The organism is Mycolicibacterium houstonense (assembly GCF_900078665.2).
GTDB classification, from domain to species: domain Bacteria; phylum Actinomycetota; class Actinomycetes; order Mycobacteriales; family Mycobacteriaceae; genus Mycobacterium; species Mycobacterium houstonense.
In genome coordinates this window covers 58,983-112,136 of record NZ_LT546210.1, presented here as the reverse complement: position 1 = coordinate 112,136, position 53,154 = coordinate 58,983, and the positions used below count along the sequence as shown (strand labels likewise).

At 64.2% G+C, this 53,154-nt stretch carries 50 protein-coding genes and 4 pseudogenes (1 of these 54 cut by a window edge); 30 read left to right on the top strand and 24 right to left on the bottom strand.

What is annotated here, in order from left to right; translation table 11 throughout:
* Window positions 1-224, bottom strand: a pseudogene (locus BN4332_RS32180) (glycosyltransferase); the annotation flags it as partial.
* Window positions 225-272: 48 nt separating this feature from the next.
* On the opposite strand from BN4332_RS32180, the gene BN4332_RS32175 reads away from it, so the two are divergent.
* The 3 genes and pseudogenes from BN4332_RS32175 to BN4332_RS32165 all read left to right on the top strand — a co-directional run bounded on the left by BN4332_RS32175 (window position 273) and on the right by BN4332_RS32165 (window position 1,910).
* Window positions 273-1,031 (top strand): class I SAM-dependent methyltransferase, encoded by a 759-nt coding sequence (locus tag BN4332_RS32175; protein WP_435405198.1) that lies wholly within the window; start codon window positions 273-275, stop codon window positions 1,029-1,031.
* A 55-nt stretch (window positions 1,032-1,086) separates the two neighbouring features.
* Window positions 1,087-1,299: pseudogene (locus BN4332_RS32170) on the top strand (aldehyde dehydrogenase family protein); the annotation flags it as partial.
* A gap of 2 nt (window positions 1,300-1,301) precedes the next feature.
* Complete coding sequence (locus tag BN4332_RS32165) at window positions 1,302-1,910, top strand: TetR/AcrR family transcriptional regulator (RefSeq protein WP_096867199.1); 609 nt, start codon at window positions 1,302-1,304, stop codon at window positions 1,908-1,910.
* Between the two features lie 30 nt (window positions 1,911-1,940).
* On the opposite strand, the pseudogene BN4332_RS32160 reads toward BN4332_RS32165, so the two are convergent.
* Window positions 1,941-2,183 (bottom strand): annotated as a pseudogene (locus tag BN4332_RS32160) (TetR/AcrR family transcriptional regulator); the annotation flags it as partial.
* Between the two features lie 203 nt (window positions 2,184-2,386).
* On the opposite strand from BN4332_RS32160, the gene BN4332_RS32155 reads away from it, so the two are divergent.
* From BN4332_RS32155 to BN4332_RS32130, 6 genes are all read left to right on the top strand, one after another.
* Window positions 2,387-2,857 (top strand): PaaI family thioesterase, encoded by a 471-nt coding sequence (locus BN4332_RS32155; RefSeq protein WP_003891610.1) that lies wholly within the window; start codon window positions 2,387-2,389, stop codon window positions 2,855-2,857.
* On the top strand, window positions 2,854-3,525 hold the full coding sequence (locus BN4332_RS32150) for a TetR/AcrR family transcriptional regulator (protein WP_003891609.1): 672 nt from the start codon (window positions 2,854-2,856) through the stop codon (window positions 3,523-3,525). The genes BN4332_RS32155 and BN4332_RS32150 overlap by 4 nt, the downstream gene beginning before the upstream one ends.
* A gap of 74 nt (window positions 3,526-3,599) precedes the next feature.
* Window positions 3,600-4,034, top strand: a complete 435-nt coding sequence (locus BN4332_RS32145; RefSeq protein WP_003887008.1) for a DUF6188 family protein — start codon at window positions 3,600-3,602, stop codon at window positions 4,032-4,034.
* A 144-nt stretch (window positions 4,035-4,178) separates the two neighbouring features.
* Entirely contained in the window at window positions 4,179-7,250 is a 3,072-nt protein-coding gene (locus BN4332_RS32140; protein ID WP_085976934.1) for an MMPL/RND family transporter, read from the top strand.
* Window positions 7,251-7,578: 328 nt separating this feature from the next.
* Complete coding sequence (locus BN4332_RS32135; RefSeq protein WP_235654372.1) at window positions 7,579-8,805, top strand: hypothetical protein; 1,227 nt, start codon at window positions 7,579-7,581, stop codon at window positions 8,803-8,805.
* Window positions 8,789-9,127, top strand: a complete 339-nt coding sequence (locus tag BN4332_RS32130; protein WP_084459491.1) for a helix-turn-helix domain-containing protein — start codon at window positions 8,789-8,791, stop codon at window positions 9,125-9,127. The genes BN4332_RS32135 and BN4332_RS32130 overlap by 17 nt, the downstream gene beginning before the upstream one ends.
* A 509-nt stretch (window positions 9,128-9,636) precedes the next feature.
* Here BN4332_RS32130 and BN4332_RS32125 read toward each other — a convergent pair.
* From BN4332_RS32125 to BN4332_RS32105, 4 genes are all read right to left on the bottom strand, one after another.
* Complete coding sequence (locus BN4332_RS32125) at window positions 9,637-10,323, bottom strand: hypothetical protein (protein WP_160110995.1); 687 nt, start codon at window positions 10,321-10,323, stop codon at window positions 9,637-9,639.
* Window positions 10,324-10,380: 57 nt separating this feature from the next.
* Window positions 10,381-10,932, bottom strand: coding sequence for a hypothetical protein (locus BN4332_RS32120; RefSeq protein ID WP_160110994.1), 552 nt, complete (start codon window positions 10,930-10,932; stop codon window positions 10,381-10,383).
* A gap of 249 nt (window positions 10,933-11,181) precedes the next feature.
* Window positions 11,182-11,766 carry a hypothetical protein gene (locus BN4332_RS32115; protein WP_066904306.1) on the bottom strand — a complete coding sequence of 195 codons (585 nt, stop codon included), beginning with the start codon at window positions 11,764-11,766 and terminating at the stop codon, window positions 11,182-11,184.
* 288 nt (window positions 11,767-12,054) lie between these two features.
* Window positions 12,055-12,699: an Lrp/AsnC family transcriptional regulator gene (locus BN4332_RS32105; protein ID WP_066904301.1), complete on the bottom strand. Its 645-nt coding sequence runs from the start codon at window positions 12,697-12,699 to the stop codon at window positions 12,055-12,057.
* Between the two features lie 767 nt (window positions 12,700-13,466).
* On the opposite strand from BN4332_RS32105, the gene BN4332_RS32100 reads away from it, so the two are divergent.
* Window positions 13,467-13,982, top strand: coding sequence for a type II toxin-antitoxin system RelB family anti-toxin (locus BN4332_RS32100; protein WP_074133266.1), 516 nt, complete (start codon window positions 13,467-13,469; stop codon window positions 13,980-13,982).
* Entirely contained in the window at window positions 13,982-14,578 is a 597-nt protein-coding gene (locus tag BN4332_RS32095; protein ID WP_066904299.1) for a DUF6036 family nucleotidyltransferase, read from the top strand. The genes BN4332_RS32100 and BN4332_RS32095 overlap by 1 nt, the downstream gene beginning before the upstream one ends.
* A gap of 93 nt (window positions 14,579-14,671) precedes the next feature.
* On the opposite strand, the gene BN4332_RS32090 is transcribed toward BN4332_RS32095, so the two are convergent.
* Window positions 14,672-15,367, bottom strand: a complete 696-nt coding sequence (locus BN4332_RS32090; protein ID WP_066904296.1) for an adenylate/guanylate cyclase domain-containing protein — start codon at window positions 15,365-15,367, stop codon at window positions 14,672-14,674.
* Window positions 15,368-15,732: 365 nt separating this feature from the next.
* Here BN4332_RS32090 and BN4332_RS32085 point away from each other — a divergent pair, with 365 nt between their 5' ends.
* Window positions 15,733-16,269, top strand: a complete 537-nt coding sequence (locus BN4332_RS32085) for a DUF4226 domain-containing protein (protein WP_066904292.1) — start codon at window positions 15,733-15,735, stop codon at window positions 16,267-16,269.
* Here the strand turns inward: BN4332_RS32085 and BN4332_RS32080 are convergent.
* From BN4332_RS32080 to BN4332_RS32030, 9 genes are all read right to left on the bottom strand, one after another.
* Window positions 16,248-16,640, bottom strand: coding sequence for a hypothetical protein (locus BN4332_RS32080; protein ID WP_160110993.1), 393 nt, complete (start codon window positions 16,638-16,640; stop codon window positions 16,248-16,250). The two genes, BN4332_RS32085 and BN4332_RS32080, sit on opposite strands and share 22 nt — an antisense overlap.
* Before the next feature lie 281 nt (window positions 16,641-16,921).
* Complete coding sequence (locus BN4332_RS32075) at window positions 16,922-22,015, bottom strand: helicase-like domain-containing protein (RefSeq protein ID WP_235654371.1); 5,094 nt, start codon at window positions 22,013-22,015, stop codon at window positions 16,922-16,924.
* Between the two features lie 380 nt (window positions 22,016-22,395).
* Complete coding sequence (locus BN4332_RS32070; RefSeq protein WP_235654370.1) at window positions 22,396-23,205, bottom strand: hypothetical protein; 810 nt, start codon at window positions 23,203-23,205, stop codon at window positions 22,396-22,398.
* Window positions 23,206-23,263: 58 nt separating this feature from the next.
* Window positions 23,264-23,722 carry a hypothetical protein gene (locus BN4332_RS32065; protein WP_160110992.1) on the bottom strand — a complete coding sequence of 153 codons (459 nt, stop codon included), beginning with the start codon at window positions 23,720-23,722 and terminating at the stop codon, window positions 23,264-23,266.
* A gap of 405 nt (window positions 23,723-24,127) precedes the next feature.
* The gene (locus BN4332_RS32060; RefSeq protein ID WP_074133265.1) at window positions 24,128-25,252 is read right to left on the bottom strand and encodes a DNA-methyltransferase; all 1,125 of its coding nucleotides are present in this window, start codon (window positions 25,250-25,252) and stop codon (window positions 24,128-24,130) included.
* Window positions 25,253-25,422: 170 nt separating this feature from the next.
* Window positions 25,423-26,298, bottom strand: coding sequence for an alpha/beta fold hydrolase (locus BN4332_RS32055; RefSeq protein WP_066904283.1), 876 nt, complete (start codon window positions 26,296-26,298; stop codon window positions 25,423-25,425).
* A 1,052-nt stretch (window positions 26,299-27,350) separates the two neighbouring features.
* Entirely contained in the window at window positions 27,351-27,716 is a 366-nt protein-coding gene (locus tag BN4332_RS32040) for a hypothetical protein (protein ID WP_066904277.1), read from the bottom strand.
* Complete coding sequence (locus tag BN4332_RS32035; RefSeq protein WP_066904274.1) at window positions 27,709-28,149, bottom strand: WhiB family transcriptional regulator; 441 nt, start codon at window positions 28,147-28,149, stop codon at window positions 27,709-27,711. Before BN4332_RS32035 ends, BN4332_RS32040 begins: the two co-directional genes overlap by 8 nt.
* 74 nt (window positions 28,150-28,223) lie before the next feature.
* Window positions 28,224-28,838, bottom strand: a complete 615-nt coding sequence (locus BN4332_RS32030) for a hypothetical protein (RefSeq protein WP_066904271.1) — start codon at window positions 28,836-28,838, stop codon at window positions 28,224-28,226.
* A gap of 141 nt (window positions 28,839-28,979) precedes the next feature.
* On the opposite strand from BN4332_RS32030, the gene BN4332_RS32025 reads away from it, so the two are divergent.
* A complete protein-coding gene (locus BN4332_RS32025) occupies window positions 28,980-29,591 on the top strand; it encodes a helix-turn-helix domain-containing protein (protein WP_160110991.1) in 612 nt (203 codons plus the stop codon).
* A gap of 19 nt (window positions 29,592-29,610) precedes the next feature.
* Here BN4332_RS32025 and BN4332_RS35020 read toward each other — a convergent pair whose 3' ends face one another.
* Window positions 29,611-30,684 carry a C40 family peptidase gene (locus BN4332_RS35020; RefSeq protein WP_066904265.1) on the bottom strand — a complete coding sequence of 358 codons (1,074 nt, stop codon included), beginning with the start codon at window positions 30,682-30,684 and terminating at the stop codon, window positions 29,611-29,613.
* A gap of 162 nt (window positions 30,685-30,846) precedes the next feature.
* Between BN4332_RS35020 and BN4332_RS34995 the strand changes: the two genes are divergently transcribed.
* The 4 genes from BN4332_RS34995 to BN4332_RS33485 all read left to right on the top strand — a co-directional run bounded on the left by BN4332_RS34995 (window position 30,847) and on the right by BN4332_RS33485 (window position 34,210).
* Window positions 30,847-30,975 (top strand): hypothetical protein, encoded by a 129-nt coding sequence (locus BN4332_RS34995; RefSeq protein ID WP_264077646.1) that lies wholly within the window; start codon window positions 30,847-30,849, stop codon window positions 30,973-30,975.
* A 47-nt stretch (window positions 30,976-31,022) separates the two neighbouring features.
* On the top strand, window positions 31,023-32,498 hold the full coding sequence (locus BN4332_RS32015; protein ID WP_160110990.1) for a hypothetical protein: 1,476 nt from the start codon (window positions 31,023-31,025) through the stop codon (window positions 32,496-32,498).
* Window positions 32,499-32,579: 81 nt separating this feature from the next.
* A complete protein-coding gene (locus tag BN4332_RS32010; RefSeq protein WP_066904260.1) occupies window positions 32,580-33,638 on the top strand; it encodes a TnsA endonuclease N-terminal domain-containing protein in 1,059 nt (352 codons plus the stop codon).
* 197 nt (window positions 33,639-33,835) lie between these two features.
* The gene (locus BN4332_RS33485; protein WP_160110989.1) at window positions 33,836-34,210 is read left to right on the top strand and encodes a hypothetical protein; all 375 of its coding nucleotides are present in this window, start codon (window positions 33,836-33,838) and stop codon (window positions 34,208-34,210) included.
* A gap of 84 nt (window positions 34,211-34,294) precedes the next feature.
* Here the strand turns inward: BN4332_RS33485 and BN4332_RS34790 are convergent, their stop codons facing one another.
* The 3 genes from BN4332_RS34790 to BN4332_RS34785 form a co-directional block, all read right to left on the bottom strand.
* Entirely contained in the window at window positions 34,295-35,107 is an 813-nt protein-coding gene (locus tag BN4332_RS34790) for a PH domain-containing protein (protein ID WP_160110988.1), read from the bottom strand.
* Window positions 35,108-35,343: 236 nt separating this feature from the next.
* Window positions 35,344-36,237, bottom strand: coding sequence for a hypothetical protein (locus BN4332_RS32000; RefSeq protein ID WP_066904253.1), 894 nt, complete (start codon window positions 36,235-36,237; stop codon window positions 35,344-35,346).
* A 460-nt stretch (window positions 36,238-36,697) separates the two neighbouring features.
* Window positions 36,698-37,780, bottom strand: a complete 1,083-nt coding sequence (locus BN4332_RS34785) for a transglycosylase SLT domain-containing protein (protein ID WP_074133263.1) — start codon at window positions 37,778-37,780, stop codon at window positions 36,698-36,700.
* Window positions 37,781-39,293: 1,513 nt separating this feature from the next.
* On the opposite strand from BN4332_RS34785, the gene BN4332_RS31985 reads away from it, so the two are divergent.
* Window positions 39,294-40,274, top strand: a complete 981-nt coding sequence (locus BN4332_RS31985; RefSeq protein ID WP_066904247.1) for a ParA family protein — start codon at window positions 39,294-39,296, stop codon at window positions 40,272-40,274.
* Complete coding sequence (locus BN4332_RS31980; RefSeq protein ID WP_235654368.1) at window positions 40,271-40,891, top strand: hypothetical protein; 621 nt, start codon at window positions 40,271-40,273, stop codon at window positions 40,889-40,891. Before BN4332_RS31985 ends, BN4332_RS31980 begins: the two co-directional genes overlap by 4 nt.
* Before the next feature lie 151 nt (window positions 40,892-41,042).
* Here BN4332_RS31980 and BN4332_RS31975 read toward each other — a convergent pair whose 3' ends face one another.
* The 3 genes from BN4332_RS31975 to BN4332_RS35270 form a co-directional block, all read right to left on the bottom strand.
* Window positions 41,043-42,209, bottom strand: coding sequence for a helix-turn-helix domain-containing protein (locus BN4332_RS31975; protein WP_235654367.1), 1,167 nt, complete (start codon window positions 42,207-42,209; stop codon window positions 41,043-41,045).
* A 407-nt stretch (window positions 42,210-42,616) separates the two neighbouring features.
* Complete coding sequence (locus BN4332_RS31970; RefSeq protein ID WP_235654366.1) at window positions 42,617-43,135, bottom strand: hypothetical protein; 519 nt, start codon at window positions 43,133-43,135, stop codon at window positions 42,617-42,619.
* Window positions 43,136-43,223: 88 nt separating this feature from the next.
* Complete coding sequence (locus BN4332_RS35270; RefSeq protein ID WP_160110987.1) at window positions 43,224-43,424, bottom strand: plasmid mobilization protein; 201 nt, start codon at window positions 43,422-43,424, stop codon at window positions 43,224-43,226.
* 72 nt (window positions 43,425-43,496) lie between these two features.
* On the opposite strand from BN4332_RS35270, the gene BN4332_RS31960 reads away from it, so the two are divergent.
* The 10 genes and pseudogenes from BN4332_RS31960 to BN4332_RS35790 all read left to right on the top strand — a co-directional run bounded on the left by BN4332_RS31960 (window position 43,497) and on the right by BN4332_RS35790 (window position 51,044).
* Window positions 43,497-43,799, top strand: a complete 303-nt coding sequence (locus tag BN4332_RS31960) for a hypothetical protein (RefSeq protein WP_066904236.1) — start codon at window positions 43,497-43,499, stop codon at window positions 43,797-43,799.
* Window positions 43,800-43,909: 110 nt separating this feature from the next.
* Window positions 43,910-45,532, top strand: a complete 1,623-nt coding sequence (locus tag BN4332_RS31955) for a DUF4226 domain-containing protein (RefSeq protein ID WP_066904232.1) — start codon at window positions 43,910-43,912, stop codon at window positions 45,530-45,532.
* Window positions 45,533-45,566: 34 nt separating this feature from the next.
* Window positions 45,567-45,875: a type VII secretion target gene (locus BN4332_RS31950; RefSeq protein ID WP_066904229.1), complete on the top strand. Its 309-nt coding sequence runs from the start codon at window positions 45,567-45,569 to the stop codon at window positions 45,873-45,875.
* A gap of 11 nt (window positions 45,876-45,886) precedes the next feature.
* Window positions 45,887-46,180, top strand: coding sequence for a DUF2694 family protein (locus BN4332_RS31945; protein WP_066904226.1), 294 nt, complete (start codon window positions 45,887-45,889; stop codon window positions 46,178-46,180).
* Window positions 46,181-46,213: 33 nt separating this feature from the next.
* Window positions 46,214-46,471: pseudogene (locus BN4332_RS35265) on the top strand (PE domain-containing protein); the annotation flags it as partial.
* A gap of 342 nt (window positions 46,472-46,813) precedes the next feature.
* On the top strand, window positions 46,814-47,974 hold the full coding sequence (locus BN4332_RS31940) for a hypothetical protein (RefSeq protein WP_235654365.1): 1,161 nt from the start codon (window positions 46,814-46,816) through the stop codon (window positions 47,972-47,974).
* Complete coding sequence (locus BN4332_RS31935; RefSeq protein ID WP_066904220.1) at window positions 47,971-48,321, top strand: YbaB/EbfC family nucleoid-associated protein; 351 nt, start codon at window positions 47,971-47,973, stop codon at window positions 48,319-48,321. Before BN4332_RS31940 ends, BN4332_RS31935 begins: the two co-directional genes overlap by 4 nt.
* 4 nt (window positions 48,322-48,325) lie before the next feature.
* On the top strand, window positions 48,326-49,246 hold the full coding sequence (locus BN4332_RS31930) for a hypothetical protein (RefSeq protein ID WP_066904217.1): 921 nt from the start codon (window positions 48,326-48,328) through the stop codon (window positions 49,244-49,246).
* 396 nt (window positions 49,247-49,642) lie between these two features.
* Complete coding sequence (locus tag BN4332_RS31925) at window positions 49,643-50,116, top strand: hypothetical protein (protein WP_074133271.1); 474 nt, start codon at window positions 49,643-49,645, stop codon at window positions 50,114-50,116.
* A gap of 340 nt (window positions 50,117-50,456) precedes the next feature.
* Window positions 50,457-51,044: an Rv2240c family protein gene (locus tag BN4332_RS35790; protein WP_494337788.1), complete on the top strand. Its 588-nt coding sequence runs from the start codon at window positions 50,457-50,459 to the stop codon at window positions 51,042-51,044.
* 44 nt (window positions 51,045-51,088) lie between these two features.
* Here BN4332_RS35790 and BN4332_RS31915 read toward each other — a convergent pair whose 3' ends face one another.
* Complete coding sequence (locus BN4332_RS31915; protein ID WP_160110985.1) at window positions 51,089-51,346, bottom strand: hypothetical protein; 258 nt, start codon at window positions 51,344-51,346, stop codon at window positions 51,089-51,091.
* A 498-nt stretch (window positions 51,347-51,844) separates the two neighbouring features.
* On the opposite strand from BN4332_RS31915, the gene BN4332_RS35785 reads away from it, so the two are divergent.
* Window positions 51,845-53,154, top strand: the 5' portion of a protein-coding gene (locus BN4332_RS35785; RefSeq protein WP_494337824.1) for an EspK C-terminal domain-containing protein. It continues 394 nt past the right edge of the window; the window shows 1,310 of its 1,704 coding nt (coding positions 1-1,310); it begins with the start codon at window positions 51,845-51,847; the stop codon falls past the right edge of the window.

The window sequence follows — 53,154 nt, the reverse complement described above, 5'->3', positions numbered from 1 at the left end:
CTGTAGGGCCCGCCCGCGCGGTTGATCTGCACGCCGTCGACCACCTCGCGGCGGGCCGCGCCCGGGTAGCGCGCGGTGCGCAGCGTGACGTGGACACCTTCGTCGGCCAGACATGCGCCGATGCGCTGGAGATAGGCCTCGCTGCCACCGCCCTGGGGATGGCCGGTATCACGCCAGCACAGGAGCAGAACGCTCCGCAGGCGCGGGTCGGGACGGGCAGACATCGTGTTGAGGGTACCGGTCAGTAAGTTGGGTGGGTGCAGCCCAGCGACATCTCGGCACGCTTCGCCCGCCGCGCGACGCTGAGTCGGTCGGTGCGATTGCTGGCGCAGTTCCGCTTCGAGCAGAGCGAACCGGCCCGGTTCTACGGCGCGCTGGCCGCCGATACCGTCGCGCTGGTCACCGATCTGTGGACGTCGGCCACCGAGGAGGCCCCGGCCGGGCGCACGGTCCTCGACGTGGGCGGCGGGCCCGGTTACTTCGCCTCGGCGTTCGACCAGGCCGGCATGCGCTACATCGGGGTGGAGCCGGATCCCCGGGAAATGCATGCCGGGCCGGCCGCCGACGACTCGGAGGGCACGTTCGTCCGGGCCTCCGGGATGGCCCTGCCGTTCGCCGACGACAGCGTCGACATCTGCCTGTCCTCCAACGTGGCCGAGCATGTGCGGCATCCGTGGCGGCTCGGCAACGAGATGCTGCGGGTCACCCGTCCCGGCGGCCTGGCGGTGCTGTCCTACACGGTGTGGCTCGGCCCATTCGGCGGCCATGAGATGGGATTGACGCACTACCTCGGCGGCGCCCGGGCCGCCGAGCGCTACACCCGCAAGCACGGTCACCGGCCCAAGAACGACTACGGATCGTCGTTGTTCGCGGTGTCGGCGGCCGACGGCCTGCAGTGGGCGCGCTCCACTGGCTCACTGATCGCCGCTTTTCCCCGCTACCACCCACGATGGGCGTGGTGGATGACGTCGGTGCCGGGGTTGCGGGAGTTCCTGGTGAGCAATCTGGTGCTGGTTCTGCGGCCCCACTGAACCGACCAACTGGAACAGGTTCTCGTTTGGCCGAAATCTCGGTAGTGTGACGCTCATGACACAGAGTTCCACCGCCACGCGCACCGAGTTCGACAAGCTGTTCATCGGTGGCCAGTGGGTCGAGCCCTCGACCACCGAGATCATCGAAGTGTTCTCCCCGGCCACCGGCGAGAAGGTCGGCCAGGTCCCGCTGGCCGCCGAGGCCGATGTCAACGCCGCGTGCGCCGCGGCCCGCAAGGCGTTCGACGAGGGCCCCTGGCCCCACATGCGGTGGCACCACACCCGACCGCGCCGCCGCGTCCGCGGACGCCGACGCGTCACCGAGAGGCGATTCTGGATGCGGCGCTGGTGGTGGCCGCCGCGGGCGGGTATGAGGCGGTGCGGATGCGCACGGTAGCCGAGCGGGCCGGTATCGCGGTCGGCACGCTCTACCGCTACTTCCCGTCCAAGACCCACCTGCTGGTCTCGGCGCTGGCCCGAGAATTCGGGCGGCTGCAAGCCGCCCAGGACTGGGCCGCCACCGGCACGACACCTCAGCAGCGCCTGGATCGGCTGACCGGGTATCTGCACGACCGCTGGCAGCGCGACCTTCATCTCACCGAGGCCATGACACGGGCATTCGTCGCCGCCGACAGCACCGCGGCCGCCGCCCTCGACGAGGCCGCCGCGGTCATCGAGCGCCTGCTCGCCCACACCCTGGGCGGCGACACGCCCGGGCCGCTCGATCAGCCGGTCGCCGAGCTCCTCGCCGACATCTGGCTGGCGAACCTGACCGCGTTCATCGGCCGGCGGGCCTCGGCGGCCCAGACCCGTGACCGCATCGATCGGGCCAGCCGGCGCATCGTGGATCGCCTGGCCTCCCTCACCCCCAACAGTTAACGATACTAATAGTATCGCAGCGATACTNACTTGGGGTAGCAGCCGTTCGAAGGTGGCCGCCAACAAGTGCGATGAACTGCCGAAGTGGCGGTAGAGGGTGGTTCGGGCCACCTTGGAGGCTTTGGTGACCGCCTCGACGGTGACGGCCTCGACACCACCGGTGCTGAGCAGCGCGGCCGCCGCGTCCAGTAAGCGATTGCGGGACCGGGTGCGGCGGGGGTCGATTTCGTCGTCGTCTTCGTCGTGGACTCGATCCGGCTGGCTGCTGCTCACACTCACTCTCCTTGCCGCTTCCCCCTTTATGGCCAACGGGTGCCGCCCGCCCGACACTTATGGTACCAACAGTAGCGTTGCGAAACTGGTCGTACTGGAGGTATCGGGTGTCCGAGCATGTGCCGTGTCGGGATGAGGTACCCCACGGTGACCGTGGGGTTGGGTCACCCGCGGAACGGTTGCCCGCCCACACCCCGCACTGTATGGGCTGCGGCCCGGACAACCCCCACGGCCTGCAGCTGGTGGTGTATCGCTGCGGCGAGCAGGTGTATGCCGATGCGACCTTCGACGAACGCCACATCGGGGCGCCGGGATTGGCGCACGGCGGCGCGGTGGCGGCCGCCTGCGATGACGTGCTGGGCTTCACGTTGTGGATCGCCGGCACCCCGGCGGTGACACGCAGTCTGACCGTCGAGTATCTGCTGCCGGTGCCACTGCACCAACCGCACCGGATCACCGCGCACATCACCGAGCGCAACGGCCGCGCCCTGCATGTCCGCGCGACAGGCACCGGCACCGACGGCGTCACCCGGTTCACCGCGAGCGCGGTGTTCGTCGTGGTGAGCACCGAGCACTTCGCCGCCCACGGTGATCTGGCGGCCTTCGATGGCCTGCTGGAACGGTTCACCCGCAGCAGCCGGGCCCACGCCGATCCGCACGACCCGACATCGTGACCGCGACCGACACCGGCGCCCAACCCAAAAGCCAACAATCCCAGGCGGATCCGCGGCCGGTGGCACCACACCCGACCGCGCCGCCGCGTCCGCGGACGCCGACGCGTCACCGAGAGGCGATTCTGGATGCGGCGCTGGTGGTGGCCGCCGCGGGCGGGTATGAGGCGGTGCGGATGCGCACGGTAGCCGAGCGGGCCGGTATCGCGGTCGGCACGCTCTACCGCTACTTCCCGTCCAAGACCCACCTGCTGGTCTCGGCGCTGGCCCGAGAATTCGGGCGGCTGCAAGCCGCCCAGGACTGGGCCGCCACCGGCACGACACCTCAGCAGCGCCTGGATCGGCTGACCGGGTATCTGCACGACCGCTGGCAGCGCGACCTTCATCTCACCGAGGCCATGACACGGGCATTCGTCGCCGCCGACAGCACCGCGGCCGCCGCCCTCGACGAGGCCGCCGCGGTCATCGAGCGCCTGCTCGCCCACACCCTGGGCGGCGACACGCCCGGGCCGCTCGATCAGCCGGTCGCCGAGCTCCTCGCCGACATCTGGCTGGCGAACCTGACCGCGTTCATCGGCCGGCGGGCCTCGGCGGCCCAGACCCGTGACCGCATCGATCGGGCCAGCCGGCGCATCGTGGATCGCCTGGCCTCCCTCACCCCCAACAGTTAACGATACTAATAGTATCGCAGCGATACTTACCGTACCCTTCAGATGCGACCCAAAGACGTGTCGAAGGAGGCGCCATGTTCACCCAATGGATCGAAGACTGCGTCGTGCAACGCGTGTCGCTGCGCGACGGGTTGGTGTTGGACCTCGATGGCTACAGCGAGCTGGTGATTTCGCGTCCCCTGCGGCTGACGCTGCCGCCCGTCGGGGACTTTCCGGCCGAACAAGTGCTCATCGACCCCAACCGGGTCGCGGTGCACGAACGCCCGCTGCTCGACCTGGCCGGCGCGGTGTGTACGCACGCCCGGTACGGCGATGACGGCGCGTTGCACCTGGGTTTTTCCCGAGGGCACCGCATCGATGTGGAGGCCGACGCGCACGCCACGGCCTGGGAGCTCTACGGCAAACGCCACGGATACATGGCCTGCCTGCCGCGTGGCCGGGTCCGGGTGGTCCGCCACGACATCCCCGACGCCGACGACACCGACGCCGGCGTCGGCGCAGGTCACTAGCGGCCCACAGGCGCGCCGCGCGGCCCCGGCGGACGCGCAGCGCGAACCACTGTGGTACTGCTAGTAGCGTAGCGATACCGATAGTTCCTTTTCTCGGGTGGAGGGGTAGTGACCGACAGCGATCCGGATGGTTCGGGCACCGCGATGAATGCTCGGCGGCGATACCGCCGTTCGGCCGAACCGGCGGATTCCAGCGAGTACAGCGCGCGGTTGGCGGCGCTGGCGAGGTTCACGGTGAGGCACAAGACGCTGGTGATCGGCGCCTGGCTCGGCGTCGCGGTGGTGCTGGCACTGCTGTTTCCCCAATTGGAAACCGTGGTGCGCCAGCAATCGGCGGAGCTGCTCCCCCATGATGTGCCGTCGTTTCAGACAGTGGACCGGATGAGCGCGGCGTTCGGCGAACAAGGTTCCAAGACCATGGTGTTCGTCGCGATGGAAGACCCCGCCGGGCTGACCCCCGCGACGCGGGAGCGCTACGAGGACCTGGTGGCGCGGCTACGCGGCGACACCGCCCACGTCTTGCTGGTTCAGGACCTGCTGGCCGACCCGATCACCGCGACGCAGGCGGTCAGCGCCGACCGCAAGGCCTGGTTTCTGCCGGTCGGGGTGGCCGGCACCCTGGGCGATCCCGCCGCCGCCGAATCCGTGCAAGCGGTGCGCGACATCGCCGCCGACGTGTTCGCCGGCACGTCGACCACCGCGTACGTCACCGGCCCGCCCGCCACGTTCAGCGACCAGATCGCGGCCGCCGAACACGACCTGGTGCTGATTTCGATCGCCACCGCCGGCCTGATCGCGGTGATCCTGCTCATCGTGTACCGCTCGGTGTTCACCGCGCTGCTGCCACTGCTGGTGATCGCGGTGAGCCTGGTCGTCGGGCGCGGTGTGCTCTCGGCCCTGGGCCAGCTGGGAATGCCGGTCTCGCAATTCACCGTGGCGTTCATGACCGCGATCCTGCTGGGAGCCGGCACCGACTACACGGTGTTTCTGATCAGCCGCTACCACGAACAGCGCCGCGCACAGGTGCCGCCCGAACAGGCCATCGTGCACGCCACCGCCAGCATCGGCCGGGTCATCCTGGCCTCGGCGGCCACCGTCGCCTTCGCATTCCTGGCCATGGTGTTCGCTCAACTGAGCGTGTTCGCCGCCCTCGGCCCGGCCTGCGCGGTGGCCGTCATGTTCGGATTCCTGGCCACCGTGACGCTGCTGCCACCGGTGCTGGCGCTGGCCGCCCGACGCGGCATCGGCGACCCCAAACCCGACCGCACCCGCCGCTACTGGAACCGCGTCGCGGTCGCGGTGGTCCGCCGACCCGTGCCCCTGCTGATCGCCAGCCTGGTCATCCTGCTGACCCTGGCCGCGGCCACAACAACGATGAAGATCAGCTACGACGACCGCAAAGGCCAGCCCGCCACCACCGCCAGCAACCAGGGCTACCAACTACTCGACCGCCACTTCCCCAAAGACATCGTCATCACCGAATTCCTCGTCGTGGAAAACCCCACCGACATGCGCACCGCAAAAGGGCTCGCCGACCTCGACGAAATGGCCTCCCGCGTCTCCCAGATCCCCGGCGTCACCACAGTGTCCGGCGTCACCCGCCCCACCGGAGCCCGCCTCGAACAAGCCCAACTCTCCTGGCAGAACGGCCAGATCGGCGACAAGATGGCCGGCGCCGTCGCCGACGGCAACGCCAGAAAAGACGACCTCGCCAAGCTCACCGCTGGCGCCGACCAACTCGCCGGCGGCCTGGCCCAACTCGACACCACCCTGCGCACCGCCCTGACCCCCCTCACCGCGACACTGACCCAAGCCCAGTCCGCCGGCACCCAGATTCAACAGTTCCGGCCCCTGCTGCAACAACTTTCGGCCACCGCCCCCGGCGTCGACCGCGCCATCCAATCCGGTCCCGGGCTGCGCCCCCTGGCCGAACAAGCCCAACACGCCATCGCCGTCCTCGACCCCCTCACCGGCGCCCTCAACACCTCCCCGTGGTGTGCCACCACACCCCAATGCGCCCAGATCCGCGACCAAGTCCAGACACTGGTGAGCTTGCGCGACAGCGGATTGTTCACCCAGATCGCCGAACTCGGCGATCGCTACAACCCCGACACCAACGCCACCGTCGCCGGCACCCTGGCCACCGTCCACACCGCGGTCACCTCCCTCAACAAAGCCTTCGCAACCCTCGGAGACCCCGCCGACCTGGCCGGCAACATCCGACGCCTCCAAGACGGCATCAGCCAACTCGCCTCAGGCGCCCAAGCACTGGCCACCGGCGTCCACGCACTGGCCGACAGCAACATCGAAATGCTGTCCGGGATGAGCCAGATCGCCACCCAACTCCAAAACGCCGCCCGCGCCACCGCCAACTCGGACTCCTCCAGCGGCTTCTACCTGCCCGCCAACACCTTCCAAAACCGCCAATTCACCGATATGGCAAAACAATTCCTCTCCCCAGACGGAAAAACCGCACGCTTTGCCATCGAAACCAGCCACGACCCCTACAGCGCCGAAGCAACCCGCCTCGCACACGAAATCACCGACGTCGCCAACGCCGCACGCCCCAACACCTCACTGCACCAAGCCACCGTCTCCGTTGCCGGGTTCCCCGCCGTCAACTCCGACATCCAACGACTGCTGCGAGCCGACTTCACCCAACTCGCCCTCGCCACACTGCTCATCGTCGGACTCATCCTCGTCCTACTACTGCGCGCCCTGCTCGCCCCGCTCTACCTGCTCGGCACCGTCGTGCTCAACTACCTGGCCTCACTGGGCATCGGCGTCCTCATCTTCCAATGGGGACTCGGACACGAAATCGCCTGGCCAGTACCACTACTCGCGTTCATCATCCTGGTCGCAGTCGGCGCCGACTACAACATGCTGCTCGTCTCACGACTACGCGAAGAATCAGGACACAACATCCGCGTCGGCGTACTGCGCACCGTCGCCAACACCGGCTCCGTCATCACCTCAGCCGGCCTCATCTTCGCCGCCAGCATGTTCGGCCTCATGGTCGGCTCAGTGGCCATCATGATCCAAGCCGGCCTCATCATCGGCTGCGGACTCCTACTCGACACCTTCCTCGTGCGCACCCTCACTGTCCCCGCCATCGCCACACTCCTACGCGAAGCCAGCTGGTGGCCCCAACGAGCCACCCACCGCCCAACAACCACCAGCCACTCCACACCACCACAACTAGCCACCCGCCATTAAGAACCAACACCCGCACCCACCCCCAACAAGTCACCGCACCCGTCACCGACGGCAGCCCGCCATGATGGCGGCGACGAAGCGACGGGCTCCCGAACCATCGCGCCAGCCAGACCGCACCAACCAACCCCTAACCGGAAACACCGGCAGCCCAGCCTGTTACCCATCACGCCAAGCCAGGCCAACTCGCCTCAGCGGGAACAACAGTGAACATCAGAATCTGACCCCAGATAACGCAGAACCAATCCATGATTTCGAGCATCTGGGCAACCTCCTCAACTCAACGTGTTGCCTATAGGCTACACCACAATGTAGCCTATAGGCAACATTCTTGGAGGAAAGGGCACGGAGAAATCTGATGATTGCGAACCAAGATCTACTTCCCATCGACACCGAACCCGACTGCGGCCCAATGGTTGTGATGAGTTACGGAATGGGAGTTGACTCGACCGCCATCCTGCTGAGGTGGTTCACCGATCCATCAAGCCGTGACTTCGATCTGCAAGACCTGATCGTCATCTCGGCAGACACCGGGGGCGAGTTTGATGAGACGATCCGCGACGTCGAGGAAGTCGTGCTTCCTGAGCTATGCCGTCGCGGCGTTCGTTTCATCCAGGTAGGCCGGTCTCAGCGAAAGACGACCGCGCGCGGGGAAGGAGTTGCGGTTCTGCAGGATTCCACCGCTCCTCAGAGTCTGTACGGTGCCGCATACACGTTGGAAGATGAAATGCTCTCGGCGGGCACGCTTCCCCAGATCGGCGGCACGCGGCTGTGCTCGATCCACGCCAAAGGAAACTGCCTGGATCCCGTCATCGCCACGGTCACCGCTGGACGCAGGTATCGCCATGTCCTCGGTTTCGAAAGCGGCGAACCGTCCAGGGCCGTCAAGGATGCTCTGTTCAATACCGACCAGCGCACCGGCTGGTACCCGTTGCAGGATTGGGGTTGGGATCGCGCGCAGTGCGCGGATCTCATCGCGCAGATCACCGGTCGACGATGGTCGAAATCAGCGTGCGGCTTCTGCCCCTTCGCGATGGCCACTGAGGCCGGCCGACGAGATGTCGTCGAGAGATGGCGTCGGGAACCACACAAGAGTGCGCAAGCCCTGTTCCTCGAGGACGTGGCCCGCAGACTCAACGAACGCCAGACCCTCATCCAGGGGAGCTCCGCGGCGGCGCTCGCCGCCCAGGCCGATCTCGAGGACGTCGAGAGCCAGTTCGAGGCGATGCTCGACGGATGCGAGCACGCGATCTACGAGGTCCGGCGGCTGACCCGGCGGTCATCGAAACGGCCAGATGGGCGGGGAGTCGTCGCCCGTTCGGTGCGGGCGACGAAGCGCGGAACGCGCCAAGAGATGAATGCCGCGCTGGCATTAGAGCCTGGTGTTCCGCACGTGGGAGGCGACGACATCGTGCGTCACGTCGTTCATGAGCGCACCGCTGAAAACCCTGGACTGGAACACTTTTTCGTCGTCTGCCCTGCCGTCGTCGAGGACAAGCAGCGGGCCGGATTCGAAGAATGGTGGCAGGAGGCAACATCTGATGCTGTCCTGTTCTGAACGTTCGCACGCGACCACGCCCGGTGTAGCCTTTGGGCAACGCCTTTGGAGAGGAGGGGCCGTGACGGACATGCCCAGGGATGATTCCCTCATCCTGGCTGCCCTCGGTGCTGCCATCCGCGATCACCGTCTGCAGGCAGGTCTGACACAAGCTGAGCTCGCGCAGCGAGCGGGTATTGGCCGGCCACATCTGAACCACATTGAAGGCGGGCGCAAGAATCCCACCGCCGTCGTGCTGGTTCATATAGCCCAGGTACTTGGGGTGGCGCCTGGAGAGCTGTTGGCGCCGTCTACTCCTGCTGCAGGCACAGCGGGTCAGTAGCGGTCGGCGACTCGGTTGTCGGAGATCGCCTGGCGAATCGCAAGGTCCCTCATCCGCAGTCGGTGGTCAGCCGATCACGAGATTTCGACTCCACGGTCATCAAGCCCCCGCGCCTGCCCTCGGGCGAAGCGGCGGCGCTGGACAGATTGGACGCGAACTTTGAGGGAGGATCGCATGATTGCGCGCGCGTTGGCGCGGTCTTCGACGCTAGCGCTTGAGTCCCATGCGACTTCCGCTGCAGAGTCCAGCGCGGCCTGCGCGAACTGGGAACGCCGAGACGGGTCCGACTCAGATTCCGCTGAGTGCAAGGACGATTCGGCCTCGTCGAGACGTGAGCTTGTAGCTGTGGCCATGAGCTGGACAGTAGCTAGAGCGCTCGATCAAATTCCAGCACTATCTCCAGATTCGCGGCAAAGCGAGAGGTTACTACGCTTCCCTGCAGTCGATGAGTCGATGCCGGCCGCCACAGCTTGCGCCGCACGCATGTGTTCAATTTGAGTCGGCGCTCGTCACTGCGATCGCCGGGTAGACCGGGCCGGATGTGCCTGCAAGTATTCGTCGGCGAACAGCCAGACCCTAACTTCTCTGACCAAAGCGGCCCGAGCCCTCGTGAATTCGGGGAGGTCGGCCCCCGTCACGGCGGACATGCCCTGTGCACGGGCGAAGCTTTTGACCAGTGATTCGGCGTTGAGAAGGAAAGTCTCGGCGTGAAATGCGAGCTGCGCGGGCACTGCAATCTCAACAGAACTCACCGCATCCTGCAGCATGGGTAGGGCATCGCGCACTCGTTCACGCCACTTCTTAAATAGGAGGTCGAACTCCGGACGGCTACGGAATCTCGGGCTCACGTCCATACTGTCGAGAAGACGTTCCATTTCGTTCGCCGGGCGGCGCAGTGCTCGGTCCACCTCCTCGCGCACCCTGTCTTTCTCGATCGCTGCTTCACGTTGTGCCGTTATGTCTTCGGCCTCGCGAAGGACTTGAAGGAATGCATCGAACGCGACGAGGAGTGTCCGGATCTCCGCGATGACGAACTCGCGCGAGCTTGCAACCACCTGCTGGTGCAGTTCGGCGCGCTTGTCCGCGGACTGTCTGCGCGAGGTGAGTGCACCTCCGAACAGGGATAGACCACCACCGATGACGGCTCCTCCGAGTGCCGCGAGAGCTGACAGTGGGGCAGCCCATTCAGAACCCATGTCGCACCTGCTTGGGCATGATGCGTTCGTACTGCGCCCGCAGCTCGATGACGCAGATCAACGTCGGAATCCTCGGTCTGCCGGCCGTGTCTCGAATCCGTCGAAGGAGACGAACCAGGTCGCTGGATCTGGAACGTCACCGGTCCAGATGGGCGTGTCACCGGGTGGCATGTGCCAGTCAATGTGCCGGTCACCCACGAGTGTGTTCGTTGCTGACAGCCAATCGCCATCTCCAGCGGTCTCGGGAAGGTCTGCGACATCGTCGCCGTATTCGCCGTCGAGGTGGGCGGCCTGGGCGTTGGACACGGCTAGCACGAGCGCGACTTCCTCGGCCACACACCGTGGGTAGGGGAGTGCGCCGTTCTCCAGGTCGTTGGCAAGGTCGTCGAAGGCACGCGCCAGTTCACGTCGCCAAGCGGATGACAGATCCCAACAATCCTCGGGTAGCCGGTCAAGAATCATCCACCATCCTGAGGATGCGTCTACAGGTTTGTCGCCGTGCTCCTCGATGTCGTCGTAGACGCTGTCGGCATTGACCCACAGGTACGTGCGGAGCAGTTCCCGCTGCCGCGGGGTCAGCCTGAGGCGAAACGCTGTCACTCGACCCATCTGGGCTCCCATCTTCCATCTGATTTCAATGGTCGTTTCCGCCTCGCATCGGCAGGCGTGCAGTCGTTGGTCAAGGTGTTAACTCTCCGCGGGCTGCAGTTCGACGGGGGACCACTGTCGTTGCGGTCTCAGCAGTTTCGAGATCGAGGCTGCGTTGATAGGCCGTGTCTCTGTCGTTGATCAGAGGTTCGGTGCTCGCTTCACCGGTCTCGCGGTTGATGCGGACCACCCAGTACCCGGCGGCCATGGTCAAGCCACCCAATCGATCGGCCATCTGTCCGCGCGGTTTTCGAGCACGGAGTTGCCGTCGCGCCAGAAGGTGTGAAAGCACGGGGCTCTGTTGATGAAGCAGGGTTGGTTAGCGCCGATGTCAGTAGGGAATGCCCACCCGATGGCTGCGAGTGCCAAATCGACGTCGTTGACGAGATGTTCAGGTAGACGCGGCCCTCGGCACACCAGCCCGGCGACTGCAAGGCCGGCGGAGTCGTGATCGATCCACCACTCTGCGGCGACGAGATCCAGGGCCCACAGGACCTGGGCGCCCTCGCCCGCGTGACGCAGCGCCCCACCGACAGCCAAAAGGCGGTCGAGCTCACCGGCCCTGTGCGGACCGAATACCTGCGGCGCCTCGGCAACCCACTGGTCCAGGTCCAGGCGCGCCCACGTCCGAGCGAGCGCGAGTCGATCCGGGCTCGGCCCGCATCCGGGCCGTGGCGGCCAGGATCCCGCTTCGTTGAAATTGAGTTGTGCGGTAAGTGTTCCCGGCACACCGAGTTCGGTCAGGTGCGACGAGACGATCCGTGCGTAGGGTTTCATTGTCAGCCGCTCGGTCACAGGAGGGGAGCCCTCCGTTGGAAGTATCGACTGAGGGCATCACTCATTCGCGCGACGTCGCCCAACGGCAGAAGAACTGTCGAGCTGGAGCCCTCCGGGTCGGTGACGATGATGGTGCAGCGATTGTCGGAAGCCTCAACGATCGCAATGCTGCATCCATCAGGGTCAGTCACGTGAAATATGCGGGCCGCGGCGTGCTCGGCGATTCCCTTCACGAGAGACTCGGGTAGGTCGCTGTCGTGATGTGAGGAAGTAGCCTTCGGCCTTTTAGCCATGTTCCGCGGCCTTTCAGGATTGGATACTTGTTGTTGGGATGCAGCGTTTGGACCAGCGTTCGTGAGCGGCCTGTGGTGAGATTCCCGCTGCGGCACCGATTTTGGCCCAGGAGAGGCGCTTCTCGCGTGCTCGAATCACTGCTTCATCGAGCTGAGCTTCACCGGCTCGAATTGTTGCTAGCGCTGCCTCGATACCGGCAGCGGCATCAATGGCGTTGATGTGTTCGTTCCACCACACGTCGTGCGCGGCCGGATCGGTCGTGTCCACGTCGTAGATGTCGTCATCGGCCGCGTAGATCCGAAACGCTGCTGGGTTGTGCTGGACCGGGGAAGGCACGCGCACCCAAAGCTGTTGGCTGAACCATCGTTTCGATGGCATCGTGTCACCGGCACTGTAACAATTGCACGCGATACGCCAGCCGATGACTTCACCGGCCGGCCGGGTATGGAAAGCGCCATCGCCGCCGTGCCGAGAAGCTGCTTCCTGCCCGAACGATCCATCGCCGTACTGGTCGACGGCTAGGTGCCCGACGGGAATGCTGGTTCCACTGATCCCCAGTGCCCGTTTTCCATCGTCGAATTCAGCGACCAGAAAGCCCTCGTGCCATCCTCCGCCCTGGTGGTCGCCGGCATCGCCGGGGTAGTACTCCCATCCCATAGGGAATATGATACCGCTTACGCATCAGGTTGTCCTGATACTCACTATCCATCGCATCAAGATTACTTGACATATCGTAGCTTATCGGCGAAATGTGTTGGTGCACAATGTAATTCAAAGTCCCGTTCTTACTGAACTGCCAGAGTCGGAAATATCTAGAGCGAGGTACACAAGGCCCGCCGAGCGATCAGGCGGCGCTTCGGAGCCAGCGCTCAGCTGTCGGGCGCGCGGCCATCAAAGTTCACGAACGAACATGCCGGCCCACGCTCTGGGCGGTACATCCGATCGGCGCATACGTCGCAGTGGAATACCCGATGGATAGTCCCGCACTGGCACGCCTGGCTTCCGACCTGATAGGCACCGGGCCTCAACGGATGGCCGTTGCGGCAATATTCCGGCGGCCCGGGCTCCACCCAGCCCCGGCGGGTATGCCTCAGCTTCCACTCGCTCATATGTTCGAAGTATTCACAGCGTGAGCGCGCATGTCGAACCAGGCCCAGATCGACGAAACCGTCAAGTGACGTTTTACGCCCTTGCCCCGCGACAAATCGGGTCGTTGAGGATGATCGACTACGCCTCGAATGGCTAGCGATACAGCGCATTACGTCGTCCGGATGGTCATTCCCGAAACGCGTCGAGCACGATCCTGGTCGAGCAATCCTGAACCGGCCAGTTCCGCCGGATCACCATATGTTGGTGCTCATCCACTTGAATCGGACGAGCCCCACAGCGCCCTGGCATATAGCATGGGGTGCTATAATCGCAGTATGCGAGCGCGCGAGGTCCTCGACGAGGTCATGAGGGATACAGGCATGACCCAATCCGAACTCGCCCGGCTCAGCGGAGTCCGTCAACCCAGCATCAGCCAGATCCTGGCCGGCAAGATCGACTGCAGCGATGACCAACTGGCTCGCCTCCTCGCCTGCATGGGCTACCGCCTCGAAATCACCCGCCGAGCCGTCAACCCCAACCTCACGCGCTCGGAGCATCGCTCCTGGGCAGTGCACCGGCAGCTCGCCACACACCTGACCCCAGTGTCGCTAACAAATTGGGGGCCAACGATTCTTGCGAATATCACACGGCTGCGAACCGGGGTCCGCGGGCAGCCTCACCTGGCCAACCTTGACCGCTGGGAACGCATCGTTGAAACCAACGATGTGCCCGCATTGCGTCGCGCACTGACTGGCCTCGACCGCCAGGACATCGAGATGCGTGAGGTCACACCCATGGGCGGTCTTCTTCCCGACGAGGAACGTCGTGAAGCCCTCCGGAAGGTCGTTTGATGCGTCGCGATCAGTTGGAGCACGCGATTCGCACCGCCTGCCAGATCACCAATCAGGACGAGGTCATTGTGATCGGGTCCCAGGCGATCCTCGGCACCTACCCGGAATACGAACTGCCAGAACTGGCCACTCGCTCAATGGAAGTCGACATACTGCCCATCACCGACGACAACAACGTCACCATGGAACTGGCCGATCTGATCGTTGGCGTTGCCGGTGAGCTCTCGCCGTTCGAGCAGCTCCACGGGTTCAGCATCGACGGCGTTGACCTCACCACCGCGGCACTCCCCGACCGCTGGCGCGAACGACTGGTCAAGGTCCAAAACGCCAACACCGCCGCGCCGTCTGGACAGCCCCAATACATCGGCTGGTGCCTGGACAAAGAGGATCTGTGTGTCGCCAAGCTCTGCGCATTCCGGCCAAAAGACCGCGACTTTGTCGACGCCCTCCTCCAAGAACGGCTCGTAGACCCGGCCTTGATCGCCGAGAGACTTACTACTGTCGACGCACGCTACGGATCGGCCATCGACAACGCCGCCAACTGGCTGCAATACCGGATCAATCCGCCCAACCGATCGGGCGACACTGCCCTCTGACCCGGATGGACATTCGGGTCATACCAGCACGATCAATCGCCGTTTCATGCATCAGCGTTCCAACCAAGGCACCGGACCGCTGCTCAGCCGGCGTCAGAAGCTCCACCAATAGGTCGATCCGTAGATGTCGTATCCGAGTGCACGTGAGCCGAGAGGGGTCCACATGTTCTGCTTGGGGTCGCCACCGTACTTGGATGAGTCGTTGAGCATGGAGTAGACGTCCGCGCTGATGTACGTCGGGTAGTCCGTGGACAGCGCGGCCATCTTGGCGGCATTGTTGGCGGCATTCCCGACCCATACGAGATCGTTGCTCCCCCTGATTCCGGTGCGAGCTATGAACAAGTCTGAGGTGTCGATCCCGACCCGTTGTTTGAGGTTGAAGGTGCTGTTGGGGTATTGCTTCTTGATGGCCGGCCGGAGTATTTCGATAACCGCGTAGTTGATTCTGAGCCCACATTTGGCCGCGTTCGTGTTCTTGGAATCCCCGATGAAGACGGCCATGATGCGGTCCCCGTCGTAGGCCGTGATGACACCGCCTTGGTATCGGATGATCCGGGCGGCGCAGTAAAGGTAGTTCTTGTAGATTTCGGCCGCGAACCAGTCGTCGTAGTTCTTCACCATCTGGGTCGATCCGCCGAGGTCGGCATATAGCACGGTGGCTTCGAGTTTCACGGCATCGTTGGACAGCGATAGGTCGTCGGTGTCTGGGACCTGGGTTCCGTCGCGGGTTTTCCACTGGTTCTTGTGGGTTTCCGCAACATATTTCTCCAGGTCTTCTTTCAGCGACACGGGGACTCCTTCTGGGTGCTGCGTTGCGGTGAATCGTCAATGTACTGGCGGCGATACCAGCCTGTTGAGCATTTGCAGGTGGTGTGCGTTCGCGAGCGGCGTCTACGGCGCCTGGCCCGGGATGGTGAAACGGTCTCGGCGGCGCGGCCGCGTGCCGTTATCGTTGAGTTGTGAGCGTTCTGGATCGCTTGGCTCAGGACCTAACGGCGACGTTGGCCACGTTGACCGGTGTTCGGCAGTCGGGGCCGGGCCAGCCTGCCCCGTTGCTACCAGATGGGCCGGACAACGGGGGCTTACAGCCACCCGCCGAACCGTATCGGCCTCCCCCACCGCAGTCGGTAGCTCCGCCCTCGGGTGGCGGATCGATGCCCCGCAGCACGCTGGACAACCTTCACGGCACCGGGGACGCTCCACATCCGATGCCGGTCGTGCAGGACCCCGAAGCCCTCGGACCGGGCTTGCATTGGACGGAGATCGCACCGGGGATCTGGATGCCGCCCGGTAGTGCGCGGGAACCCCAGTCGCCTCCGTGGCAGACGCACACCATGGGGTGGTCGGGCAACGCCGCTGATGAGGCGAAGGCTGCCGACGCTGCGCTGGTGCAGACGGCGCGCCATCGAGGCGAACTGGACAAGCAGTTAGGCAGGGGGATGCGGGATGCTGGGCAGTTCGCTCGAACCGCCCAGGAGCGCCTGCGCACTATCCAGGCTGATGTTGAAGCGGGTATGGCGGCCTTGCAACCGTCTCTGGACACCCCAGCGGGCCGTCAACAGTTGGCCAGTTTCTTGGACGCCAAGGCATCTGAGGCACGCGATGTGATCGAGCAGGCGCAAGCGGCGGCGGCGCAGGCCGCGGCCGTCATGGGCGCGGCGACCGCCGGCTACGGGAGCATCGCGCTGTAGGCGACAGCGAGTTCCCAGCGCAGGCTTCCCGAGTCGGTCGCGTCGAGATACCAGTGGTGTTGGCCGGCATTGGCCTGCAGCGTGCCGGTGATGGAGTCGGCGATGTGCGGCGTCATCACCGGGTCAGCAAGGATGCCGCGCAGCGTCAGGGTAAGGCTGTCGGTGTTGCACGCGACTTCGATATCGAGGCGGGGACGGGCATTCAGGTCAGTCAGTAACTGGTGGGTGTGCTCGATCGCCGCGAACTGGGCGCTCTCGACGGGAGTTACGTCAATTCGGGGGCCACCGTCGCGGTCGGCGATGTCGTCGGACTCGTCTACCGCGCTCATGAGTTCAGCCCACGTTGATAGTGATGCCATGCTGGTGCGCACGATGCATCCGTGGTCCATCGTGGACGCCAGGAACTGTAACAGCCACGCTGAGAGCACATTTGGCCCTCGGCGCGGAGTGCGCTGAGCGTGACGCGTTCGGGCGCGACGGTGCCGCACATCGGCCAGCAGCGTCACGGTAGCCAGGTGGCCCTCCTCCCCTACCCGAGCTCCGCGTTGGGCGCGGGCTGCGGCTCGGTGCCCGACGTGGGGGTGCATGCGATAGAAGGTAGGCGGTGCTGGTGCCGCGGCGCTACAAGTAGCGCCGCATTGGCATCCTGTGGTTAGAGCTCGTGTTCGTGGCCGGGTGTGCCGTCGTCGAGATCACGATGGTGGTCAGCGATCGCCATTCGCTCACGTACGGCAATCTTGCGGCGCAGCACATCGGCGGTGGGGCAGCCGGTTTCCTCCAGTACCGCCGGCGTCGGGTTCAGCAGCAGGCTCCATCCCGGTTTGCGGCCCCGCATCATCATGCGTTCTTCGGCGGCGCGGGCCTTCTCCTTGGCTTCGGGGCTGTCGGCTGCCAGTCGTAGCTCCAGTGTGAGTGCCGCGAGTTCGGCTTTTTTGGCGTCGAGTTGGTCGCCGTGTTCGAACGGTGCGGGTGGGTTGGCCTGCAGATCATCGAGTTGGCGTTGGTCGCTGTCGAGGTTGGCCTGCAGGTTGGCGCGATGGGCGGGCAGTCCGCTGTAGAGGTTCTCGATACGCTTGACCAGTCCGCGTGCCTTGGCGGCGCCGGTCTCCCCCGATGAGGCAGTGTCCAATAGATCGTGGCTCTTGATGTCGGACGTGCGTGAGGGTACCGCCAGCCGCAGGATCAGCATGTCGTGCATGAGCGAGCGCGAACCAAGCACCTCCACACCGTTGATCGTGATGCCGATCGGCTCGAAGCGGGAGGCGCCCTCTTTGAGCCGGTGATAGGCCTGGCGGCACGCTGACGACACGGCGCCGGCCTGGTTGGCTCGGTCGCTGTACGTCTTCCCATCGATCGCAATCTTGAGTGGCGTTTCGTTGGCGATATGCTGTTCGACGTCGGCGACGTGTGAGTCGAGCTTTTCGATCTGGTTGTGCTGATGGGGAATTGAGCGTTCCAGTTCTCTGACTCTCCAGTCGCGTTGCCGTACTGAATCGTGATGTGCGCGTTCGAGGGAGCTCAGGCGGCGCACCTCGTCGTCGAGTTCGACCTGCCGGATGTAGCGGGGGTCGCCGGTGGCGATCGCCTTGGTCTCGGCGGCAGCCGAGCCGATGTCGCCGCCGCTGAGGTCTTCGATTTCGAGGTCGACGACCTCTTTGCGGCGCATCTGTTCGATGAACAGCGATTTGGCTTGCACTTTCTGCCACATCACGGTGTCGTAAGTTCCCTCGGTGACGTAGTTGAAGATGTCCACTTCTTCGTTCTGGTTGCCTTGGCGGATGATTCGACCCTCGCGTTGTTCGAGGTCGCATGGCCGCCAGGGAACGTCGACGTGGTGCAGAGCCGCAGCTCGTGCTTGCACGTTGGTGCCCGTGCCCATCTTCTCAGTGCTTCCTATCAAGACCGACACCTCGCCGCGATTGCATTGGGCGAAAAGCGCTTTCAGTTCGCTGGGTTTGCGTGCTTCATGAACGAATCTGATCGCTGAGGCCGGCATCCCGCGTGCGATGAGTTCGTCTTTGATGGCCTGGTAGATGGTGAACTGGTTGGGGTCTTTGGACGGTGTGCCACGGTCGCAGAACACGATCTGCAACGGGCCGGTGCGGTCGAGTGGTTCTCCGGTGTCCATGTCGTGGTAGACGCGGTCGGCCAGCCGGGTGTGGACGCCCATGATGCGGTCGGCCACGGCTTCGGCACGGCTGTAGGCGGGCTTGGGAAGGTGCGCCAGCCGTGGATCGAGCGACACATTGCGGCCATCGTTGGCGATCTTGAGGGTGTTGTCGCGGTGAGCCTGCCGGGCGTCGAGGTGGTCGGCTCGGTAACCCAGATCGGCGATGAAGTCGCTGACCTGGATGTCGGGTTGCAGGCTGACGATTTGGCGCTGCCCGGTGCGCAGTGCCGGCAATCTCACCGGCACCATGTCGCGGGTGACGACGTCGGTGTAGGCCGACGACAATGCCAGAAGTTCGGGCAGATTGGTGAACTTGCCGACCCGGGTGACGGGCCGCAGCTTGGTTCCGGTGGCGTTGACTTCGACCGTCGTGACGGTGGTGGTAAAGGCCGCGCCCCAATCGCCCAAGTCTTCAACACCTGCGTCGCGCATGAGGTCGGGGCGCAGGTAGCTCTGCATCACCCACAACTCCCCCAGTGAGTTGGCGATCGGCGTTCCGGTTGGCAAGGTAGCGACTCGCTCGACGACCTTGTCCTCGGGGATGCCGGCAGCGCGGGCCTCGTCGCGCCGCCGTTGCCGAAGTATCCTCAGTTTGAGGGTGAGGTCCTCGGCACGTTGGCTGGACGTGGGGCAGGACAACTCTTCGATGTTGCAGACGCGGGCCTTGTTTTTGTACATGTGGGCTTCGTCGATGAACAGGTAGTCGCATCCGCAGTTCTCAAAGCCCAGACCTTGATCTTTGCGGGCCTGATCAACGAGCCGTTGCAGCCGCTCCTGGGTCTGTTTGATGGCGAGCTCGATGCGCTTGACGGTCCGATCAGAATCTGCGGTGGCCAGTTGCGCGCGAAGATCGTCGAGTTGCTCTTCTACGTAGTCTCGCACTACAGCCGCGTTCACGCGGATCGCAGTGAACGCGGATTGCGGAATGATGACCAGATCCCAATCGCTGGAAGCTGATTGGGCGATGAACCGGCGACGTCCTTCTGCGGTGGTGGCGGCCGACCCGAGAAGCACCCGCGCTGCGGGGTACCACTGGTTGGCTTCCCGGCCGACCTGCTCGACGATGTGGTTGGGCACCACGATCCATGGTTGACGGACCAGGCCGAGCCGGCGCAGCTCCATCGCAGCCATCAGCATGGTGCCTGTTTTCCCGGCCCCCACAACGTGATCGAGAAGAGTGGCGGGCTCGGCGATGATGCGCGCGACAGCGTTGCGCTGGTAGAAGTGCGGCGTGAAGTGATCCGACAATCCGGGTAGCTGCAGTTTGGAGCCGTCGTAGCTGGGCGCTCGCAACGAGTTGAATCGCTCGTTGTATTCGGCGACGAGAACCTCGGTGCGTTGTGGGTCGTTGAAGATCCACTTTTGGAACTCTTCGGTGATCTTGTCGCACTTGGCCTGTGCGGCGAAGGTCGCCTGGGTGTCGAGCACACCTTCATCGGTGTGCAGAACGATGCTGCGGGAGTTGCAGAGGGCTTCGAGCAGACTCACCGCGTCGCAGCGATCACGGTCCAGTCCCCAGGTCTCGGTCATGAGCCGGCCGTGGCGCTTGTACTTGGCGACATCCACGGTCCAGCGGCCGCCGAGGTGCTCGGCGATCACATCGGTTATCCCGAAGGTTTCCTCGGCGAACTGAGCGATGTAACGTGCGTCGACCCACGGTGCTCCGGGTCGTACCTTGATCTGGTCGGCCGTGCGGTCGGGTGGGACCAGATCGCGCAGCACCTCTGCATAGCGGCGATACACCGGGTTGTGCTCAGCCGCGAGCGCAGCTTCGGTGTGCTTGCGACGCACGTTGCCGGATAGGGCGGTGACAGCGGGGATCAACTCGTCGGGGTCGTCGAGGCTGGGATATACCAGTCCGTCGAGCAGGTCGCGGGCGTCATCGACGGGAACTTCGAGCAGCTCGGCGATGTAGTCGAGATCGACCCGCAGGTTGCGGTCCAGGCTCATCGCCAGTGCATCTTCGGGCGTATCGGCATGGATCCGTTCGGGGGCTGGGGTGAGCAGGTCCGTGGAGAAGATCGGGGATTTGCGGGCCAGCCCGGTGTCTTCGTCGAAGTCCTCCAGCGCGCACACGATGGCCCACCCAGGGTCGTGGCGCATGCCTCCGTCTAGATGGGACCGTTTCTTGTAGGGAGCGGGGGCTTCCCAGGCGGCGCTGTCCCATTGTGCGACTAGCTCGTCGGGGATTGGGCCACGGTACGGGGCGCCGGGTTGTCCTTCCTTTTCCCGCCATCGGGCCTCGGTGGCGGCGAGTTTTTCATCGTGACGCGCCTGGGTGATCTCTTTCGGGTGGACCCACGTGAATCGGTTGATCGGACCGTGCCGGCGCACGTAGTTGTCGTAGAGCGTGTTGAGGTGGCCGCGCAGTTGGTCACGCTCGGCTTGCGGGCGGCCGTCGCGTTGGGAGTGAATGAGGCTGGTGGCGACGTCGCGGAGGGCGATCAGCTCACGGGTCTCGCCCAGTCGAGACTTCGGGGTCTTGTTTGGCTCCCAGGCGTGGCCAGACCAGTAGTCGATGCTCTTGGTCTCGGGGTTGTAGCGCAGGGTGTAGAGGGGCGTCTCCTCGCCACGGTCGGCGGCGGTGATCAGGCCCGGGTCGAAGGTTTCGGCAGAGACGACGGTGAGGTCGCCGACGGTGGCGGTGAGGCCTCGGCTGCTGTCGATGGCGTCATCGATGATTTCGGTCAGGCATTGGTCAAGCTGCTGCGCCAGCGCGGGCCCGGTTTCGCCGTCGACGGCGAGGCTGGGTGAGCCGTTGAGGCCTCGACCGATCCGCATACTGCCCAGTACGTGACCGGGGTGGGCGGCGTAGTAGCTGTTGATGAACAGGTCGGTGGGCTCGCCTTCGTCGTCGAGCATGGGCGCGGTGGTGGTAACCCACTCTGGGGCGACATCGGGTACGGGCTGTTGCGGGTCGCGGCGGCGCAAGATGAGCAGATCGGTGACCACGTCGGTTCCGGCGACTCGGCTAAATGCCTTGGACGGCAGTCGAACTGCTCCGATGAGGTCGCCGTATCCGGCGATGGCGCGGCGGGCGGTGTCTTTGGTGGCATCGAGGGTATAGCGGCTGGTGAGGACCGCGACGTATCCACCAGGGGCGGTCAGGGCCAACGATTTTACGATGAAGTGGTTATGGACGGTCAGGCGTTGAGGATTGTGGCTGGGATCCGCGATGACGTACTGGCCGAAGGGGACGTTGCCGATGACCGCGGCGAAGCTGTTCTCGGGGACGCGTGTGGCTTCGAACCCTTCATGTCGGATCTGGGCCGAGGGATACAGATGGGCAGCGATCGCCGCGGTGATCGCGTCGTTCTCGACTCCGACCATGACCGCGTCTTCGGGTGCGTGGCTGATGAATGTGCCGCTGCCGCATCCGGGTTCGAGGACCCGGCCACCGGAGAATCCGGCACGCCGCACTGCTTGCCAGATGATCTGTGCCAAAGCGGGATCGGTGTAGTGGGCGTTGAGTACCGAGGCTTCGGCCTGGCGGTACTGATCGGGGGTGAGTAGGTCGTGGAGGCGTTGACGTTGGTCGGCGAAGGTGTCGTTGCGGTGGTCGAACACTGCTGGCACCGCTCCCCATCCCGACCATGCGGCAAGGACTGCCTGCTCGTCGGTGGTTGCGGGTCGGTCGGCTTCGCGCAGCTTCTCGAGCAGGTCGATCGCGGCGATGTTGGCGCGGACGCGTGCCTTCGCTCCGGAGGGGACTAGCGTGTCGGTGCTGGCGGGAAAGTCGGTCGGGGTTCGGTATGCCGCCGTCGGTGTGGTGGGGGCTGTCGGCCCGGGCGCGGTCTGGTCGGCATCCTGTTGCGGCTGGTCCGGGTCGGCCGAGACCGTTGGCGTGGGGACGGGCTCGGCCGGTTTTTGCGGTGGCGGAAGTTCGTGGCCACCGGGGTCGATCGTGCGTGGGTCGGTGGGTTGGTCGACGACCTCGTCGAAAAGTGAGGGTTGGGCTAGCGCTCTGGCAGGCCGTCGTGGCGCAGATCGTTGTAGACCAGGTCGGCCAGTGTCGCGGCCAGCGGGTCGTGCTGATGGGTGGGCAGCGGAAGCTGGTCCTCGGCGCGGGCCGCCAGCAGATACTGCGCCTTGATCCGAAACACTGCCGAGAAATCCGGGGCCGGCCAAATCGCCGCGGCCAGGTCCTCGATCTGCTCGCTGGGCTCGCTGCGATACCGGGGGCTCGTCCAGCGCTGATCCCAGGGCACCTGGCTGCGAGCCAGTGTCTCGGTCGTCGGTGCTTCGAGATCGTTGGGGTCCTCGGTCTGGGGAATCTGTTCGTAGAGTTCGTTGTTGAGCACTGTTTCCATCGCCTGCGACCGGGCGTTGTTCAGCAGCCCGACTTTGGTCAGATAGTCCGGCGGGTGACCGTTCTGGTTCTGCCAGTGTTGAACGGCCTGCTCCCCCATTTGGGCTGCTAGGTCCGCGATCTGCAGGCTGATCCGCGAAGCCTCGTTCTCCAGGAACTTCTCGCGCTGGCCGGCGGTCCAGTTCTGGGGTAGTTGGAGGTGCTGGCTGTAGATGTTGTCTACGATCTGGCGTATCTCCGGGCTGGTCACTGCCACCTTCCCCGTCGAGGATGCTGAACAGGTCGGGCTGATCTTGGCCCGGACCTGTGCGTCGCTTTCCTGCCATATTGTCCTCTCCTGGGTGATGGTGTCGGGATCTGGGTAGCCCAGCGCGGCGCAGAAGTTCCGCCATCCCTGCTCGGCAAGGGCTTTACGGCGAGCTCGGGCCGCCGCAGCGCGAGGGTTGACGGCGCTCATCGCGGTCTCCTTGCCGGCGGTCGGGTTGACAGATGTCGGCATCCGGCGCGAGATGAGGTCATCGGCTCTGCTGTAGGCAGGCCGCGGCCTCGACCAACAACGCGGTGATGTGGCGACGATGCTCGACCGGCAGAGTCCGCAGCTGAGCAAGTGCGGTTCGCAGCGTCATCGTGGTGGTGGGCCGGTTGCAGCATGCCTGAGCCTGGTTCCACAGCGGGTCTGTCACGTCAGCCAGGTGCAGTTGGCGGGCCGTGGCGAGTACCCATTGGATTCCGTGCCCATGACCGGCCCCGGATGCCGTGTGGATGAGGGCGGCCAGCGGGGTACGCGCGATGCCCGACCACCAGATGGTGTCCCTGTAGGTGATGCCGATGCCGGTCAGCGTTTGATCAGCCAGCGTGATCGCGTCGTTGGGGCTTGCGATGCGCGCGAGAGGGTCATGTCGCAGGAAGAGCCGAAGACGTCGCCCCACGGTGCGGGGTGGACGGATGTGTCGAGAGAGGGTGTGAGTGCTCATGATTCATTCGTCCTTTCGGTTAGGTTCCTTGTCTGCGCTGGATTGGCATGCAAGTAGGCGGCGACGTTGATGCGGGCAGCGTTGATGTCGAGACCTGTGAGTGAGAGCAGCAGGCCGCGTTTCAGCTCGGTCGGCAACCGGTCCCAGCAGGAGTCGCACGGATGGTGGTGGTCGTTGACGGTCTGTCCGCAGCCGCCGGGGCACCTTGGTAGGACTGTCTTTTCGAGTCGGGATGCGGACATGCCCTGTTGGGTGTCCGGTGCGGCCACATAGGCGTAGGTCCAGCGGATCGGATGCCCGCATGTGCGGCATTGCGACGGAGGCGGTATCAGCGCGGTCAGGGGCATGAAAGGGTCAGTCCCTTCGCTCGGTGGCAGTGGTGGTGAGCGTCGTCGGGCGGTTTGGTCACGATGCGTCTTCGCTTGCGATGCTGTAGAGAGTGGGGGCTGTGTCGTGGCCATGGCCGTGGGGTTCGGGCATGTCGGCGGCGGAGTCGACGACGCAGAAGTCCAATGTGGCGTCGCGCAGACGTGTGCGTAGTGAGAGGTCGAGGTAGTCGGCGTTGATGTCAATGCCGATGTATCGGCGCCCGGTGCGTTGGGCTGCCAGGCCGGTTGTTCCTGCACCGTTGCACGGATCGAGGACGGTCCCTCCAGGTTTGCATCCGGCAATGACGCACTTTTGGGCCAGTGTGGGTGGCATGACGGCGAAATGAGCGTGTGGGAATGGGATGGTGCTGATCGACCAGACGTCGCCGGGGTTGCGGCCTCGGGGGTGGTTCATTTGGTCGAGGCGCATCGTTTCCCGCTTCCCTTCTCCGACATAGGGTTTGCCTTCACGGGCGGCGCGTCCTGTTGGTGAGCGGTGGGCGGCTACCCTTTTGATGCTGGTCTCAGCGTGAGATTCGCGGATGGCGTCGAGGTCGAACCAGTAGTTCGGCGATTTCGTGAGCAGGAAGACATATTCGTGTCGTGATGACGGTCGATCGGTGACACTTTCGGGTTTGGCGCAGGGCTTTTCCCAGACGATGTCTCGGCGCAGGATCCAGCCGTCATCCTGGAGCGCGAAGGCCACCCTCCAGGGGATTCCGAGGAGCTGCTTTCGGCCGATGGTGCCGGTGGTGTTGATTCGCCCGGGCATGACGTCGGGTCGGCTGCGTCCTGAGGTTGGCCCAGCTGAGGCGTCAGCACGGGTGCTGTAGGTGTCGCCGAGGTTGAGCCATAGGGTGCCGTCGTCGGTGAGGACGCGGCGCAGCTCGGTGAAGAGGTCTCGAAGGTTGGCAACGTATTCGGCTGGTGTTGACTCCAGCCCGTACTGTCCTTCGGCACCGTAGTCGCGGAGGTTGAAATATGGCGGGCTGGTGACGATGCAATCCACTGAGCCACTGGGGAGTTCGCGTGCGACGTCGAGCGCCTTGCCGTGGTACAGCGTCACCTGGTCGTCGCGGAAGTACGGTGACAGGGTGGGATGGGGCGCGCTGTGCTGGGCGGGATCGAGTGTGGACACGCGATGCTTGTGGGCGCGGGTCATCGTGTTGTCCAGGCGGAGCGGCGCAGGTGGCGGCGGCGCCGCGCGGTCAGCATGAGAGTGAGATTGTCGGCGAGGTCGGGGGCAGGTGCGGGCGGTCGAGCCGCGACTGGACGTGGATCGGTGCAGAGTGTCGTGGCCATGATGGGGTTCCTTTCACCGAGGTGGGCCGGTCATGCAGGCGCCGAGATGGCCGTTCGTTGATCCTGGTCGGACGAGTACAGCTGGACGTCTGGGTTGGTGGCGGTGCGCAGGATTGCGTCGCTGACGGTGGTGGCGGCCTCGTGCAGCAGCATGTGGCCGGCGTGGGGCAGGTGTATGCGCGTGACATCGGGAATAGCCGCGGCCATGGAGTCGGAGTGGACGGGTGGAGTGAGAAGGTCTGTCCCCCCGCTGATTACGGTGGTGGCTGCGCAGATGTTGGGCAGCACGTGGTGGCGGTCGTAGGTCTTAAGGGATTGCAAGAACCCCAGAGTGGTTGATGTCGGAGTGGATCTGAACGCTTCGGCCAGCGACGCGGAAACCTTCTTGTCGTGGGTGACCAGATCGCACAGTGGTTGTGCCAGGGCGCGCATGACTCGCTCAGTGAGTGCCTGGGGAAAGTGCTTGGCTAGGTTGATGGCGGTGTCCAGGCCGGGCAGAGCGAGCATGCGGCCGAGGCCGTGATCGGTGAGCCGGCCGGCCGAGGTCGCGATAAGGACGAGTCCCTGCGGACGTACGGGTTGTTGGCTGACCGGGCGGGCAAGGTAGCTCAACGCGGTCATTCCGCCCATGGAGTGCCCGGCGAGGGTGAGCGGGCCGGTGATGTGCAGAGCGGTGAGGACCTCAGCGAGGTCTTGGGCGAGCCGGTCTGGTGTGTAGGTGTGTAGCGGCGCCTGCTCGGACCGGCCGTGTCCTCGGTGGTCGGGCTGGATGATGCGGATGCCTGGGCGGCGTAGGGCTCGGGCTGGGCGGTACCAGGACTGCCTTCGCAGGCACAGTCCGTGGAGGAGCACGACGGTGTGTTCGATATTCCCGTCGGGGATGTGATCGGAGACGCACAGCCTCACACCGTCACTGCTGTGGACCGTGTGCCGGTGTGGCCCGGTTCGAGCGGCAGGTGCTGGAATGGTATGGAGGCGTTGGATGCTCGCTGAGGGCCGGATCATGGCTGTGCCTCACTCTCGCTTTCTCCACAACCGCCGGGGCCGAATTGCCTCCAGGGCACGAATCGGTAGCTGCCGTTGCGCAGCGGACACCAGAAGCCCCAGTCACGCACGCGAGGGCCGGTGACGACGAGAGTTAGGCAAGGGATTTCGTGTCCCTTAGGAGTGCGAGGCAGCCGCACGCTGTGGCGGTGCTGGGCCTGGCGTAGCGCTAGGCTGCCGGGGCGGCGGGAGGTGATCCGGCTGGGTTGGACCTCGGTATAGCTTCCAGTGAGGATCAGCGATGCGAACCACCATGGATGGTCGTGGCACGTCGGGTCGTCGGATGCCACGAAGCGGTGCAGATAGATGTTGCACAGCGGGTTTCGCGGAATGAGATACCACCGCTGCAGGTACGGCGCACCGTGGTTGTAGATGATTTGGTGTGGTTGCCTGCGCAGTAGCACCGCCAGCCAGGACCCTGGGTTCGGTGTACTGATGGTGGCGCTCATGTCAGCCTCGGATCAGGCCAGGTAGGTCAGAGGGCGAAAACCGCTGAGGCAGTGGGTATTCGGTGACCACTATCGGTTGCTGACCACTGACTGGCGGCCGGCTGTCCTCAAGGAGGCGGATGGTGGTCAAGATCCCTGCAAGGCAGAGGATGACACCGAGGAGGATGCCGAGTACGAAGAACCAGATGAACCACGAGTTCACCTGGCTGTTCACCCCGCTGGCAGCTGATTGGCTCGCCCTGCCCACGGCATCCAACGCTGACATTGCGGAGCGGTGCGCCCTTGCTGCTGAGGTGGATGAGCTGTCGGCTGCGCTTGCTGCGATAGCCGCGCAGGAACGCGCGGTGGCGGTCATGGTCCCTGTAGAGGCAATTTCGGACCAGCTCAGTGGGCCAGCGGCGGAGTCTTGGGGGGCTGCGTACTCATCGTTCAATTCGTCGCCGACGTTGGGAGCCATGCGTGACGTCATGACGGTGATCCCTTTCGCCCCAGCAGGAGTTGAAGCGCGTAGGCGCTGCAGGGAGCGTTGAAGGCGTCCTCGAGGCGGTCGATTTCGTCGTCGTCGCAGCTGCGCGCTGCCGACCAGGTGACGATGCGGCCACGGGCGGGATGCTTGATGATCTTTCCGTCGGCGTGGAGTTTGAGCAGAGCTCGGTACACGCGCTCTTGCAATGGCGGATAGTGTTCGGTTCCACCAGGCTGTAGCGGCTGAGCTGGTGCGTTGGCTCGCAGCTCGCTGGTACTGCGCGGCTTCGCCGCGGTGCGAAGTTGAGCCAGGATGTCATCGCGCAGCATGGTGTTGAGGTGCTGCTCAAACTTTCGGTCAGGCACCGATCTGCTCCTTGCGTGCGGCGGCGACGGCGGTAACGGCGCGACGGCGCGTGTGTTCGGCGTGGGCGTTGGTCCATGCCTGGTCGAACTTGCGTTGTTCGGTGGCAACGAAGCGCATTGCGGCGGCGATGTCGTTGCGGCGGTTGAATTCCTGAGGATGGAGCTGTCGCGCGGCGACCTTGCGAAGCTTCTCGCGCGCCTCATCCATGTCGCAGTCTTCGGCGCGGTCACCCGGGAGCTGGACGCCGGCCCAGACGCCGTCGGTTTCGGCGAGATCGAGGGCGGCCTGGGCGCATTGAGGCTGAAACGGGCAGTTGTTGCAGATCCGGATGACGCGGGCGCGTGGCACGGGGTGCCGTGGGAACCACTTGTCGGGATTGTCGTAGCGGCACAGGCCGCGTGTCTGAGGAGTGCCGCTCGCTGTGTCCGCCATTGTCGACCCCTTCTGCGTAAAGACGACCCTGTGTAGTCAACTATGGTTGTTATATCACGCCTTTAGTTGATTTTCTACATGCTCTTTGTTGAGCAAAAGTGCGCACGGGTTTCGACGTGGCCCGGGTCGTCGCTGATCGCGGTCCAAGCCGGTTCCAGCAATTCGGGGATCACGACTCCGGCGGATGCCACGAGTGCCTGTGCGCGGAGGCAGTGATTGCGCCGAATGTGAGCGTCGGTCGATTCGGCAGCGAGTTCCAGGCTGGCCCGTGCCTCCTCGATGAGGTCGAGTTCTCGGGCATCCAGCGGCGGGGTTCCGCCTGGATATAGTCCGTGGCGAGCTGCGCGTCGGGCGTGTTGGTCTGCCAGGTCAAATGCGTATTCGGCAGCTTGTGCCGCGGCGAGGGCGGATGCCGCCCCCGCCGGGTCTGCGGGCGAGCACTTCGTGAGCTGTTCGGCTGCGTCGTCGAATGCCTTGGCGAGTGCTCGTGCGAAGCGGTCGGCGCTGTCGGCCAGTGTTGGGCGGTCCAGTGCTGAGCGTGGATCGCCCACGAATTGTTGGTAGCGCTGCCGGACGCGGGCAAGTGTGTCAGCAGCGATGAGGACCATGGACGCGGTGCGGGCTGTGACCTGCGGTGATGGTGCGACCGTCGCGGCGGGATGCCCCTTTCGGGCGAGCTGACTCAACATTAGTTGATTTTAGTTGACCATTACAGGCGGATGTCTACAAACCAGGTCGTGTTTGGCCTTCTATGGTTGATCAGGCCCTATAGTTGTGGTTCACAAGACACAAGTGTGTGAGCAGCAGTTTGTGAGGCATTCGAGCGGGAAGTGGCGATGGCGAAGGCGGAACCCGAGGCGGACGGCGTTGACCCGGCGATCGCACGTGTGGGCCGGGCTGTGGCTGACCGGCGTCTCGAAATGGGTATGGCCACGCAACGCGATCTGGCTGAGGCAGCAGGTGTCGCTCTGAACACCGCCGCGTTCTTGGAACGGGGGCGCACCTTTCCCCGCGAGGGCAACCAGCGCAAACTGGAAACTGCCCTGAACTGGCCGCCCGGCACCCTGCGCTCGATGCTGCGTGACGACCCGCCCGCCGGCCACACCGGTCGAGAGCGGATGGCCGCGGCTGAGCCTGTCGTGCACACCCATGTCGGGGCGCAGTCGCCAACGGGTGCTGCCTCGACCACGGTGCACACCATGGCGATCGCGAGTGCGGTAGCAGCCATCGCGACGAAGTCGATCGCGGTGATGCTGCGCCACGATGATCCAGAGACCGGTCCGACGTTGCGTGAGCTCGACCGCATGTTGCTGGAGTTGGAAAAGGTTATTGCCGCGAGCCTTCCGCACGCGGCGGATGCCTTCGACGAGACGATGTCGGCGCTAGCCGACGTTCACCGCCAGCGCGAGGTTCTCCGGGATGCTGCGCGTCAGGTGAGCTGAGTTGGGGCCGCTTCCAGCCTCAGGCAGCGACGGGACGACGAGCAACGAAATCGGCCGGCATCGGCGCGACCTTGACGACGTCGCCGGTTTGAGGCGCGTGCACCACCTGGGTAGGCGAAATGGCCAGCATGACGTGGCCTGGCCCCCTGTCATCCCATGACCCTTTCGGAAAAATGATGTCGCCTTCCTGCACGTCACCGGGCGCCACGGGTAGACCCTGTTTTACCTGGCTATAGGTGTCGGGGCCGAGTGTGACGCCGGCTTGCCGCCATGCCCACTGGGTGAGCCCGGAGCAGTCGAACACGTTGGGACCCTTAGCGCCCCATACGTAGGGGGTTCCGCGTTTGGACAGCGCTGCTTTGACCGCTGACTGGGCCAGAGGTCCGCCGCCGGAACCGGCCAGCGCCGGCGTGCCCGGCCCTCCCAATGTTCCGCCGGGTCCGCTTCTCTTGAAGCCAGCGCTGCGGGTGAAGGCGGAGAGGTTGGGGATCAGGCCGGCGCCGCCGAGGCCGGGTAGTCCACCACCGCCCATTCCCCCGCCGCCCATGGGCATCCCGCCGCCCATCGGGCCACCCATGCCGCCACCCATCGGCATACCGCCGCCATAGCCTCCTGCAGCGCTGCGAATCGCATTGGCCAACATCACGTTGCGTGACTCGGAAACCTTGAGCAACGCTTTGGCACGGTCGAGCTGGGACTGCAGATGGTTGACCAACTGGGTCTTACCGGCCGGGGTGTCGGTGCTGGGAGCAATCGCAGCCACTCCCCTACGCGTGTCGGCGTTGACGTCGTCCATCCCGCCACCACCAGACTGAGAGGTCTGGGCCGCCCCCGTGAAACCCGGCGCAGTTCCTCGATCAGCGCCGATCACATTGTCCAGAGCCACCACACGACCGCCGCTGGCCGACAGATGCGTCGTCGCGCTCGCCCCGCCCCACCCCGCCAGCACTCCCCCGGCCTGGGCCAAACTGTCCTTACCAGCGCTCAGCGCCGGTGTGCTCGACCATCCGCCGGCCGTCGGCGCCGGGCCGAACATCTTGCGCGCGTCACCGAGCACCTGGCCGGCCTCGGCCACAAGCGCATCAAGTGACATGCCCCGCAGTATGAACGAACACCACCACCAACCTCCAACACCCACCCCAACTTCACCGAAAACCCGATGAGGTGGCGTGCAGCATCAGGCTGGGGAAGGCAGGGGCCAGGAAGCGCTCCGGGTCAGTGGAACCAAACGCGCCAAGGCTGCGTCGAACCTGTTATGGATGCTGACGAGCGGCTCGCCGCGGTAGCCGAAGGCCTAGATCCCGACGATCCGCGGGTGCGCAACGGGATCGACCTGGTGCGCTGGGAACTGTCGATGATGTTTGGCCCGGCGGCGACGTTGTAGGCGGTAAAGCATGCTGGCATGTCTGAACTGGCGGTTACCCTCGTCGTGTGGCTGAGGCGTACGACATACATATCGGCTACCCGCCGCCGGCACTGTGGGACAAGGTACCCAACGGCTCCGTGAGGCGATACAAATCCCTCGGCGGCACAGGGGTCCGTCCAACGCTCACCTCGGAGCAATTCGACTGGCGCACTCTCGGTTTGACACCACGGTGGATCGGTGAGGACAGCAGCGGAGCGCTTGCCGCGATCGAACCCAGCCAGGTTTTCAACCGCGGCGCGGCCGAGTGGACACGGTTCATCACTGGGTCACGTCATCGAAACGAGGTCGCACTGGCGGTGTCGATGATCGGGCATCCCAGACCACCATCGGAGATGAATGTCCGGGACATCTTCGGCGGAGCTGACGAACGTGTCGACCTTCCAGGCTCTGCGAATGGTTTTGGTTCAGTGGGCGGCTTTCGCACGCCACTTGTTGTCGTTCCCGCAATCGTCGAAGGTTTGGGACGTGCCGATCGTGACCTGGCATTACGGCTGATCAATACACGTGGTCTCGCCATGGACTGGTGGACGCTGGACCGCAGCGCAACGATGATCTTCTCCGGAAGCGGTGGACCGGGTCAGAAGGTGGAACCCGACGGCTCCTTGCAGCCCCTGCTCGTCTCGACAACCGGGGAAGTGGTCGCCGCGGTGTGGGTCTCCCCGGATGAGCAGCTCCGTCATTACATCATTCCTTGGTTGTCGTCCTGGAAGACCGTTCTGGAATGGCTGGCGCAGCATGCCATTCCAGAGTTCGTGCCGTCGGCGGTACGCCGAATCCACGCCAATCTCGGCGAAGATCCTGCCCTGCAGACTGTTGCCGAAACGTCCGCGGCTGCGGCCCGGGCGGAACTCGACGAGCAATACCGGGTGCAGTGCGAGCAGCTCGGCGAGATACTCGAGGAAGCCCGTTCCGCTGCAGACGAGGTGCGTTTCAACCTGTTGTACGGCAGGTCCACATCTCTCGAGGATGCTGTCGCGGCAGTGCTGACGGACGCCGGGATGACGGCTGTTCCCCTCGACAGCGACCTCAAGAACACTGCAAGCGCTGACCTACTCGTCACCTACCAAGCTCGACAGCGCCTGGTCGAGGTCAAAAGCGAGTCGGGCAATGCCTCAGAGAAACTTGTTGGAGATGCACGGAAACACCTCGACACCTGGTCAGCCCTACGGCCAGACGTTGCGATCGAGGGCGTTTCGCTCGTCATCAACCATCAGATCAAGACCTATCCCGGCGACCGCGCCCACCAGGCGTACACAAGACCGGAATTCGTGCAGTCTTTGACGATCCCGGTCGTCACGACCATTGCGCTTTTCGACGCATGGCGTCGGCGCGATTTCGAAGCCATACGCACCGCTGTGCTCGGAGTCGCTCCCCCACAGCCTGGCAAACCCGCCGTCGAGCAGGAAACGCGGCCGGTTACTGAGTTGCCCTCGCGCACGCCCCGTGTGCGACGGTGGTGGAGCCGAACCCGAGATTGTTGATGCAGGCGCGGATGACCCGTTGCCGCTGAACCACCTCTACCGGCCACCGCATGTCGGAAGTCACCGCTACCGTTTGATCCCATGGCCTGCCGTCAGCCGTTGTCTCCACCGCCGCTGGCACATCCCGGTGACGTCGATCCTTTCTGCGTCTGGCTCGATGAGCTGGGCTGCGACGTCGCACCGGTCCACGAGCTGGTGTCCTCGATGCTGAGCCGCTACTCCCGCGATGACTACGAGCGCAGCATCTTGACGGCCCGATTCGGCCTAGACGGCCAGGATCGCGCCACCTTGCAGGAGATCGGCGACCAACATGGGATATCACGCGAGCGGGTCCGCCAACTCGTCGACCGTTCCGTGATGCGAGTGGCCGGCCGGGCTCTCAAGTCTGTGGAGGATAGAAATGCCCGCGATACGTTGACTGAGCGGTACGGTCCCGCCGCAGATGTTGAGCCAGTTGTTCGGCGGCTCGCTCTGGAGGCATGCGCGACCGAGACCGGCCCGTTGACAAAGAGTTTCGCAGTCATGAAATTACGCCTCGCCGGGCATCGGGTGTCCGACGCCAAACAGCTTGCCAACGAGGTCCGCTCCCGAGTCGGGAGAGTTCGCCATCGGCTGCGAGAGCTAGAGCGCATTGAGCGCAAAGCGGTCGTAGCCGACACCTACGCCACCTCACACCTGCAACGCTGGCTCAGTCACGTCGAGTGGCCGGCCGACACCACCATGTCCCCCTTCCCGATTCCCAGCCACGCGGCTCGCCGCGTAGATATCGATGAAGAAGGACGCGGCGCAACATTTCTCGACAAGCTGGGCCGCGACGCCGCCTGGGATAGCCGGTTCGAGGCGCGGCTGTTGCGCATCTTGAACGACAGCTCCTTGGTGGAAACATTTCAAGAACAACCCGTACGTGTCCCTTACCAGTGGGGCGGTCATGCAAGGCCGTACTACCCCGATGTCGTGGCACAACTGCGCGATGGCCGCACGGTGCTGATTGAGGTGAAGCCGATCTACGAGGTCGGGTACGCGGTGAATCAGAACAAGTTCGACGCCGGACGCAGTTTCGCGCACAGCCGCGGATGGGGCTGGCTGGTGTGGACTGACCGATACGGCATCCCAACCGGCAGCACAACACCAGCACTGTAGGCTGCCATTTTCGATGGCGGGCGACGACGGCGACGACGCCCTGAACTGCATGTTTCCCCGCGTTGCCACGGAGTTGGCGGATGCGTTCTGCCATCAAGATGGCGGATCCTAAAACGGGACCCGTGGACCCGCCTTGCGCGCGAATTCTGGGAGCTCATTCAGCGATCGATCCGCTTGGCGGACGATACGGTGTCCCTGTGCGACAGATCAGATTGAGCAGCGGTATCGGCGCTGTAACGTCGATCGTGGCAGGCCTGCTGATGGCGGGCTTCATCGTCGCTGCGCCGGCTGCGAATGCCATCCCGAACCCGCACTGCGGCGATGGGGAAAACTACGACCAGTCCGGTTGCCCAGGTGTAGGCGGAACTTATATCGCGGATCCTGGAAACGATCGCTCACTCGGCGCCCGACGCGACGCTTGCGCGATGGTCAACTCCGGTGAGACAGATGCCTTAACCATCGCCAACAAATTGATCGCGCGCTACCACATCACGGCGAGCGAAGCCGATTCATATGTGCGAGGCGCCTTCAGTTCCGCGGCAGGCACCAATTTTATGTGCGCCGAGTCGTAGCGTTGCCGCCCTCATGTCGGCTCTCGCTTGTCCCGGATTGGTGATTGGTGCGCCGTGGTGTGCGCAGACACGGGAGTTACTTGATCACATGCGTGCGAGGAGTTCGGCCTTCTTCTCGACGAACTCGTCGTCAGTGAGAATCCCGGCATCGCGCAGCTCGGCAAGCTTGCGGATCTGACCAGCCAGATCTGGTGTTGGTGCTGGGGCTGACTGCGTGTTCGTGGTCGGTGCGCCGGATCGTATGGCGCGGAACGCCGCGATGAACGTCTCGGCTCGACCGTGCGCGACCTGGCTGATCTGAGCAGAGCGTCCCGACATCGAGATATCGATCGCCTCGCCGCCCAATCTTTTCGAAAAGCCCACCGACCCGATGGACGAGAAGTCGAACTCCTCAACTTTCGCGCCCAGCAGGCTCTTGTCGAAGAAGAACAAGCGCTGCGTAGTCAGGACCAGCATTCCCTGGCGGTCCCGGTAGAGGCCCTGAGCGAGCTCAACGACGCGCTCATCGAGGTGAACGTAGTTGGCGAGGGCACCTGCTTCGAGGTGACCGAAGAAGCGGCCCATCTTGCCTAGACGGTTCAGGGCCTCACCGACGCCCAGGTCGTCGATCGGGATAGTGGTTGCCTCCAGGATCTCGGCAAGTACGTTGTGGTGTTTGTCGCCGAACATGTCCACAGACCAGTCGATCACGGTGGTTGCGTCTGTCTCTGGACGCACGGCCGCAGTCACCGTTGCGGCCCAGCGGTTCTTCCGCAGCGAGCGTTTGGATTCACCAACGATCGGGTTGGCCGGCGTTGGCACCTCGATCCCGACCGCTTGCATCGCGGACAGAACTGCAGGGTAAGCGCTCTCGTAGGGTGCCAGAATCCGGGTCGCCGAATTTCGAACGATTGCCACCACCGAATCGTAGACCGCTGCCAGCCGCCCAGTATTGGCGTTCAGAACTATCTGCAGTCTTCACGGACAGCCCACGCAAGACTCATGCGGCAGGGAATGCGCCTTCGCCATCCGCCTAGTTTCGAAGAAATCGACCCGCCGCAAGACGGCCATCGGGCCGCTGGAAAGCGTGTCTGCGTCGGATGAACCACGGATTGATTCAGGACGATCTGCGGCAACGGAATCCAACACCCGCATCACTGATGAATCCACCATTCCGGGACTTGCTGCGAGTACGTCATCCTCCCATATACTTTCCCGTCCGATTTTCGGTGGTACGAGGCCTTCATGTATCGGTCCGCGAAATGAAGTTTCAGGACGTCGATCTCATCGTCGCCAATTTTGAGGCCTGCCGGCATGAATGCGAGCTCTAGTTCGGGTTCGCCAACGCCGCGAACGTCGTCTCGAAGCGTCAAGTGGGCTAACGGATTCGGCTTCCGACCTTGCTTGTGGGGCACAATAATCGGCTTTTCAGCCAACGCATCCAACACCTGGTTGAGTGCACTCTCAGCGACGATGCCCGCGCAGAAGATAAGATACTCTCCCAGGTCCAGTTCGCCACTCATTATCGATGACGTCTCTAATAGCGTCGAAGGTATCGTTCCGCTCAAGTGCGAACCAAAGGTGTTGGCGTACATTGAGATAACACGGTCCCAATTGTTCGCCCTGCGCGGATTTCCCCCGCGAACGACCAAAGCCGTCATGTCTGACCACACGTCGAACCTGACCATACGCGTTGCGATCTGGTGCGGATGGTCGTGGTCCTCCGGCGTCACCGGTATGGCGCCGGCAGAGAGTACGACTGACGGAGCATCATTTGCGGCGGTCGTGACCAGCACATCAGGTAGGGGCACACGTTTCCTTTTGCACAGCTTTCGGATAACGTCATCGCCTTCACCCCTGGCGATTAGCGTCCGTAGCACCGCTGCCACATCGGCGACCGCGCCCGGCTCACCGCTCTCCAACGCTGACAGATGGCGCGTTAGCCTCTGGCCCAGCGCAATAGCACCGGCAACAAAGTCCTCGTCGCTAATCGCCTGCGGGGCGTATTTCCCCGCCGGCTGCTTCTGCCCGCTTTTTCTCTTGGTCATGGCGAATAGTTCGTGACTTTCTGCTGGTCGATCTCACGGTGGTCGGTTCACTGCCGGGTCAGCCGGAATCCGAAAGTCACCGACGGTGAGGTGCACGGGTTCCTCGGACCCAGGGGATGCAGGGTATATCCAATACTCCACCACTGGCGCTCCCGCGGGGATCAAGGAGATCGAAAACGGCGTCGCAGTGGGCAGCACCTCAGCGATGATCCGGGAGCACGTCGTGAGTACCTCCGTGCCAACCACTCAGCACGCAAGGTCAACCTCATTGTCATGAGTGTCGCGACAGGTTCCAGGGCATCTGGCCCTACGCTGCGAACGCGGCACCGTCGCGACCAGGAACCCGGTATCCGTCAGCCCTCTTGCCATCCAGATGGCGCACGCGCCAAGCCGCGCCACCTCAAATGGCAACGCGCCGTCGAGAATGGCAACCGACAACCACGACAATGAATCGGTTGTGTCAGTAGCCTTTCGGCGGTCTCGTCGGGTCGGCCTGTTGGATCTTGGCGGCCAGGTCATGCCCGTCGGGACTAACGCCATAGCGGCCCATCGCGTAGTTGATGAAGGCCGCAGCTTGAGCGACGTTGTCGCTACGGTCGGTTGAGGTACCTGGTTCGTGGTAGGCGTCGAATGTGGCCTTGATGAACTGCAGAGTGCCTGCGGAGGGATCGCCGTTCTGGGCGTTCGAGTCAGAGTTGTTGACCGCGCGGTTGTTGAAGTCCGACTCGCGGTCGGCGACGACCATCATGCCGTTTTCCCAGTAGGCGCGCGCTCGCGGGTTGGTGATGCCCTTGATGTCGAGGGCGTGTCGTACCGCGGCGCGGAACGCTTCGGTGCCCGGGCCTGACGGCACCGGCGTTCGAAGATTCAAACTAGAGGCCGACGAGGATGAAACCCGCCGGGACGAGCTGTTGCGGGTGAAGGCGGAGAGGTTGGGGATCAGGCCGGCGCCGCCGAGGCCGGGTAGTCCACCACCGCCCATTCCCCCGCCGCCCATGGGCATCCCGCCGCCCATCGGGCCACCCATGCCGCCACCCATCGGCATACCGCCGCCATAGCCTCCTGCAGCGCTGCGAATCGCATTGGCCAACATCACGTTGCGTGACTCGGAAACCTTGAGCAACGCTTTGGCACGGTCGAGCTGGGACTGCAGATGGTTGACCAACTGGGTCTTACCGGCCGGGGTGTCGGTGCTGGGAGCAATCGCAGCCACTCCCCTACGCGTGTCGGCGTTGACGTCGTCCATCCCGCCACCACCAGACTGAGAGGTCTGGGCCGCCCCCGTGAAACCCGGCGCAGTTCCTCGATCAGCGCCGATCACATTGTCCAGAGCCACCACACGACCGCCGCTGGCCGACAGATGCGTCGTCGCGCTCGCCCCGCCCCACCCCGCCAGCACTCCCCCGGCCTGGGCCAAACTGTCCTTACCAGCGCTCAGCGCCGGTGTGCTCGACCATCCGCCGGCCGTCGGCGCCGGGCCGAACATCTTGCGCGCGTCACCGAGCACCTGGCCGGCCTCGGCCACAAGCGCATCAAGTGACATGCCCCGCAGTATGAACGAACACCACCACCAACCTCCAACACCCACCCCAACTTCACCGAACTCAGATTTGGGAAGCCGTCCGCCCTCACTCTTGAATGCTTCGGCCTATCCCCCGCTGCTGGGCACACAGCGCCGTATGGGCTGAGACGCTGTCTGCGACCTGGGAGAAGCCGCTGCGGTGCCTGCTGAGCCCCGAACTGGACCTTCCCGGATAGATACCGCCTATGGACGGGGTTCTTCAGCCAGACGGGCAGCTAGGGGCAGAAACGTGTGTCGCTTCGGTGGTTCCGCTGGTGGTTCGCCTGCAAATGCCCAGGTCAGGGCGGCAGCAAGTGAGAGCGATCACCGGCCAGAGGATATGGATGGCCCGGTGCGCTCGCCACGTTGGCTGGGGTGAATGCACCGGCACGGGCACGGATTGACAACTGGGTCGATTACGCAGTTTGGCGCCGTGTCGTGTACACAGCTTCGGCGCCCGTCTTGTATCGCGTTGCGGGCGCAGCTGATTCACCCGTGTCCGATCTAGTGCGCTTCGGCGCTGTGAGCTAGATACCACTGTTGACAGTGCTGGACGTATGTCGGACAACGGGTTTCGATGCACGGTTGTGGATTGCACTGCTCACATGCGGACGTGTTCTAGGCAGAGCCGCGCGATTGATCGGTATGCGCATATGTCGGCGTGCAGAGAGCGACATAAGTGGTGATGCTGTGCAATGCATTTCGTGTGTTGCGACGCACGGCGTTGAGATACGTGTATCGACCGAGGTCTGCGTCATAACGCCGCTGCACGGCTCGGTGCAGACAACGCAACGCGCGACACGCCCAACGATGAAACGAATTTTCGACCAGGTTTCGGGCGCAACGAATCGCGCCACTGTGTCCGCCACGGTGGCGCGTACATGGTTGCTGTCAACCGCGACAACACGGTGCACCGGTTGCGGCAGAGTGGCGACCAGTGCCACACAGGAAGCATCGCGATCAATACCGCGCACTATTGAGAGCATGGTTTCCTTCCAGGTATTGAGGCAGGTATCCGGTCAGGTATTGCGACCCATACCGGAGGAGATGCGGGAACGTGCACGGCGCAGCATCTGACATGCAGTTATTGGACGCATTAGGCAGAGTGCGAGACATCGCGCGTGTGCACCGATCGCACAATTGGCGGTGCACCACACCCGTTGCGACACCGGAAGACAGGCGCAGACAGGTGCGCGACGCGGCGTCCGTACCGCAGCTCCGGGCCGGACGCCAGCCGGTATCGCGAGCGGGGCCACGAACGATGCCCGGGACCGAGTGCTGTTTGCTGTGGCCTCCGCAATGCCTGCCGCAACGGTGCGCCATAGCGTGCCCAGCACTTACTGATGGGCGATGCGCGCGGCGTGGTGTCGAATGGCGCGTCGCGTCCAGAGCCATAGACTTTGACCCGCACGGAAACGCGTGGCGGACAGCACCCGATGGGTTGCAGTGCGGCGCACGCAATGGACTCCCGATCAACGCAGAGTGAGGCGCCCGCATGACTAGTAGCGTAGCCGCTTGGGGTGAATCTGGGCTGGTAGAACCCGCGGTCAATTGGAGCAAGCTCGGCAATGTTTACCTGTACGCGAACGGCAAGGGCGGGGTGGGCAAAACAACGTGTTCCACACACGGCGCCGCTCTCGTCGCCTCTGATGGTGCCCGCGTTCTCCTGGTCGATCTGAACGGTCAGGGCAACGTCGCGAACATGTTGGGCTTCGCCAACTCGGAGGCCGACGACAAAGGCAGGAACCTGTACAGCGCGATCACCGCTGGGGCTGCGCTGAGTCCGGTTCGTGATGTGCGGCCAGGGCTTGATGTGGTGCCTGGTGGTCCGTATGTCCGCCGTATCGCACCGGTGTTGGCAGCCGAAATGGGGAATCCGCAAGCGGCCAAACAGGTATTGATGTCGCTGGCGGTGGCACTTCAGCAGATCAGTCATCAGTACGGGGTGATCTTCATTGACTCGCCGCCGGAGAACCAGTTGCTGCTTCAGGCAGCCCTGTGCGCGGCACGGTTCGTGGTTGTTCCGATGAAGACTGATGACCTGTCGAGGACTGGGCTGCGAGAGTTGGCCGGCGATCTGAGGGCGATGCGAGAGCTCAATCCATACGTGATGCTGCTGGGCTGCTTTGTGTTTGCGTCAGGTGGCTCGTCGCGGAAGATCCGCGAGGAGCACGGTAAGAATGTTGCAGCGGACCTGGGCCAGAACGAGGACGTGATGTTCAAGTCCTTCATTCGCCATTCGGAAGCAGTTGGCAGAGACGTGCCCAAGTTCGGTCGGTTGGCCCACGAACTCGAGTTGCAAATCGCGAACAATCCCTCGCGGTCGGCGATCCGAAAGGGGAAGGCCGACGCCAATGCCGTCGTCAGCAAGACATCTGCCGGAGTTGCCGAGGACTTCGCAGAACTGACAGGCGAGATTCTCAGACGTGGATCGCAGACCCGTGCCGACATGATCGAAGAAGGAGTATGGCCATGAGCTTGACCCCGCAACAGCTGCCCGCAGAGAATCTCGGCGACATCACCAAACCAACAAAGAGCCGCGGCTCTGGTCTGGCCGGCCTCGTGGGTGATCCGCCTGCTGCTCCGCTGACCCCTGTGCCGGATCGACCGGCAGCACCGCGCGTGCCGGACCTGGACGAGCCCCCGGTGAGGGCAGTACCGGAACCCACACCGGAGCCGAAACCTGCTGCGCGGAAGCCAGGCCGGCCGCGTACCCGGACAAAGCCAACCAGCGCGGTCTATGTCAGTCCTGGAGTCAAAAAGCGGTTCGAGAACTACCGACACTCCGCGAAGTCGACCAACTTGCACGTGGTGTTGGAGGCGATCAGCCAGCACCACAAGGACGGAAAGCTCGCTGACATCATCAAGGAGTCGCGGTACAGCACCGCTCCAACGAACGATCTGTTCCCAGCGGACCCCTCCGCGGTGCGCTATCTCGGTGGCGGCAGTGCGCAGATCGCGTTCAGCCCAACACCTCAGCAGGAAGAGGTCATCGACCGGATCGGAGCAGAATTGGGCTTCGACACGAGGTCAACCTGGATTGCGCCGGTACTCAATGCGTTTCTGCCCGGCAGGAAGGACACCGCGCCGTAACGAGGCTTGCTCTCCCGCTCCTCTTCTGAGGTTGGGGCCGCCTCCCAGTGGCCCAACCTCAGAAGAGGACGGTTGGTGGTGGGGGAGCGGGGTGGCGAAGTACGCGCGCTGTCCCGGAAATTGGCCGCGGGCCTGGCCGTTTCCAGAAAACTCATGACGGGCGGTCGCACTGAAGCGGAAGTTTCGATTGATCGAGTAGTGCTGTGCGCTGCTCGACCTCGCGACGGGCGGCCTCCGTGCGGCGGGCTGCGCTTTGTTGTGCCAGCCGCGCGGCTTCCCGTCGTGCCCACGCCCGACCTTCACCGGACAAAGCAGCACGGGCCTGCTCACGGTCAGCGAGGAAGGCAGCGTGTGAGGCTGCTTGATTCGCCTTGCGCGCGGCCGCGGCCGCCAGTTCAGCGGCCTCACGTGCTTCGTCGAGCGCGGCGGGCCGGTCTAACAGCGTGTTATGGCTGAGATGCCATGCAAGCAGCGTTCCCAAAAGGGCGATGGGGCGGGTTGGCCTGTCGGATATGCGCCGGCCGGAGCCGAGCCAGTCCCGCACCAGCTGTGTGAGATCCCGGGCGTTCCATCCGGCGGCTGCAGGGGCGGCCAGCATCGCGGCCCAACTGTCGGCTGAGTAGCGCTGGCACCACGGTGGGGCACCGGGAGATGCCCTCCATAGCGTGGCAAGGCGCAGACCTTCCTTGTCTGGAGCTCGGCGGCGCGAAGCGCGCGCCTGCCGGGTGCGCTCTGCGCGCCCGTGGGTAGTGAGTGTTCTCTTACTAGAGGGGACTGTGGTGCTTAGGTGAGACCGTTCCAGGTGGGATGACAAGCTGTGGATAACCTTGTTGACCAGCGCAAAATCGTGGAGCGCCCACACCGATGCCCAGCCACGGTGTCGGTCGCCCATCCGCCAGGACGCCATGCGCTCGGTGTACGTGCGCTGGCGGCCACGCAGGACCTCGGTGGCCACGCCGAGGAGCCGCAGACATTCACGGGCCCGCTGGATCGTGCGTACGGGCAGGCATGTGCACAAGGCGAGTTGAGTGTTGCTCGGCCGGCAGTTGCGACCCGTGTCGAAGTCGGCGAACCGCGCCATGGCCGCGGCCACCAAAACCAGCTTCTCCTTGTCGATCCCACCGTTGCACATCTGGGGCCGGATGGCGGCGTAGCGCAGCTCGTAGGCGATGGGGACGGTCAGGTGAGCCCATCTGGAATGTCCACCGCTCCAGCACGCGACGCCGGCGTAGGCGTCGGCCTCCAGCTCCAGGTTGACGAAGGAGCTCGGGGGTGGCAGCGCACGCTTGAGCGCGCGATGTGCCCGTCGAATCCGCACAACGTCGGCTGTGCGTGTGGTCCGGACGATGCCACGGCGGCGGCGCGTCGGACTGCAGCCACGATAAGTGGCTGGTCGGGGTGAGATCGGACGGGAGCGATCGACCTCAGCGGACACGGAAGCAGCGACGTCGAAAACGTCGACACCCCGTGTTGAAAAGTGTTGAACACGGTGCGTGCGCAGTAGACCGAAGGACGGCAATGCGCTACCGTGAGACCTGTCCACCAGACAGTCCCTTCGGGGATTTCGGTGCGGATGCACCCCCGAACCGAGCGCCAACTCGGTTCAGACAAAACCCTCGGGTTTACCGGGGGTTTTCGTCGTTATGGGGTTAGATCCGCGCTATGAAGTTGTCAGGCGCACCGCTGTCGACCAAGACAGAAAAGGATGGCGGTGTGCTCTGGGCGTCAGATCGCCAGTGGCATGACCTCCTTGTCGAGAGCGCGGATCAATCCGGGGAAACCCATTCGCAGACAGACGATGTCGGCGAGCAGGGTTGAGCGTTCGACGGCGCGGTCGCTGGCCTCGAATTCGACGAGCTCGGCCACCGGCAGGGGGAGCCGGATCGTCACATGGCGGCCGAAGGTGTCGACGGTGAGATCGCTGATGCGACTTGGGCTGTCGGAAAGAATCGCCTGAGACAGGTGCCGCATCAGTTCAGGATGGCCGTAGTGAAAGCAGATGAGATCAGCCAGGTAGGGCGATAGGTCGATGTGGTGGTCGTGGGCAGCGGTTTCGGCTGCTTTGCGAACAGTCATGGGCAAGGTGGCGGTCACAGTGGCGCGTTCGCCAAGGGACGGCCGCCCCCGATTTGATCCAGCCATGCGGCTGATCTTGCCCGTAGGTTTTCTGGAAAAGCCAGTGACACGCCGGGATGTCGCAATCGGATCGTTATCGTCAACGTCCGCGTCGTGTGACTCGCTCATGCTGGCATGGTGACACGCAAATGCGCGGTCTGACCGCACCGACACGCGGTCCGACCGCGCATCCAGCTAGCGCGAACCTGCCGTGGTGCTAGCTGGCGAGTGTGGCCGCGGCCCGCTCTAGGGCCGAAATGCGCAGGTAGGTGGAAGGTTTGAGGCCAGAAGCTGCCGCAGCCCGGTCGATGAGGGCGCGTTCGTCGTCGTCAAACCGAACGTCGATCTTGGCTGCGCGCTGCCGGGTCTCTGAGCCGGCACGCGACCGCCGCTGTGGGGCTGGGGTGGCCGTGGTCATCCTCGCTCCGTTCCCGAACATCCAGTATCTACTACCTAGATTCTAGATAGTAGAGGGTAGATACTGGAAGCCGTGGATACGACACACGTCAGCGAACTGCTGTTCGGCCGCAAGTGCCGACTCGCAGTCGCGGCGTGGGTATTGCGCCACCCCAAGGGCCGGTTCTTCCAGTCCGAGCCGCGCGACATCGAGCATGCGTCGTCGAGCAATGTCACCCAAGAGCTGAATCGGTTGGTGCAGTTGGGGATGCTCGATATCGAGCATCCGGAGGATTCCCGCCGCGTCTACTACGTGCGTACGAACAGTCCGCTCTGGGACATCATCACCACCGCGATCGACGCCATCGACGCCGAGGCCGCACAGACCGCCTGGTAGCTCGACGATGCGCCGCGCACAACGCCAGTGGGTCGTCCAGCGGCCAATTTTGCGGCGAATGTGGAGCTACTGTTGGAAATCGGCAGTGGCCACGCCATATCGTCCCGCCTATGACCGCTTGGCCTGATCTCATCGTCGGTGATCTCGTGGGGAGCATCTCCCAGGTACTTGGCGCAGCCCCCCAGTCGCCGCGGTTCGACATGCCGCTGGCCACTGAACTCACCCCCGAGCAGCGAGCGCAGTTGAAATACATGGGGATTGACCCCGACACGTCGTCGATCACGGTGATCAACAAGGCGTTGGAGGGGATGGGGCAGCCACCGCTGAAAACCGGTGCTGATGCCCCGCCACCTGGCGGGGACCAACCGGCACCGTCGGGCAAGCCGCCGATCACCCCGCCGGCGGAGACCACTCCTCAGGCCGGCCCGGCTAGCAACCCTGAGCTCACCGGTGCCGCGGCTGAGGTCGCCAAGCGTCTCGACGAGGCGCTGGCCAAGAACCGGACAGCTCTCAACGAGGCCGATGAGAAACTCATCGACGCGCTGCTGAAGGCGCAGGACTCCAGCGCCGAGGGCAAGGCCAAACTCGGTGAGCTGCAGAAGTCGATCATCGATCAAGTCCAAAAGCTCGGTCCGACACTGGATACGCCGGCTGGCCAGGAGCAGCTGGCGAGCTTCCTGCAGGGAAAGACCGATGAGATCAACGGCGTCCTGAAGTCCAAGGGTCTGGATTCGGCGTCTCACGGCGCGGTCCTGGACGGATTGGCTGCTCGCTACGAGGCGCTGTCGAGCGATAAGCCCAGTGAGCAGAACCAAACTGGCAGCGGCACCGGCCAGCCCGCGTCGGGAGCTGGACCTGCCGGCGCTCCAGCCGCCGGTGAGTCGGGCGCAGGAGCTGCCGGTCTGGAGCAGGATCCGCTGCTGGACGGGCTGGCATCGGATCCCCTGATGTCGGGCTTGGGTTCGATGCTCGGACCTGGCATGGGTGCGCTGGGATCACTGCCGGGCATGCTCGGGGGCATGATGCCGTTCGGTGGTGGCGGCGGCGCGATGGGTGGCGGACTTCCGTTGGGTGACATCGGATCTGGGATCGGATCGGCTATTCGCGATGCGAAGGCTGCCGGAGCGGAGTCCACGGATCCACTCACCGATCCACCAGTTGGCGACAAGGCCGAGGCCCCCGGCGATGAGAAGGGCGACAAGGACGAGCACGGCGAGTTGAAGGACCCGCCGGTCGGCGAAGGAAACCAACCCAATCCCGCCGGGCCACAGGCAGCGACGAACCCGAGCGCGCCGGAGGCCCAGAGCGGACAGGTCACTCCGGCCGGCGCGAGCCAACCCGCACCCGACGATCTCAGCGTGAAGGTGCCCGGCTTTGAGAATCCGGTGACCGCAGAAACTGCAGCGGTAGCCCAAGCCAGCCGGGCGGTGGTGGGCGGCACTCCGTTCGAACAGGCCTACCGCGACGCCAATCTGACGCTGTCCCCGGCCGGTGCCCCGGTGACCACGAACGCGGTGAGTCAGTCCCGGTTGATTCTCGGCGACGTTGGGCAGTTCACTGATCACCGCATCATGGCGCTGGGCAACGACAAGGTGTGGTCCAACGGCAGAGCGGTGCCGCTGGAGGACATCGACTTCGGGTCGACGTTCCTGGGCTGGGAGCGGCCACAGGCCACCGCCCAGGCTCAGCCGGTGGTCGCCGCGTCCGCTACCTCACCCAGCCCACCAAAGTGAGTGAATCCAACCCCCACCCGTCAGGAGTAAGTTCATGAGTGTGAACCTGCAGTTTTCTGCGGACGATTTGCGACAGGCCGCGATCTACTACGACAAAGTAGCGCAGCAGTGCGCGGATGCCCGCGCCGAGCATTCGCGTGCGGTCACCGAAACCGAAAGCTGGGGCCCGCTATTTCACGAATCACGGCGTGCCGCTGTGGAAGCGATCAATAAGCGGGAGCAGGCGCTGCAAACCGAGGAGAACAAGAACCGCGAGCTGGCGTCGGCGCTGCGCAATGCGGCTACCGCATTCGACAACATGACCGCTGAGAACGTCAGCAATCTGACCATCCGCACTGATTGAGGTTATGCGCAGTGCTTGATGCAACCACCCGAGTGGAGTCTTTTGAGGCGGCCAGCCGAGACGAATCGGTGATTGTGCGTGTGGGCCGCTCGGGGAACACTCTCGCTGTTCAGCTGGAAGCCCCGGCATTGGACTTGACCGACGATGAGCTCGCCAACCGTATCGTGCGACTCAACACGTTGGCCTACCTGCGCTCGCAGTTGGCACTCCGGCAGGAGATGGCCGCCAATCACGTGGAGGGAATTCTTCCGCAGCTCCCAACTGAGCAGCAGGTGCGCCAGTATCAGCAGACGATCGACTTCTAGCCGAAACCAACCGGGGAGAGGGGGACACGCCCGATGGTGGCCTTATATGCCAACGATGCAGGCCTGGCGGGTGCGTCGAGTCAGCTCGCCGCAGCGGCATCAACCTTGGTTGCCCTAGCGGCCACACCGCCAGCACATGCTGCTCTGGCCAGCGATGAAGTTTCGGCGTCAGCTGCCGCACGGTTATCCGAGCATGGCGCTGTGATGGCTTCCCGCGCAGCCGACGGGGCTCAGGTGCTGCAATCAGCTGTCCAGGCAGTCAACGAAGTAGCGCGCGTGTTCACCGATATGGACCGGGAGAACGCCGCGTCCCTGTCTAGCCTTCAATCTGGAGCCCGCGGCGGGGTCACTGCGGCAATGAATCCCGCGGTCACGGCGAATGCCGTCGCGCCGGATGTGCCGATCGTTCCGACAGCGGCCCGGCCCGGCAAGGTCCAGGCCGCGATCATGGAAAGCGGCCAAAGCGAAGCCGGAACATCGTTCGTGACCGAGTGCGGCCGCTACAGTGCGGGTTTCCGTCAAACGGCCAGCGCCGCCCGCTCAGCGGTCAACGCTGTCGAGCAATCAGTTCACGGCCAGACAGGCCCTGAGCTGGCGGCAGCACTGACGCGATTTGCCAACTGGGCAGACCGAATGGGAGACCACGCGACGACGGTCGCTCAGGCCGCCAGCGGCCATCGGGAGCGGTTCAGTACAGCTCAAAAGGACACCCCTCGCACTGCGGCGTTCACCAACAAGGAACGCGAGCTCTCCAACGCGACGACGCTCAACGCCCGCTTCGCAGGTGCATATTCGGGCGTGGTGACACAGCTCAAGACCGAGTTGGCGGCGCTCAACACCGGAGCGGGGATCGCCTCGGCGAACTACCACCTAGGGGAACTGCCCGCCGCGCCGCCACCCCCGCCACCGGTGAAGCCGGTGGTCGGTCAAACCGATCCCGGTGCCCGCAACGGCGACCCCGCATCAGTCGGCCAATCACCCGCGGTCGGTGAACATGTCGACGACGCAGCTGCCGCCGCGGTGCCCGGTGACGACGTTGCGCTCGCGGGTGCAGAGCTGGGATCAGACGGTCTGCCGACGAGCGATCCCGCCCTGGCTGGACAAGGACAGGGCGACATGATGAGCCAGATGGCACCGATGGCTGCGATGCTGCCGACGATGCTGGCCGGCGCGTTGGGTGGTGCGCTCGGCGCAGTGACGAGCATCCCGTCGGCCATCGGACAGCAGGTCCAGTCGGCTGCATCCCAAGCAACCCAAGCGGTACAGGGATTGACTGAAGGACTGGCTGAACCCGAACTCGGCGAACTCGACACATCTGGACTGGAACCCGACTCGTTCGGCGGCTTGTCCTCTGGAGGCGGCGGTGGAGGAACCGAACCCGCCGGTGGAGCACCTGGCCCCCTGTCGCCCGCAAGCGGCAACATGCTCGCGATGGGCGGACCTGCCGGTCCTACACCGACGATCAACAGCGCCGCGGCGCCTGCGGTCGGCGCGACGGCCGCCGGACCAGCAGCGGGCGGCATGCCGATGATGATGCCGCCGATGGCGGGCGCCGGCATGGGTGGTGGCGGCGGGGGAGCGCGGCCCGTCAAGGAACCTGACAAGTCCATTCACCTGCCCACCGAGCCAAACTCGGAGATGGTCAAGGGCCAGGTACCACGACGTCACACCGAGCAAGCTGATGACCCCACTGGCGAACAGAAGAGGGCAGCAGAAGTCAAAGCCACTCCGACGACCGCGGTCACCGTCACCCGTCGCCGACGCATTGATCTGCCGAAAGGCGACGAATCGTGACCGTCTACGAATACCCAGGCTACGAAGCCGACGCCGAGTTCAGCAGACAGATGATTCAGCGTGTCGAGCGCATCAGCAACGTGCTGAGCAAACTTCGCGCCGAATGGGACAGTATCGGCATTGACGTGACCGCAGGGGACGGCGATGTTGAGCTGTCCGTGGACGCCAGAGGACGACTGGTTTCACTGTCGCTGGCCGAGGGCTGCACGGTTCGATACACCCACGAGGGCCTTGAGGAACTGCTGAACACCGCCCTGAAATCGGCTGTGACAGCAGCCGCCGAGGAACATGCCGCAGTGCCCATCACGATCGCCGAGGAGTACGACGACGAGCTCGACGAGGTTTGACGCGATGTCCGAAACTCGGCTGTACCACGGCGGAATTCCCGGCAAGCAACCCGGCGACATCATCTATCCCGCAGCCCATCTGGGCTTCGACTACACCAGCGCCTACGAACACTCTCCGGGACTGCGCGCGATGACCAAACCCAAATATCGCCCGGACCTGGTGTACTGCACCACCCATCTGGGCTCAGCGAGAGGCTATGCCGCCCGCTACGTCAACGAAGACGGACATGAAATTCCCGGCGACGTGTATAGCGTCGAGCCGCAAGGCCAGCTCGAACCGGATCCGGACTTCAACCATCCCAAAATCGGCAGCGTCTACACCGCCAGCGCACACCCGCTGATCATCACCGCCGTCATCGACCGCGCAGTAGTACTCGACCGGCGCCAGCAGAACGAACAATGCTGGCCCTACCGCTACTACGGGCTGTGGGAAGAAACGCACGCCGCCGACGGCACCGTCCAGGTCTCGGAGGAGATGCGTGGGCTCGGAGTCACCGACGATTACGTCGCACTGCTGCCCAAATGGATGGATCTGAGCGAGTACAGCAACGACGGTGCGTTGTGGAAGCCAGGGCTGCCGGGTTGGTACGCCTCTGCCGATGAAGTGCTCGAGATCCTCGACCACGTTGACCTCGACACCGGTCCACATGTCATCACCAACGAGCATCTCAAGCGAGCGCACTTTGTTGACGTTGACGCTCCAGACACTCCCGTCGTCTTCGGGCCGTTTGTATGCCAAGAGTGCGGGGCACAGTTCGGGAGCACCAGCGAACGCCTGTCAAAGCACAATATCTTGGATGCTGCCGTACACCAGGGAGGCGATCGATTGCCGGTGATCGCCAGATTCAACGGAGGACTCAACGGATTTGTGCACGCCATGCGGCGCCGTTCACCTGAGCGCTGGATGTGGCTGACGCTAGCGTGAACGCCGACGGTCGCTGCCATTTGCTGAGCGCTCCAGTTGGAGCGGAATATCGGCGCGAACATTACCGGCACGACGATCTGCCCGATTAGCCGGCGATGGGTTGGTAGAGCATTTGCGGAAGGCATGTCTACTCGGATGCGGACTTACTTGTAGCCGCATGTCTGCGCTGCGGTTTAGGCTGAGAAGGTGAGTGAGCCGCACCCGCAGCAGCACGGACAGGCATTTGCGCCCGGTCCCGATGCAGCATGGGCGAGGCCCAGTGCAACCCTCACCCAGCCGGCCGCACCGGCACCGCAACCACCGGCGGCTCCGCCTGGTTCGCCGCAGACGGCTCCGGGACCACTGCCTGAGGCTGATAAGCGCAGCGGCCGGGGCGGGAGCCGCTGGGTGTTGGCCATGAGCGCCGCGGCGTGCGTGCTCGGTATCGCCGCGATCGTCATGACGGCGATCAATCTGACACGACCGGCTCCGGCGCCCACCACAACCACAGTGACGGCGCAACCACCGAACTACAGCCCGGACCAGATCGCCGCGGCGAAGAGGGAAGCCTGCGACGCGAGCGTAAGCGTGGATCAACCTCTCGGCGGCGTACACAGGGAACTGACTGCGACGTTGGGCAACCGCGTTTCACCCGAACATGCCGGGGCGCTCTCGACCTTTTCAACGGTTTTGATGATCGAGATCGAGTACATGCGCAATCACACCCCGCCGGCCACTCCGGCCGATGTCCAAGAGGCAACGTCTCACTACATCGACTCCTGGATTGCATTGGGGGACGCCTACACCCGTGAGCTCCCCAACGACCAGCTCGACAAGCTCCGCAGCGAAGTTGTCCGCTGGGGCGATCGACTCGATGAGGTCTGCCGCTAATGCCTTCCGTTCAACGCCATCTCGAACTGCAGCCAGAACCGGTGGCCGCCGCGAACGCTACGACTGCAGGAGTAACTGTCGCAACGGGTGCGATGGCTGTGGCTGCGGGCGCAACGGGGGGCGCCGCGTCGGGCGCCTCAGCCGCCACTTCCGCGGTATTCCCTGGGTGGGCGTCGGTCGCGGAGATATCTGCAACCGGCGAGGCTCGGCTACAGACCGTTTTCTTGGCTATAACCACGCGCGGTGGCCGCATCTCTCGCAAGAACTGTGAGGCAGTCACAGCCGCGGTTGAGACCGATGAGTCGAATCGTCAATCCCTGACAGTGATCCCGGTGGCGACATGAGTATCGATGCACCTGAACGGCCGATAAGCCTGACACCGCCACCGGCAGATGACCGTCGCGGTGGCGTGGACGTTAACCGGCCTCGGCGAGGTGCCGGGTTGGTAGCGGCCGGGTCCGCTCTAGTGGTCTGCGCACTCGCGGCTGCGGTTAGCGCGGTCGGGCTCATCCTGCCGGACGTGCCGGCCCAGCACACTGTGATCGTTCCGCCCCCGGCCCCCGTCTACAGCGCGGCCGAGACCGCAGCAGCCAAGGACCGGGCATGCACCGCATGGCTCTCGTCTTCTGAGGCTATGGCCAGAGCCAGCAATGCTGTCGCTGACGCGCCGCCTGGATGGGACAACCTCGAAAGAATGGATGCACGAGGCGTTGAAGCACGCACCGCGTTGGTCCAAATAGCGTACTTAAAAAGCCAGGTCGGCTCGGCTACACCACAAGACATTGCAGCGGGCGTTCACGATTATCTCGTCGCCACGGTCGATCAAGAAGAAGCTGCTATGCGCCGGATGGGCTCTCAGGTAGACGCGGCCATCGAAAGGGCCAACGTAGCAGTTGAAACCGTGAACAAGCTCTGCGGTTTCGCGTAATCACTGAGTCGAGGGGGAGCTGGTTCGTGGCGAGCACTAATAACCTACGTCCGTTCTCGCACCGGATCATTACGCCTGATATCCAGGCGCCGCCCGCCGAGCCTATGGAAGCCGCAGCCGCGCGCTACGGCCAGATCGCCGATCAGCTCGATGCGGCGCGCCAACAACTTTCCGTGGCCAACGCTCAGCGTGAAGGGGCCGCCGATTCGCCCGGGTTCAATGAGGGCCATCAGCGCAATCAGGAGCTGGCCGCTGATTACCAGCGCGGTGCGGCGTGGGTCCGCGGGCAGCAGGAACTGCATAAGAATGTGGCGCGCGTACTGCGTGACGTCGCAAGTGCCTATGAGAACTACGACACCAGCGCGCACAACGAACTTTCCTCTGCGAAAACAACGTTGGACCGAGAGACCATCATCGCACGCTGGCATGGCGACGCTCGTGCCTCTTATACAAACGGTCTGGCTGCAGTGGAGGCGTACCGCACATATAACGAGACCAAACACGGATCGGACTACGCAGCGCTATCCGGGCGCTTGGCAAACCTTCCTACTGAGGGGCCTGGAACTGCACCTGCGCCCTTGGACCAAGCCGGTATCCCTAAGCCGCAGAACACGAGAAAGCCACAGGGCGACACCGACACGCCACAGAGCCAAACCGGAGGCCAAGGGGGGCCGTCAACGAGTGGGAGCGACGGCGGCACCGGCGCTACGCCGGAGCGTGGCGCCGGAACCACCCCACGGACACCACCGGATGCGCTCGGAGACACGGGTCCCAACGCGCAGGGTTCCCCGGCTGTACCGATGGCGCCCGGTCCGGCCGGTGTCATGGGTCGAACACCGGGTTCGTCTTCATCGAAGATGGGCGGCGCTGGTATGCCGGGTGGGCTGGGGAGCCTGCCGAGCGGTGGAGGCGGTGGGGGCGGTCTCCCTGGTGGTCTGTCTGGATTGGGTGGCGGTAATCCGTTGTCGTCGTTGTCCTCTGGAGCTGGCGGGTTGTCTGGGGCGTCGCCGGCTTCTGGGTTGACTGGGGTTCCTGGCGGGGGGCCGTCGGCGGCAGGGTTGTCCGGGTCGGGGATTGGTGATCCGTCGGCGGCTCTCGCTCGGGGTATGGGGGCCGGGTCGGGTGTTGCCAATGCTGTGTCGCCGATGTCGTCGCCGCCGTCGATGATGGGACCGGCCACGTCTTCTGCTGGTCCGGGGACTGGTGGCGCTGCGATTGCTGGGGCGAGCCCTGCACCGTCGGCGTCTCCTGCTGGGTTGGCGGGGTCTGGGGCTCACGCACCGGCGCAGGTGGTGCCGCCGGTGGCATCCGGCGCACCGGGCGCCGTGGGTGCTGGCTCGCCTGGTGGCGGCATGATGATGCCCGCGCCAGGGATGGGTGCGCCGGCAGCGCCGGGTGGTGTGGTGTCGCCTGGAGGTTCGACTCCAGCGACGATTCCGGCTTCGACCTCGGGTGCGGGTGGATCTGGTCCGGCGGCCGCTGGTGGTTCTGGTTCGGCTGCAGCGCCGACTCTGGTCCCTGCGACTATGGCTACTCCTGCGGCTGGTGCGGCGAAACGCGGGCCATCGCTGTCGCGTGATGCGCTTGAGGCAGGTGCGCTGGCGTGGGAGTTGGCGAGTGCGTGTGGTGTTCGGCAGTATCCGCTGGCCTGGGCGGTCGGTATTTTCCGCTCGTCGACTGGCTCGGAGACCGTTGTGATCAGCAGTGAGGGGTCTGGTTACATTCCAGAGGGCGTGTATCTACCTCGGTCGGTGCGGTTGCTTGTAGCTGATCCCTTGGTGGACAGTAGCTTCCGAGCGTTGTGGTTCGGATGGTCTGACCCGGCACGGGTTCTAGTTGAGTATGCGGCGCTGCGGCGTGGGGATGACTGGACCTTGGTGGCGGCAGCCACGACGGGACGCGTTGATGCGTTCCGTAGTCACGGGGTTGAGTATGTCGCGGCCAATCCGTATGAGGGGTATCGGCCGGTGGGTGTGCCGGCGGACTGGGCGCCGCCCGGTCTCGATGACATGCATGTGCATCGTCTTGCTTTGGAGTATCCCGACCTCTATGACCGACTTGAGAAGGTGAGCGGTACCGGTTCATCGACACTGCAGGAGCGTGTGATGTT

Excerpts from the sequence above, each read along its gene's own strand:
- BN4332_RS32000 (WP_066904253.1), bottom strand. The coding sequence starts at position 36,237 with ATGACCAAGAGAAAAAGCGGGCAGAAGCAGCCGGCGGGGAAATACGCC.
- BN4332_RS32060 (WP_074133265.1), bottom strand. The coding sequence starts at position 25,252 with ATGACCCGCGCCCACAAGCATCGCGTGTCCACACTCGATCCCGCCCAG.
- BN4332_RS34995 (WP_264077646.1), top strand. The coding sequence starts at position 30,847 with ATGGATGCTGACGAGCGGCTCGCCGCGGTAGCCGAAGGCCTAGATCCC.
- BN4332_RS32095 (WP_066904299.1), top strand. The coding sequence starts at position 13,982 with ATGCGTCGCGATCAGTTGGAGCACGCGATTCGCACCGCCTGCCAGATC.
- BN4332_RS35270 (WP_160110987.1), bottom strand. The coding sequence starts at position 43,424 with ATGACCACGGCCACCCCAGCCCCACAGCGGCGGTCGCGTGCCGGCTCA.
- BN4332_RS32155 (WP_003891610.1), top strand. The coding sequence starts at position 2,387 with ATGGGCTGCGGCCCGGACAACCCCCACGGCCTGCAGCTGGTGGTGTAT.
- BN4332_RS31915 (WP_160110985.1), bottom strand. The coding sequence starts at position 51,346 with ATGCAGTTCCTGCTGCCCGCGGACCCACGCCGCACCGCGCTGGTAATC.
- BN4332_RS32010 (WP_066904260.1), top strand. The coding sequence starts at position 32,580 with ATGGCCTGCCGTCAGCCGTTGTCTCCACCGCCGCTGGCACATCCCGGT.
- BN4332_RS31980 (WP_235654368.1), top strand. The coding sequence starts at position 40,271 with ATGAGCTTGACCCCGCAACAGCTGCCCGCAGAGAATCTCGGCGACATC.
- BN4332_RS31925 (WP_074133271.1), top strand. The coding sequence starts at position 49,643 with ATGAGCGCCGCGGCGTGCGTGCTCGGTATCGCCGCGATCGTCATGACG.
- BN4332_RS32100 (WP_074133266.1), top strand. The coding sequence starts at position 13,467 with ATGCGAGCGCGCGAGGTCCTCGACGAGGTCATGAGGGATACAGGCATG.
- BN4332_RS31985 (WP_066904247.1), top strand. The coding sequence starts at position 39,294 with ATGACTAGTAGCGTAGCCGCTTGGGGTGAATCTGGGCTGGTAGAACCC.
- BN4332_RS32130 (WP_084459491.1), top strand. The coding sequence starts at position 8,789 with ATGCTGTCCTGTTCTGAACGTTCGCACGCGACCACGCCCGGTGTAGCC.
- BN4332_RS35020 (WP_066904265.1), bottom strand. The coding sequence starts at position 30,684 with ATGTCACTTGATGCGCTTGTGGCCGAGGCCGGCCAGGTGCTCGGTGAC.
- BN4332_RS32065 (WP_160110992.1), bottom strand. The coding sequence starts at position 23,722 with ATGAGCACTCACACCCTCTCTCGACACATCCGTCCACCCCGCACCGTG.
- BN4332_RS31970 (WP_235654366.1), bottom strand. The coding sequence starts at position 43,135 with ATGAGCGAGTCACACGACGCGGACGTTGACGATAACGATCCGATTGCG.
- BN4332_RS31930 (WP_066904217.1), top strand. The coding sequence starts at position 48,326 with ATGTCCGAAACTCGGCTGTACCACGGCGGAATTCCCGGCAAGCAACCC.
- BN4332_RS32145 (WP_003887008.1), top strand. The coding sequence starts at position 3,600 with ATGTTCACCCAATGGATCGAAGACTGCGTCGTGCAACGCGTGTCGCTG.
- BN4332_RS31950 (WP_066904229.1), top strand. The coding sequence starts at position 45,567 with ATGAGTGTGAACCTGCAGTTTTCTGCGGACGATTTGCGACAGGCCGCG.
- BN4332_RS35790 (WP_494337788.1), top strand. The coding sequence starts at position 50,457 with ATGAGTATCGATGCACCTGAACGGCCGATAAGCCTGACACCGCCACCG.
- BN4332_RS31955 (WP_066904232.1), top strand. The coding sequence starts at position 43,910 with ATGACCGCTTGGCCTGATCTCATCGTCGGTGATCTCGTGGGGAGCATC.
- BN4332_RS31940 (WP_235654365.1), top strand. The coding sequence starts at position 46,814 with ATGGGAGACCACGCGACGACGGTCGCTCAGGCCGCCAGCGGCCATCGG.
- BN4332_RS32035 (WP_066904274.1), bottom strand. The coding sequence starts at position 28,149 with ATGGCGGACACAGCGAGCGGCACTCCTCAGACACGCGGCCTGTGCCGC.
- BN4332_RS32085 (WP_066904292.1), top strand. The coding sequence starts at position 15,733 with ATGCCCCGCAGCACGCTGGACAACCTTCACGGCACCGGGGACGCTCCA.
- BN4332_RS32120 (WP_160110994.1), bottom strand. The coding sequence starts at position 10,932 with ATGGGTCGAGTGACAGCGTTTCGCCTCAGGCTGACCCCGCGGCAGCGG.
- BN4332_RS32030 (WP_066904271.1), bottom strand. The coding sequence starts at position 28,838 with ATGTTGAGTCAGCTCGCCCGAAAGGGGCATCCCGCCGCGACGGTCGCA.
- BN4332_RS32070 (WP_235654370.1), bottom strand. The coding sequence starts at position 23,205 with ATGAGCGCCGTCAACCCTCGCGCTGCGGCGGCCCGAGCTCGCCGTAAA.
- BN4332_RS32105 (WP_066904301.1), bottom strand. The coding sequence starts at position 12,699 with ATGGGATGGGAGTACTACCCCGGCGATGCCGGCGACCACCAGGGCGGA.
- BN4332_RS32140 (WP_085976934.1), top strand. The coding sequence starts at position 4,179 with ATGAATGCTCGGCGGCGATACCGCCGTTCGGCCGAACCGGCGGATTCC.
- BN4332_RS32125 (WP_160110995.1), bottom strand. The coding sequence starts at position 10,323 with ATGGGTTCTGAATGGGCTGCCCCACTGTCAGCTCTCGCGGCACTCGGA.
- BN4332_RS34785 (WP_074133263.1), bottom strand. The coding sequence starts at position 37,780 with ATGTCACTTGATGCGCTTGTGGCCGAGGCCGGCCAGGTGCTCGGTGAC.